Below are 57671 nucleotides of genomic sequence, written 5' to 3'. Positions count from 1 at the left end.
AAATTGAGACGATGTTTATTGATGAAGGCTTTGGTTCATTGGACGAGGAAACATTAACGAAAGCTGTTGATACGCTCGTTGATTTGCAAAAATCAGGGCGCATGATTGGCATCATTTCACACGTCAATGAGCTAAAAGCGGCGATGCCAGCCGTTCTGCAGGTAACGAAATCAAAAGAAGGCTTTAGTACAACCTCATTTATCGTTAAATAAAACAGCAATTGAGCAAAAATAAAGGAGCGCGGCACATATCGTAAATGTTGAAAATATAGAGATGGTTTCATTCGTCTAGATTTAATGTTGAGTGTTCTGCTAACTTCTATTTTTGGCAAAATAATATGTTGGCGGAGGGAGTGAAAATGGCGACTCTTACCGAAAGCGTTAAAATGAATGTCGCCATTATCAAAAGAGGCTGGGACAGAACGCTATTTCTGATGAAAATAAGTGTATTGAGATGATAAGAATTTGCGGGTGCGTCCCGACACAAGCGGCGACTTCAGCAGGAAAAGCATGCGCTTGAGACTACAGGCTCAAGCCATGCCTGCGAAACGCGTCCGCTATGTGGAGTAGCACCAAAAGTAGAAAAATATCCTTCAGCAACGACAATGGCTGAAGGATATTTCTTTTTGTCTCATACTCTTTCTGTTTTTGGTGCTTCTTTTAAACGCTCATGTTCCTACAATATTTCGTCACACACCAACAAAACTTTCACATCTCAATGAACTAATTTGTATGAAAAATTGGGTGTTGGCTCGGACACTTTTAACGTCGTGTTGTTGGATTTTTCTTTTTATTATCTAACACTTTTTTAATAACAGGATATAGCACTGGGCCATATTTTACTGCTAGATTCATAATCTTTTTTACGTTTAATTTCATCTGTAATACGCTCCTTTAAAAACAATTCTTTTATTATGATATATACCTATAGCCTGACAATTTTAAACATTAGCGTACAACGCGAATCGTCATAATAATGCTCCAAACAGAAACTGCTAGTGCGACAATGCTAAATATGCCGAATGCGGAAACCATTAAGACAGAAGCAAATGTCTCCGTCATTTCACTCGCGAAGAAGACAATCATGAAAAAAGCCAAGAATGATAAAAGACCACTTCCGATGACGAGTGTTTGACCTACTGCAGCACGTTTTGCATGAAATTTAGCGTATTCATTCGATTGAGCGAAATAAACGACCAGCGGCACAATTAATGGACAATAAAAAATACTAGAGTAGCTTAAAATACTTAATAAACGTTCATTTTCCATGTCACTTTCACGCTCCTTAAATATATATACGAGAGAATTCATAAAAAGATTCAGTTTTCTTTTGAGCATATGTGCGCTATACTAGTGGATAATTAAACAGTAGACCACAAGGGGTGCTGATGAAGTCAGCTGAGACTGTGCACGTATTGCACAAACTCTTTGAACCTGTAAGTTAATGCTTGCGTAGGGATTGTGGATAGAAACCGACTCGTTAAGATGTCAGGCTCTGTCCTGGCGTCTTTTTTTATTCAACTAATTCATAGAGTGAATGAAAAAGAGCTATGGCACGAATAAAATAGAGACGGTTTCAAAGCGATCTCCAGTATGTCTATTGTCTAAAAAGACAAAGGAGTAGAGGAATATGCAAAACAAAAAGCTGTTAATGCTAATGGAAATTGCTATTTTTGCGGCAATTGCATTAGTGCTCGACCAAATTTCTTTTAAATTATGGCCACAAGGTGGTTCCATCAGTTTAGTGATGGTGCCGATTGCTTGTATGGCACTACGATGGGGCTTCCAAGCAGGGCTTGCGACAGGCTTAATCGTTGGTGTTTTACAAATGGCGTTTGGCGCGTATATTTTACATTGGCTACAAGCGTTGATTGATTACGGCATTGCGTTTACAGTTGTCGGTGTCGTCGCGATTGTGCGAAAGCCTGTACTAGAGGCCATTCAACAAAAAAATATGAAAAAGCTTGCACTCTATATCGTTCTTGGTATTACCATTGGTGGGCTTTTACGCTACGCAGCACACGCAATTGCAGGTGCGGTATTCTTTGCGGAATATGCAGGGGACCAAAATGTGTGGTTGTATACGATTATTTATAATGGTTCGTACATGGTACCGGCTATTATTTTAACGGCGATTGTCGCGGCACTTTTATTTACGGCAGCGCCACGTTTAATCCAAAAAGCATAATGTCATTTCAGGAAATGTCTCGTGGTAGAGGCATTTCCTTTTTGTTTTGCAGAGATGCAATACGACTTTTTATGTCAGAGCGGATTTCATATGATATAGTAAGGAAGGATATTTTAAATAAGAGAGGAATTTTGAGATGATTGTTACAACTCAAGAAGAAATACAAGCATTTAAAAAGATTGGCCGTATTGTAGCGGAAATTCGTGAAGAAATGAAGGCGGCAACAAAGCCAGGCGTAACGACAAAAGAATTAGATGAAATTGCAGGACGTATGTTTGAAGAAGCGGGCGCAGTATCAGGTCCTAAAGGTGAATATGATTTCCCAGGCTTCACATGTATTTCAGTAAATCATGAAGTAGCGCATGGCATTCCAGGCGACAAAGTGATTGCAGAAGGCGACTTAGTCAATATTGATGTATCAGGCTCATTAGATGGCTATTTTGCGGATACAGGTATTTCATTCGTTGTTGGTAATGGCTACGAAGATAAAGAGAAATTATGTGCGGTTGCTAAATCATCATTTGAACGTGCGATGACAAAAGTAAAAGCAGGTTCAAAATTAAACCAAATCGGTAAAGCGGTTGAACGTGAAGCACGTGACCACGGTTTAACGGTTATTATGAACTTAACAGGACATGGTTTAGGGAAGTCTTTACACGAAGCACCAGACCATATTTTAAACTATTATGATGCATGGGATACAACAATTATGAAAGAGGGAATGGTGTTAGCAGTTGAGCCATTCATTTCTGCAGCGGCAGAGCATATTGTTGAATCAGGTGATGGCTGGACATTCATTACGCCAGATAATTCACTTGTTGCACAAATTGAGCATTCAATTATCGTCACAAAAGATAAACCAATTATTTTAACGTCTTTAGACGAAGAATAAAAAAGAAGCAAGCGCTTATTTTGAGGCGCTTGCTTTTTATTGTTCATCTAACGGAGAAAATGGACGTGTCCGCATAAACTCCTGATAGCGACGGACTTCTCGATACGGTAACATACGATGCGGCGTGCGATAATCGTCAATATCCATCTGGAAATGCTCGACGCGTCGTTTCGGCATATATAAAAGGCGTTGAAACGGGTTGACGGCAAGCGCGTTTGTATATTTGCAAAATGTCGTAAAGCCATGACCGTAGTTAAAGTACATATTTAAAAGTGCTCGGTTACGTGTAATGGCGTACGGTGAGTCGCATATGTACCAAAGATCTTTAAAGGTCACACCGAGCAACACCATATAATCGATTGCGTCTGCAAGAGGCATTGGCGTGAATTTTTTCGCCTGCTCATCGGCTAAATGAAATGCTTCAATCGTTGCGTCAAATGCTTTTAGCTCATGAAAAATAAGTGGAATAACTGGCAATCGTTCACGTTCTTTTGTAATTAAATTATTCGGTGGACGTTCAGCTACTAAAAATAGATTATTTTTTGTATAGTAGGATACTTGTTGCCCAATCACTTGTTGGTGTTGCGTATTTGCATAAAATATAGCGTAGTAATACTGTAAAAAGCGAATAATCACATATTGATGATTCGGATAGCTCGTTTGTCGTATATACGCTTCGCAATCTTCTTGAGTTGTAAAGCCCTCATAGAAGGAATAACTGCCATAAACAGAGCTAAGCCACTCGCGGCATAAGTTTTCTTCGGTATCAAAGAAGGTAACGTCCTTTTCAATCAGCATATGCGTCGAGCTGATTTTCCCATTAAATAAACGAATAATACGAGCGTCTAGTAATAATTTGAGTAAATTCGTTAAATATGCTTCTTTTTTTATGATTTCATGTATATGCATTTGAAAGCCTCCCGTGACTTGCAAGTAATAAAAGCAATTTTAGCGAAACTGTTGGGTATAAAGTAATATTATCGGATTCGCTGTATAGATGCAAAATAAATTATTAGGCTACATAAGGAAATGTTGAAAGCAGTGGTGTATGATAAGAGAGAGATTGACGCAATTAAGGCGAGAAGGAGAATTTTATGAAACGAAAACCGTTTTTGCCGATTATTGTAGGTACGGACATTAACGCTTACAATATGGCGATTTCTTTTCACGAGGAATATAATATACATCCAGTTTTAGTAGGGAAGGGTGTGCTGCCATTTACGAATTACAGCACGATTCCACATAAAATTGAGTACGATAAAAATTTAGCAGAGCCACAAGAGTTTGCGAATATTTTAATTCGCGTGGCCAAAAAATATAAGAAAAAAGCCGATAAGTTATTATTAATTGGCACAAATGATTTATATGTACGTTTAATCATTGAAAATCGCGATGTGCTAGCAGAGCATTTTGTATTTAACTATTTAGATGAAGATTTAATGAATCGCCTACAATTTAAGGCGAATTTTTATAAACTATGTGCAAAGTATGGCATTGATGCACCGACGACATTTTTCCATAGTTGTGCAACCGATGCAACTTTTGACGAAGAAATGATGTATCCGGTCATTATTAAGCCAAGTAACGGAATTGAATATTCACGTAATCCATTTGAAGGTCAGCAAAAAGTATTTAAAGTAGAGTCACAACAAGAACTGCAAAATGTGATTCAAATGGTGTATAACAGTGGCTATCGTGACGAGCTAATTATTCAAGATTATATCCCAGGCGAAGATACAGCAATGTGGGATTCTGTTGTGTATATGAGCTCAAAAGGGAAACCGCAAATCGTGACATTTGCACAAGTTGTGTTACAAGAGCATACAGTGACAGCTATCGGTAACTATACGGCCCTTATTTCTCGTTATAATGAAGAGATGATGAAGAAATTAGTAGGCTTTTTAGAGGCTGTAGGCTATAAAGGCTATGCGAACTTTGACTTAAAATATGATGAGCGTGACGGTAAGTTTAAAGTGTTTGAAGTAAACATTCGTCAAGGTCGTTCAAGCTATTATATTAATGCGATGGGCTCGAATTTAGCACGTAACTTTGTCGATGATTTAATCGAAAACAAAGATAAGCCTTGTGCATATTTAGAAAAAGAAGTGCTATTCTCTGTCGTGCCAAAAGTTGTGCTACGCAAATTTGTGCCGGATGTCGATGTACAGCGAGATATTCGTCGTTTAATTAAAGAAGGCAAACTCGTAAATCCGCTGTTCTATAAGAAGGACAAGCATTTAAAACGTAAATTTTACTTAGCAGCGCGCCAAGTGAATTACTACAAGAAATATAAAGAAAATGTTTGGTAATATAAATAAAAAAAGAGATTGGGACAAAAGGAAATATCCTTCAGCAATGACAACTGCTGAAGGATATTTTTCTGCTTTGGGTGCTACGCCACATAGCGGACGCGTTTCGCAGGCATGGCCTGAGGCAAACACGATGTTTGTCACATCTGCCTTGCCACACGACGTGGCGTTTTTGGCAGATGTTCCTCTATTAAAAGCTCATGCTCCTACGATTACTCGTCGCAGAAAAACATTGCTATTCCTGCAGAAGTCGCCGCTTGTGTCGGAACGCACCCGCAAATTCTTATCATCTCAATACACTTATTTTCATCAGAAATAGGGTTCTGTCCCAGTCTCTTTTGTTATATGTGATGCCTCCCTCTTTTGCCATATCGCATAGCAACAAATAGTGCGAATGCTAAAAAAAGTGCGGCAGTCGAAACGAATAAATTTGTCCAGCCATACTCAATGACAATACAAATAAATAGCCAAATAAAGGCACATACAAAAGCAGGGTCATCAAAAAAGTAGCGCACAACCAATGCAAGTAAGGCCACGATGGTTATCGTCACAACACTCCATAAATCAATGCTCATACCGAAGCGTTGCCATTCATAATACGTTAGCACAAATGAAAACTCCCAAATAAATAAGCACATTAAGAAGCTAAAGAACAGCGAAATCGGCAAACGACCCGACCAGGAGCGGTCACCGATGGGATAGAGTTGGTACATATATAAGATAAGGCAAACGGCTAACAGGGCAAACAAAACAGATAGGATATACAGTTGCTGCTGCCATGTCATAAACGTGAAGAAATTTGCGATACACGTTAACGTATAGAGCACGGTCTGAAGCCTATTAATATGTGGCGCTTTAGGCGAGTGACGAACATTGACAAAAATCCAATAAAAAAGCGCGATATAGACAACTATCCAATAAAATAGAACAAACTGTGAAGGCATTATCGGAACCGGAAAGCGTAGGACAATATCGAACGCTGCATCACCGTGTAACGGCATGAAGTTTGTTAACCAGCAGGCAATCATGATGAAAATAGTTGCTACTGTAATGATCATTATACGTCCCATCAAGCATTCCCTCCTTTTTCATATGTTTATTGTACAATACCACCACATAACTACAAATACCATTTTGTGGACAGTTACAGTACAATGAGGATATGACGGGTGAAGGAGAGGAAACTATATGGTACAAACATTAGAAGCATTAAAAATGGAAGCGAAAGCCTCTAAAGAAATGTATAAGGCAGAGTTAAAGGAACTTCAATATGAAATACTTAATGCCCAGCAGTTTTTACGCAACAATAATATTGGCTTAGTATTAGTATTTGAAGGAATGGATGCTGCAGGAAAAGGTGGGGCCATTAAACGTTTAACAGAACGTCTTGATCCACGTGGTTATGTCGTACATCCGATTTCTGCACCACAGCCTCATGAAAAAGCATATCATTACTTACACCGTTTTTGGACACGTTTACCTCAATACGGACAAATCGCAATTTTTGACCGCTCGTGGTACGGTCGTGTATTAGTTGAGCGTATTGAAGGCTTTGCTCGTACAAAAGAATGGAAGCGTGCGTATGAAGAATTGAATCAATTTGAACGTCAATTAACAGATGAAAATTATATTGTATTGAAGTTTTGGTTACACGTAACAGAAGATGAACAATTAAAGCGTTTTGAAGAACGTAAAAACGACCCGTATAAAGCGTGGAAACTAACGGACGAGGATTGGCGTAACCGTGAAAAGTTCCCGCAATATCACGAAGCGGCTAATGATATGTTTGCCAAAACAGATACAGAAAACGCACCGTGGATTTTAGTAGCAGGCAATAATAAGCACTATGCACGTGTTGCGGTTTTAAAAGAGACATTAAAGCATATTGAACGTGAAGTAAAAGCACGTGGCTTACAGTTAACGAATATTTTAAACAACGAAACAGATAATTAAAGGGGTAGGACAACATGACGACAAAATATTCAGAAGTTTGGGACTTGGATGTATTCTTTGAAGGAGGCAGTCAGTCACCGGCGTTTAAAGCACATTTAGAAGCATTACCTGGTCAAATTACGATATTATTAACGAATGTACAGCAACTGCGTATTACAGCCGTAAGCGATGCAGCGGCTATTCGTAATATTTTAAATGATATGGCACATGTGCAGCAGCAATTATCACAAGCGGGCGGTTTTATTTCATGTTTAACAGCGCAAGATACAACGGATAAAGACGCACTTATTTTACAAGGGAAACTGGGCGCATTAGGAGCGAGCTTTGCACCTGTACGTTTAGCGTTACAACAACAGCTTGTTGACATAAGTGATGATATTTTCACGGCATTAGTAGCGACAGCAGAACTAGCGGATTTCACATTTATTTTGACGGAAATGCGTGAACTGGCAAAGCAGAAATTATCACCTGAAGAAGAAGCATTAATCGCTGCGCTACAAGTAGATGGCTATCATTCTTGGGGACAATATTATAATTTACTGATTAGTGATATTAAAGTAAATGTTGTTGTTGACGGTGAAGAGCGTACATTATCAGTTGGGCAAGCGAATAACTTAAGCTCGCATCCTAACGAAGCTGTGCGTAAGGCGGTGTTTGAAGCGTTAGAGCAAGTATTTACAGAGCGAGAAGAATTTTTCGCGAAAACATTAAACCATTTAGCTGGCTTCCGCTTAACGACGTATGCAAAACGCGGGTGGGATGATGTGTTACAAGAGCCGCTTCAAATTAACCGTATGCAGCAGGCGACACTTGATGCGATGTGGCAAGCGATTACGAATAATAAAGCACCGTTTGCGAAGTTTTTAACACATAAAGCGAATATGCTTGGACGTGAGCAAATGGACTGGTATAACTTTGATGCACCGGTGACACAAAATGCGACAACGATGCCATATCAAGAAGGCGCACAATTTATTATTGAGCAGTTTGCGAAGTTTGGTCCTCAGTTAGAGACATTTACACGTACAGCATTTGAAGATGGTTGGATTGAAGCTGAAAATCGTGATAATAAACGTCCAGGCGGCTTCTGCACAGGTTTACCACAATCTGAACAGTCACGTATTTTTATGACGTACTCAGGCTCGATGTCGAACGTATCGACATTAGCACATGAGCTAGGACATGCATTCCATTCATATGCATTACGTCCAGTGCATCCATTAAATCGTGCGTACGCGATGAATGTAGCAGAGACTGCATCGACGTTTGCTGAAATGATTGTGGCAGATGCAACCGTACGAGCAGCAAAAACAGAAGCAGAAAAAGTAAACTTATTAGAGGATAAAATCCAGCGCTCTGTGGCATTCTTTATGAATATCCATGCGCGCTTCTTATTTGAAACACGCTTTTATGAAGAGCGTAAACAAGGCGTCGTGTCATCTGCTCGTTTAAACGAATTAATGACGGCTGCACAACAAGAAGCGTTTGCAGGGGCACTAGGTGAAGCACATCCACATTTCTGGGCAACAAAAATGCACTTCCATATTACAGGTGTGCCGTTTTACAACTTCCCGTACACATTTGGCTATTTATTCTCACTAAGCATTTACGCAAAAGCGCAGCAAGAGGGAGCGAACTTTGAAGAAAAGTATATGGCTTTATTGCGCGATACGGCGGTTATGACAGTGGAAGAATTAGCGATGAAACATTTAGGCGAGGATATTACGACTGTAGCGTTCTGGGAAAAAGGCATTCAACTTTGCATTGCTGATGTGGAAGAATTTATTCAGCTTACGCAAAAGGGATAATTATGTGGCACTCGTTAGCGGAAAAACAGTTACGCTACGAACATTAACCCCACAGGATGCACAGGAAGTTACAGCGCTTGTTACTCGCAATAAATATTATTGGTCGCAGCATGAACCTTTGCACAATGAGCAGTATTATTTATATGATACGCAGTACCGAAAAATTGTAGAAAGCATGCATTTAATGCGCGCAAATCGTGAATTTACATTTGGGATTTTTGAAAACAATAGTGAACGCTTAATTGGTCAAATTTCATTGTTTTCGATTAAACGTATGCCGTATTCGAGTGGGTTTGTTGGGTATTCAATTGATGAAGCATATGCCGGAAAAGGCTATGCGAGTGAGGCATTACAACTTGTGAAAAAGTTTGCTTTTCAGACGGTGAAACTCCATCGTTTGGAGGCATATGTGTCACCGAAAAATACCGGGTCGATTCGCGTTCTCGAAAAAGCACGTTTTGTGCGAGAAGGACTGCTGCGAAAATTGTTATTTATTAATGGTGTGTGGGAAGACCACTATTTATATTCATATTTACAGGAAGATTAAACAAAAAAAGCCGCGGCGGAATTTTCGCCGTGGCTTTATTCAATGATTATTCTTCTGTTTTTTCAGGTTGTTCTTTAATCGTCGTATGTAAAGGTTTAGATTGTTTATTACCATCAACAATTAAATCTAATTTGCCTGTGTTCGGATCGATAATTAAGCCATGTACTGGCACATTTGGTACCATTAATGGATGGTTGCTAATGACGTCACAGCTTTTTGTAACGCTTGTTGCCACATCACCAAAACCACGTAACCAGCCTTTTAAATCAACGCCAGAGTAGTTAATTGTGTTTAATGTGTCTTCGCTAATACCGCGCGCTTTCATTTGGTCAATCATTGCGTTCGGATCAACTGAGCTCATACCACAATCATAATGACCAATAACGAAAACTTCATCTGCTTGTAGTGCGTATACAGCTACAAGTAAACTACGCATAATCGAACCGAATGGATGCGCAACTAATGCACCAGCACTTTTGACGATTTTTACATCACCATTACGCAGGTTCATCGCTTTTGGCAATAATTCTACTAAGCGTGTGTCCATACAAGATAAAATCACAATACGTTTATCAGGGTACTTCGTTGTAATATATGGCTCGTACATTTTATATTCTACGAAAGAGCCATTAAACTTTAAAATTTCATCTAACATTGTCATTGGAATAAACACCGTCCTTTTAATATAGTGTACGCTAAATAATCATTATTTGGTGCAATACTAGCAATATTCAAATATTTCATGCGTAAAAAAAGGCTGTAGCGTACGTAAAGACGAAAAAACATGTTATGATTTTAGAATGTACCTATAAAAAATAAGTTATACATAACGAAAGGTTGTGCGAGAAAGTAATCTCGTACAACCCTTTTGAATTACATTATTGTTTTGGCTTCGGGTCAATAATTGTTGAAGATGATGAGTTTAAGCCTTTTAGTAAAACATAAATAAAGTAGCCAAGCGCAATTAATAGTACAACTGTAAATCCTAATACCGTTGTTAAATATTCAGCAAATGTTCCTACATCCATATCATCAGCCCCCTTTTCAACGTTTATTACTTCTCATTATATAATAGAATATGTGTAATAAGTAGAAAAAAATGCGATAAACGATAAAACGAGCGGCGGTTATCGCGCGCTCGTTTTATCGCTATATTAAAATGCCCAGTTGCCGTTACGGAAGACGGGCTCTACATGGCCGTCTTTCGTAATGCCGTCGATATTCATATTTGCTGAACCAATCATAAAGTCAACATGTGTTAATGAACGGTTGAGACCGTGTGCTGCAAGCTCGTCTTGTGACATTTCTTTACCGCCTTCTAGCGTGAATGCATACGCACTACCGATTGCTAAATGGTTTGAGGCATTTTCATCGAATAATGTGTTATAGAAGAGTAAACCCGAAGCAGAAATTGGTGACTCATGTGGCACAAGTGCAACTTCACCTAAATAATGTGAACCTTCGTCTGTTTCCACTAATGTTTTTAAGACATCTTCACCTTGCTCCGCTGTTACATCTACAATACGACCATTTTCAAATGTTAATTTGAAGTTGTCGATAATATTGCCGCCATAGCTTAGTGGCTTTGTACTAGAAACATAGCCATCGACACCGTCACGATGAGGTGTTGTAAACACTTCTTCGGTCGGCATATTGGCCATGAATTCTGTACCATTTACATTAATACTACCAGCTCCGCACCATAAATGACCTTCTGGTAATGCGATTGTTAAGTCCGTACCAGGCGCTGTGTAATGTAATTTTGCATATTTTTTATCGTTTAAGTAATGTACTTTTTCATGAAGTGTGTCGTTATGTGTTGCCCAAGCTTCCACTGGAGCCGCTACGTCTGCACGTGTCGCTTTGAAAATCGCATCCCATAAAGCATTCACTTGTTCTGCAGCAGGAAGTTCTGGGAATACTTTCGCTGCCCATGCTGCTGATGGAGCCGCAATGACTGTCCAGCTAATTTTGTCAGATTGTGCGTACTGACGATATTTTGCAAGCGCCTGTGCTGTTGCTTTTTGAGAAGCAGCGATGCGTTGTGTATCAATACCTGTTAATAAATCTGGGCTTTGCGATACGATGCTCATAAAGGCACAGTTTTGTTCTGCCAACCATTCACGCTCTTCGCGTTTCCATTGTGGATAAAAATCGAATGAATCATCTGGCGCTAATTCATAGCGTAAACGTGTCAATTCATCATCTACTAAATCAACGAATACTTGACGCGCACCAGCCTCATACGCCACTTTTGTAATCAGGCGAATAAGGGGCATGTTGTCCGTTGCACCTGATACGTATAAAAATTGGTCTTTTTGAATATTTACGCCTACCTTCACGGCTAATTCAGCGTAATTTAATAATTTTTGTTCAAATGATGTGTCCATTTGCTTAGCTCCTCTCAATTGCTTACCCATACATAGTAACAATAACGCGACCAATTAATCAAATGTTACGAGAACGTGAAGAAATAGGCAATATCCATCGAAAAAATGTGGAAATATTTATATACTGACTTTATACATGGCAAGATTATGCCGACATAGAAATAGAATGAGCTGTTGGAGGTAGAGACATGGATATATCATCGGTTGTTGGTGTAGTAATCGCCTTCGTTACAATTTTTGTTGGTGTTGTAATGAAAGGTGTACCTATTACTAACCTTTTTGTACCGGCCGCATTATTAATCATTATCGGGGGTACAGTCGCAACGGTAATTATCGCTTTCCCAATGAAAGAGTTAAAGCGTATACCGAAAATCTTTAAAATTTTATTTACAGAAACAAAGTTACCATCGAATGCCGCAATTATTGCGATGTTTACAGAGTGGGCAGATTTAGCACGTCGTGAAGGTTTATTAGCGCTTGAAAGTAAAGCGGTAGAAATCGAAGACCCATTCTTGAAAAACGGTTTATCGCTAGCCATTGATGGACAAAATGCGGATTATATTCGCGATGTGTTAACAGAAGAAGTTGAGGCAATGGAAGATCGTCACGCATCCGGTGCGGCTATCTTTACACAAGCCGGTACATATGCACCAACACTTGGTGTATTAGGTGCAGTAGTTGGATTAATTGCGGCACTTGCAGATATGTCTGACATTGATGCATTAGGGCATGCGATTTCAGCAGCCTTTGTTGCAACGCTATTAGGGATTTTCACAGGGTATGTATTGTGGCACCCATTTGCGAACAAAATGAAGCGTAAATCTTCAGTAGAAGTGAAGCAAAAGCGTATGATTATTGAAGGTATTTTATCGGTGCTTGAAGGTGAAGCACCAAAAGTCATTCAGCAAAAACTTGCATCATACTTACCAATGGAAGAACGTAAACAAATTTTAGGTGGAGGAAGCGAGGGAGGCGACCTTGGCTAAACGTCGTAAACGACATAAGCATGAGGATCACGTCGATGAATCTTGGCTAGTTCCTTATGCCGATATTTTAACGTTATTACTGGCACTCTTTATCGTATTATTCGCATCAAGTACTGTAGACCAAGAGAAGTTAAATGAAATGTCTACCGTATTCAATTCTATTTTTATGGGCAGTGATGGTGTGATGGAATATCCAATGCCGGTACAACCGACTGACCCAGCTGTTGAAGAACAGCAAGAAAATGATATAACTGTGAATGCACCAGCGACAGCAACTGCATATGCAATGGATCAACAAGAGCTACAGCAAATTAAAGCAAGCGTTGATAACTTCATTGCGGTAAACGAAGTGGAAGAATCTTTTGAAACAACGATGACAGACGAAGGGTTACTTGTAACAATTCGTGATGGTGTATTATTTGCGCCAGCTTCAGCGGCAATTTCTGCGGAAAGTCGCACGATTGTTGATGAACTTTCTGAGCTCTTAGTATTTGAGCCAGGTCGTAATGTTATTATTACTGGACATACAGATAATGTTCCAATCAATTCAGCAGCATTTGAATCGAACTGGGAATTAAGTGTTATGCGCGCAGTAAACTTCCTGAAAATCTTAATTGATCAAAACCCACAGTTAGACCCACTACACTTTAGTGCAAAAGGTTACGGAGAGTACCACCCGATTGCTGATAATACAACAGCAGATGGTCGTGCGAAAAACCGTCGTGTTGAAGTATTAATTCAACAACGTATTCTTGAAGACGGCACTGAAGTAAAAATCGATAATTAAACAAAAAAGAAACTTTCGTACGAAATTGTGCGAAAGTTTCTTTTTTTATTTGACTTGTGATAAACAAATGTTTAATATAATAAACAAATGTTTAAGGAGCTGGATGCTGTGAACGAAAAAGAACAACGATTGCTAGAGCTTCTTCGACAAAATCCGTTTCTATCGCAGCAGGACATGGCAGAGCAACTTCAAATGTCACGTCCAGCGATTGCGAATATGATTTCAGCATTAACGAAGCGTGGGCTCATTCTTGGTCGTGCTTACGTCTTTCCGGAAGCACGTGAGATTGTGTGTATCGGCGGTGCCAATTTAGACCGTAAGCTGCACATTAAAGGCGAGGTTTGTATGGCAACATCGAATCCTGCAACGATGGAAGAAACAGTTGGTGGCGTTGCGCGTAATATTGCTGAAAACTTAGGGCGTCTTGGCCAAGCAGTTCGTTTAGTAACAGTTGTTGGACAAGATGCAGATTGGACAACAATTGAAGAGCAAAGTAGCGCATTTATGAATGTAGCATCTGTCGAGCAAGTACCAGATGTTCATACAGGGACGTATACAGCGATTTTAAATGAAGATGGCGAACTTGTATTAGCAACGGCAGATATGGATATTTATGATCGTTTGTTACCGGATGTGCTTCAAAAACATGAGCAGCAATTATTACGTGCTAAATATATCGTTGCGGATTTAAACTGTCCAAAAGAAACGATTATGTATTTACAGCAATTAGCAGTAGAGCACGAACTATCACTTATTATCGTGCCGGTATCTTCACCTAAAATGGTGCATTTACCGGAGCATTTAGTCGGTATTGAGTGGCTCATTTGTAACCATGACGAAGCGGAATTTTTAACGAAGAGTAAGCTTGAAGTAGCTGGCGATTTTGAAAAAGCACTCGAACAAATACAGCAAATGGGTGCAAAAAATGTGCTTATTACAAATGGCAGTCATGATGTGTGGCTACGTGACACATCTGGTGTGACGGTGACGAAAGCTGTACAGTTTGTCGAGCATATCGTTGATGTAACAGGCGCAGGCGATTCATTTGTAGGTGCATTTATTTATGGATTAAGCGAACAAAAGTCAATGGAAGAAGCGTTACATGTAGCGTTAGCAAATGCGCGTGCAACAATTCAATCACCACATACAGTACGAAAAAATTTAACGAAAGCTCAACTTGAGATGGAGGCTAATTAATTATGAAACAATATATCGTTTATTCACAAGAAGTACAAGAAGCAAAAGAAAAAGGGTTACCAGTAGTTGCGTTAGAATCAACAATTATCTCGCACGGTATGCCGTACCCACAAAATGTTCAAACAGCGCGCGAAGTAGAACAAATCATTCGTGACAACGGTGCAGTCCCAGCAACAATTGCATTAATCGACGGTAAAATCAAAATTGGTTTATCAGATGAAGAGTTAGAAATGTTCGGTAACGCACAAGACGTAGCAAAAGCTTCTCGCCGTGACATCGGTTATTTAATCGCAACGAAAAAAATCGGTGCAACAACGGTAGCTGCGACAATGATTTGTGCAGAGCTTGCAGGTATTGAATTATTCGTAACAGGCGGTATTGGTGGCGTACACCGTGGTGCAGAAACGACAATGGATATTTCAGCAGACTTAGAAGAGCTATCAATGACAAATGTAGCTGTTGTATGTGCAGGGGCAAAATCAATTTTAGATATCGGTTTAACATTAGAGTATTTAGAAACAAAAGGTGTACCAGTAGTTGGCTACGGCACAGATACATTACCAGCATTCTATACACGTGAATCAGAGTTCGCTGTCAACTTCCGTGCTGACTCAGCAGAAGAAGTAGCGAGCATGATGCGTGCGAAGTGGGATTTAGGTTTACGTGGTGGCGCAGTGATTGCCAACCCGATTCCACAAGAAGAGGCAATGGAAGCATCGTTTATTAATGGCATCATTCAAGAAGCATTACAGCAAGCAGAAGCGCAAGGTATTGCTGGTAAAAACGTAACGCCATTCTTATTAGGGAAAGTAAAAGAGTTAACAGAAGGCAAGAGCTTAGACGCTAACATCGCACTTGTTAAACATAATGCGAAAATTGGTGCAGGCATCGCTGTAGCATTAAATAAATAATAAAAAAAGGTGTCTGAGAAAATTTTCTCAGACGCCCTTTTTATTTACGTAATGACCCTAGTTCAGCAACGATAGCTTCCATTTCACTTGGACTAAATGATTCGCGTTTCATCACCATTTTATATAGGTAGTGTAAGTCTTCGTATTGCTCTTCGCTAAAGTTTTCTGATTTCATGGCATCAACGTTTACCATACGTAGTTTTTCTTTAATTTGCTCAATCATATAAATGACGTTTTCTTTAGTGTGTTGTGTTAAATCCATGTGTGTAATTCCCTCCGTTACTAGATAACTACATCTTTTCATTTTCAAGTTGAAAAGTCAACTACAGATAGTTTGGACATTGCTTTGCAGAATGTAAATTTTTCGTTAAAATGGATATATATGCGGTTAGTGCCGCACAGTTTAGGGAATAGCTTTTATTAGAAGCAGGAGGAGAGATGAACATGGGTCAAAATAAATTAGTGAAATCAGTTATTATTGGAGCAGTTGTAGGTGGCATTATTAGCATGTTTGACCGCGCGACACGTGAGTCGACAGTAGCGACAGTTAAAACAACAACGGAGCGTGCAAAATATTATGCGCAAAACCGTGATGAATTTATGGAGCTAATTGAAGGCAAAGTGGCGCAAGCACAATCTTTATACGACACTGCACAAACGAATATTACGAAGCTTGTTGAAAATGCAGACCAATTGAAAGACCTACCGCAAACAATTCAATCAATGGTGGGCGATACGAAGCAAGCCTTTTCATCAGAATCAACACATGATACACATAACAATCAATAATTATTGATAGAAGGGTGGGGGATTATGGCACAAAAAAAACAAGGTGTTGTCGCAAATGTGATGACGTTTGTCGCGCCGAATGAAGCGGATATTGATATAACGACGTGGAAGGGAACATTACAAGATTTCATTTTACGTATCAAAAATGTAGATATCGGCTCATTAGGCGCACAGCTCGCATACTTTTTCTTACTATCCTTCTTCCCGCTTCTCATTTTTTTAGTAACATTACTACCATACTTAAATTTAAAGCAAGAAGATGTCTATAATTTTTTAGACGATTTTATGCCAGCAGAAGTGTATTCATTAATTGAAGGCATTTTAGGGGACGTATTGACGAACCAAAGTGGTGGCTTATTGTCAATCGGTATTTTAGGGACAATTTGGTCGGCATCTAAAGGTGTTGATGCCCTCATGAAAGCGTTGAACAAAGCGTATGATGTGGACCCGAAGTCAGGCATTATGAACCGAGTATGGTCCTTAATTTTCACAGTAGCATTCGTAGCACTTATTTTAGTGGCACTTGTGTTACCAATTTTTGGTCAACAAATCGGCGAGTTTGTCTTTGCGTTTTTTAATATCGAAAGTAACTTAAAGCCAATTTGGACGACTGTACGCTTTATTTTACCGTTTGCATTAATCTTTATTGTCATGGTACTCATGTATTGGATCGTACCGAATATGAATCCGCGCATACGTGTCACGAGTGTACTATTCGGCGCGGCGTTTTCAACAATTGCGTGGTTTGTATTGACGTACGGCTTCTCCATTTATATTAGTAACTTCGGAAATTACTCCGCGACATATGGCAGTATTGGTGGTGTTATCGTACTGATGTTGTGGCTTTACTTCACCGGTATGATTTTAATTATCGGCGGTATTTTAAATGCGACAATGCAGCGACGAAAAGACACGATTGAAGTACGCAAAAATACAAAATCACCGACATTTTTCTAAATATGAAGGTGTAAAAACCCCCATCCAGCATGACCGGATGGGGGTTTTTTAACGACTAGTTTCTTGGAATACTTCCTGTGCAATGACTAATGCATTTTGCACGCGTGGGAAGCCGATGTACGGGGCAAGCTGTAACAATGCTTCTACAATCTCTTGCTCAGTCAGCCCTGCATGTAAGCCTCTACGAATATGTGTTTTTGTTTGCGGTGCAGCTCCTTGTGTTACAACGGTTGAAATCACGACAAGTGCACGCTGTTTCGCTGACAAGCCATCGCGACTATAAATATCCCCATAAGCATATTCAACAATGAATTTACGCAAATCTGGTGCAATATCTGCAAGTGCATCTGCTGTCACCATACGCTGTAATTCTTCTTCAGATACATACTGACGCATCGTTTCTAATCCTTTGGCAAAACGTTCACTCAATTTAAACATCCCCCTTTTCTGTAGTGTTATTCGACTACGAAGAGGGGGATTCCTGCTAAGAGCGGCGTAATAGACGTAACCCGTTTAACACAACTGCAAGAATGCTAGCTTCATGCAGTAAAATGCCGATGGGTAAGTTAATAATTTGCAAGTAGTTCGTTAAAATGAGGAGCACAACGACGACTAACGAGAACGCGACATTTTGATAAATGACTGTTTGTAGCTTACGACTTAGTAGTACGGCCTGTGCAACTTTACGCAAGTCATTTTCCATGAGGGCAACTTGAGCTGTTTCAAGCGCAATTGCCGTCCCTTTCCCCATCGCAATACCAACATCGGCAAGAGCGAGTGCAGGCGCATCGTTAATGCCATCACCAACCATTGCAATATGTTTGTGTTGCTGCACATATGAAGCTTTCGTTTCAGGTAAACAGTTTGCTTCATATTCAGGAATTTGAAGAGCAGTCGCGACACTTTTAGCGGCTAATTCATTGTCGCCCGTAAGCATAACGGGTGTGAGCTTTAGTGCTTTTAGCTGTTCGATAGCTTGCTGTGCTTCTGGTCGAATTGGGTCTTGTAGTGAAGCGGCTGCTAAAATTTGCTGCTCATCTTTTAAAAATACGAATGATTTTCCGCTTGTATCAATGGCGTGCTGTTGTAAAAAGGCATGTGCTAATTGTTCACCAACAAATGATTCATTGCCGACAAGGTATGTATGTTCATTCGTTGTTGCACGTAAGCCTTGCCCAGGTAAGTCCTCAACGAAAAGTTCCTCGTATGTAAGGGTGTACGTAATCGACAACTGTTTGACTAATGCTTGTGCGAGCGGATGGTTTGATTTACTTTCAATTGCGCCAAGTAAACGTAATGTATCATCCTTTTGCACATGTGATGCGACGACGACATCAACGACTTTCGGTGCACTCATCGTGAGCGTACCTGTTTTATCAAAGACAACACGTTCCACTTTCGCTAAATGTTCGAAGTGGCTGCCACCTTTAAATAAAATCCCTTGTTTTGCACCAGCTGTAATGGCAGATAACGTTGCGGGCATAATCGATGCAACGAGTGCGCCAGGGGAGGCGACAACGAGTAAAATCATCGCGCGATAAAAGGATGTTTCAAACGACCAACTAAATAACACAATCGGCAAAAAAATCATGAGACCCACAACCGTCAACACAATTTGCACATAACGTTGCTCAAATTTTTCAAGAAGTTGTTGTACAGGGGCTTTGTTTTCCTTTGCTTGCTCCATCAATTGAAGGATTTGTTGGAAAACGGTATGCTGTGCTTCCTTCGTGACAACAACAGTAATCGCAGTATGCATATTGAGTGTGCCAGCAAATACATCATCGCCAGCCTCTTTATGAACAGGGATGGATTCACCACTTAATGCAGATTCATCAACCGAGGCACTACCTTTAAATAAAGTACCGTCGACAGGAATACGCTCACCAGGCTTTACTAAAATATGGTCACCGATTTTTAATTCATCAATCGGCATCATAATAGGGGCAAAGCCACCGCGCACAAGTGCCGCTTCCTGTGGTTGAAGCTCAAGGAGCGACGTTAATTCTTTTTTACTTTTAGCGGAGATCAGCGTTTCAAGCGCACCACTAATGGCGAAAATGAAAATTAAAATCGCGCCCTCTGTCCAGTAGCCAGTAATACAAGCACCGATAGCTGCGAGCACCATTAAAATTTCGATGTTGAGCTTACGTTCTCGAATGCTTTCTAAAATGCCAGATTTTGCTTTCGTGAATCCACCTAAAAGAAAGGCGGTAATATACGTCATAATCGCCGCTGTTTCTAGGCCGACGATATCCATACGCCAAGCAAATAAAATTAAAATCCCAACAATAATTGCAAGTAATAACTCGCCGTACGCTTTGACGTTTTCAACTAAAGCATGCTGTGTTTTCTTCTCTATGTTTGCAGCCATAGCATTCCCTCCTTTCTCTTAATTTAAAGCGACAAAGAATCACAAGTCAATGGACGAAAGTGCGTAAAGAAAAAGCGATGCCCAAGAGGACATCGCTTTTGTTCGACAGATTAGAATACGCGTTCAGCGTGTGCAGCTAATTTTTCTAATGAAGATTTTTCAACGTCAGCGTGTAATGAGTTCCCGTGAGAGTCCATTGTTACAACTGCTGTGAAGCCTTCAACTGATAGATGCCACATTGCTTCTGGAATACCAAATTCCATTAAGTCTACACCGTCTACAGATTTAATACAGTCAGCGTAGTACTGAGCTGCACCACCGATTGCGTTTAAGTAAACGCCACCGTGTTCTTCAAGTGCTTTTAATGTTTTTGGTCCCATGCCGCCTTTACCCATAACTGCACGGATACCGAATTTTTTCATGATGTCGCCTTGGTATGGCTCCTCACGAATTGATGTTGTAGGACCAGCTGCTTTTACAACCCAGTTACCTTCCTCATCTTTTGCCATTACTGGACCACAGTGATAGATGATTTGACCATCTAAATCAACTGGTGCTTCTACGCCTTCACCGATTAAGTGATGGTGAATTGCGTCACGACCTGTGTACATACGACCAGAAATTTTTACAACGTCCCCAACTTTAAGAGAGCGAATTTTTTCTTCTGTAATTGGTGCAACTAATTCAACAACTTTGTTATCGTTGTTGTCTTGCGCTTCTTCGTCGCGGAAAGTGATTTTTTCACCTTCTTGATAGTGCCAGTTGATAATTTCGCCTGTTTCAGGGTTAATATCAATAGCCATACGACGGTAAGCCCAGCAGTTATACGCAACTGATACGAAGAATGATGCAGGTAAGCGGTCCATTACGCCGATTTTACAGCCTAATAATGTTGCTTCACCGCCGAAGCCCATTGTTCCAACGCCAAATGTGTTTGACTTTTCAACAATGTAATCTTCTAATTTTGCTAAGTCTTCAATAGGGTTCACATCATCAACATGACGGAATAATTGTTCTTTTGCTAAATCGTAACCAGAAGAGCGGTCGCCACCGATACCAACACCGATGAAACCAGCTGAACATCCTTGCCCTTGTGCTTGCCATACAGAGTGAAGGATACATTTACGGATACCGTCTAAATCACGACCAGCACGACCTAAGCCTTCTAATTCTGTTGGTAAAGAGTATTGAATGTTTTTGTTTTCACAGCCGCCACCTTTTAAGATTAACTTCACTGTGATGTAGTCATTTTCCCATTGTTCAAACTTCACAACTGGTAAACCAGCGCCGATGTTTGTACCAGAGTTTTTCCCTGTTAATGAGTCAACTGAGTTTGGACGTAATTTCGCGTCACCCGTTGCTGCAGCAATTGCAGTTTCGATAGCTTTTCGAATTTCGATTTGGTTTACGCCAACAGGAGTGTATACCTTGAATGTTGGTAAACCAGTATCTTGACAGATTGGTGATACATTATCTTCAGCCATTACGATGTTTGTTGTAATTGTATCTAAAGACATCGCTGCACGCGTACCAGCGTTTTCTGCTTCTTTTGCAGCTTTAATTGCGCGACGAACATCCTTTGGTAAGTTTGTAGATGTTTCTGTCACTAATGTATAAAGACTTTTCTCCAATGTTTCTAAATATGCCATGATATTTTTCCCCCCAGAAAAATAAATAAAGAATTTAGGTAATTCCATCGTATATTATACTCTTTTGCCGGTATGAATAAAAGGTTTAAAGTAAGCGCTTTATTGTGCATTTTTGTACAAAGGTTGAAAAATACGAACGTATGTTTTATAATGTGTACAAGCCAATTCGAAAGGTGCTGGAGTGTATAATGACAGAAAAATTAGCATTACCGAAGCAATTTGAATCATATCGAACGATTTTTGAACAAAGTAATAAGCCTTTATTGAGTATTTCATTACATGTTGAAGAAAATATTTTAAAAACAGATTGTAAAGTTTTTGGGCAACCTTATTTTCCTAAAAATATGCCGTACCCGACAAATGAACAAGGAGAACGGTTAAAATTGCTTGCGCAGTTAAACTTTGAACAAATGCCAGTGTTTGAACATTTTCCAACAAGCGGCTTATTACAATTTTACGTAGACCCATATGATGATGTGAGTGGGATGGATTTTGATGATGGGACAAATCAAGCAAACTTCCGCGTTATTTATCATGAAACAATTGAAAAAGATATGCTGACTGACGAGGAATTGCCGACATTTAACGAAGAAGACTTGATGATGCCTGGTAATACCGAAGCAAAAATGTATTTTAAAGAAGCGACAAAACCAGTGAGCTTTGTCGACTATCGTGCAAAAGAGTTTGCGCTGCCAAGTTTCGATTTTGATGAGGCATGGGAAGAGTATATGGAAATGTATTATGCACAGCCAATGCACCAAGTCGGTGGCTATAGCTATTTTACGCAAGAAGATCCGCGTAACTATGCGTCTAATGGCTATGAAGCGTATGAGATTATGCTGCTGCAAATTGATAGCGATATGGAGATTGATTTAATGTGGGGGGATATGGGCATCGGTAATTTCTTTATTACTGCTGAGGATTTAGATGCTCGTAATTTCAGTCGTGTACTATATAACTGGGACTGCGGATGAGTATACGCTAGTACACTTGTTTATTGTAGCGCTCTTATAGAAAAATCCTTCAGCCACGAATGTGCTGAAGGATTTTTTAATATTGCCTTACGAACGGCTATTGAACTGATCCATTTTGTTTTCCAGATCATCCATCATTTGGATTAAACGGTCAATATCTTCTAACTCTGTCGTTTCAGGGTCAATCGCATCTAAGACTTCTAAGAAGATTTGTAGACGCTCCTTTAAGTAATTCACTTGCTGGTCTTTATCTGAAATTGGTTTCATGTCCAAACACCTCGTTTTCATAAGTCTCCTTCATCATATATGCAACGCTATTGAAAAACAATGGATGAAAATTGAATAATTATAGGAAAACTTTATTATTTTAAATATTCTATATATTTAGATATTTACAAAAAAACAACGTCGTGTTAAAGTAAGTTTACAAAGTTTTAAAGGAGAGGGTGCCGAGGTGAATTTCAAATACGAAAACCCACAAAAAAGAGGAGGCGAAATGCAACTCGGTTAGCAAGACCTTGATCAAGTCTGCTAGGAAAAGCATACACATATGGAAATAACCTATCGATAGCAAGTCTATGTATCTTCATCCAGTACATAGACTTGCTTTTTGTTTGCGTTATAATAAAAACAGCAACGAATAAGGTAGGGGAATTATGCAAAATTATGAGCAACGACGATTTTTGATTTTAGTCATTATCGTTTCTATTTCAGGCTTTTCACAAGGGATGTTATTGCCATTAATCGCCATTATATTTGAGCAAGATGGTGTGTCGTCTACATTAAATGGTTTAAATGCTACAGGTCTTTATATTGGGACGTTGCTTATTTCACCATTTATTGAACAGCCGTTACGTAAATACGGCTATAAACCGATTATTATTATCGGTGGTTTGTTAGTACTTGTATCGCTATTATTATTTCCATTATGGAAAAGTGTTACATTTTGGTTTGTGCTACGGATGCTTATTGGTATTGGTGACCATGCGTTACATTTTGCGACGCAAACATGGATTACAAGCACATCTGCACCGAATAAACTTGGAAAAAGCATGGCGATTTATGGTATGTCATTTGGTGCAGGTTTTGCCATTGGGCCATTATTTGCAGGGCTTGTTGAAATATCGGAGAGCTTACCGTTTATTGTATCATCGGCATTATGTGGTGTTGCATGGCTACTAGTGTTCTTCGTTAAAAATGAGCGCCCTGAGCCGTTTCAAGTTTCTGAAAAGCATGCCGGCTTTGCACGTTATAAATGGGCATTTAAATACGGCTGGTTAGGATTTTTACCGCCATTTGTATACGGCTTTTTGGAATCGTCATTAAACGCACTGTTTCCAGTGTACGCACTACGTAATGGTATCGAAGTGGGCATGGTAACCGTTATTTTATCTGCTTTTGCAGTCGGTGCATTAGTAACGCAATTTCCACTCGGCTTATTAGGAGACCGTATTGGACGACGTGCTGTTATTCGAGGCGGTATTTTAGGTGGGGCATTATTCTTTTTACTGGCGAGCTTTGTTGAGGCCAATCCGGTACTTATTGCAGTGTTTGTCGCATGCGCGGGGATGTGTGCGGGTTCGCTGTTTTCACTCGGCATTACGTATATGGCAGATTTAACTCCGAAAGCGTATTTACCAACCGGCAATTTAATTTGCGGCATGGCATTTAGTATCGGTAGCTTAACTGGACCATTTTTAGGTGGTGCGTATTTAGGCGTAACGTCAGCGAGTTTTTTATATTTATTTGCCGGCTTATTGTTTATCATATTTATTATTTTTTATATCGGTAGTCGCTTGAAAACACCGTATTATGAAGAAGCAAGTACGGAATTACCTAAATAGCAATATGTAAGAAGCATCTCTTTATGTATGTAGAGGTGCTTCTTTTTTATAATGGTGGATTGTTTCATAAGAACCGGGTATTAGTAAGAGTAGCTAATAGTTTCTAAAAACTTTAGTTCATTCATACAATGACGCTCTATAAAGGATAACGTATAGTGAAATTATGTAAGAAAATATGACATGGAGGAGTGCTGCATATGACATCACATGCTTTTATGACAACGAACGTACAACTTGCAAAGACGCAAGAAGGAGATTTATCAGCAACTACATTTGCAGTGAAGGATGTATTTGCCGTAAAAGGATATACAAATAGTGCGGGCAATCCGACGTGGTTAGCGACACATACACCGAGTACACAAACTGCACCAACCATTGAAGCATTATTAGCACAAGGTGCGACATGCAAAGGTATGGCGATTACGGACGAACTGATGTACAGCTTAAATGGTGAAAATATGCATTATGGCACACCGTCCAATCCATATGATCATGAACGTATTCCGGGTGGGTCTTCTAGTGGTTCAGCAGCCGCGGTCGCATGGGAGGAAGTTGATTTTGCGTTAGGTACTGATACAGGCGGTTCAGTACGGATCCCGTCCGCATATTGCGGATTATATGGTATTCGTCCAACTTATCAGGCGGTAACGTTAGAAGGCGTTATTCCGTTAGCAAAAAGCTTTGATACAGTAGGATGGATGACACGTAGTGCGCATCTTTTACAGCAAGTAGGTGATGTGCTTTTACCGAAAAATACGACAAACCAAACGTTTGACCGTATTGTATATGAAACACAAGCGTGGAGTTATGTTAGTGAAGAACACGGCGTATTATTAGAGGACGTTGTGCAAAAAGCAGGCCTACCGACAACAGCTACTACGCTACAAACATCGTTAACGGAATGCGCGCAATTATTCCGTTATATACAAGGGATTGAAATTTGGCAGCAACATGGAGCGTGGATTGAAACGGCAGAGCCCCAATTTGCCCAAGCAATTGCAGAACGCTTTTTATGGACGAAAACACTCGATGCAAGCATGTATGACGAATTGAAATACCAGCAACAATTGTTTACACAACAATTATCGCAGTTACTTGGACAACATACATTGTTAGCAATTCCAACAACACCATCTGTTGCCCCACTAAAAGGCGCAAGTGGTGAAGTGTTAGAACGTGTGCGTACACAAACAATGGAGCTGTCTTGTATTGCTGGGTTAAGTGGTTTCCCACAAGTGACAATACCGGTGAAAAATGCACAAGGCTTACCGATTGCAGTATCGTTTATTGCCAATCGCGGCGCAGACCGAGCATTACTACAATTTGTTACCAAATTAGGAGGTGTATTCGCTTGAAAATTTGTACAATTGTTTATAACGGCATGGAACAAGCGGCGATTTTACGAGACGAGGACTTGATACTTGTGACAGACATTAATGATGCTTTTCAGACGGAGTTTCCAGTGACTCTTTTACAATTGTTAGCGCAAGGTCAACTAGATGTGTTGCGCCAATTATATGTTTCTCGCAGCATGGCGCATTTACCAACACTACATATACATAGCAATCAGCTTCAAATGCCGTATCGTGAAGCACATCATATTTTCGGGGTTGGCATGAACTATGTAGAGAAGTTAGAAGATTTGCAAGCGGAGCGCGCAGAGGAGCCTGTTATTTTTATGAAGCCTACCTCGTCAATGATTAGTGAGGGAGATGCCATTCGCTTACCGACAACCGCAGAGGAAGTATCCGCAGAAGGCGAGTTAGCATTAATCATTGGCAAAGCTTGTACGAATGTATCAGAAGCGGACGCACTCAATTATATCGCTGCGTACACAACGTCACTCGACATGACGGCACGTGATATTCATGCGAAAAACCCACGCTTTATGCAAATCTCAAAAGTGTTTCCGACCTTCTTTAGCTTTGGACCTGTATTGACGACGACCGATGAAGTGGAAGATATCGCGATGCTAACTGTGCAGTCTGTTCATAATGGACAAGTAATTCATGAAAATAGCATCGCGCATATGATGTACTCACCTGCTTATATTGTGTCGTACCTTTCAACATTTGTTACACTACAGCCGGGTGATATTATTATGACCGGAACACCAGGGTCATTTATTGTGCAGTCAGGGGATGTAGCATCGTGTGTTATTTCGGGCTTACCGATTTTACAAAATAAGGTGGTATAGAAAAGGGGATGGGTGTATGCAATATCGTGCAACAACAATGGGGATGAATGGGATGGTAACGACGCCGCATTATTTAGCATCACAGGCGGCGCTGAAAGTATTACAGCAAGGTGGCAATGCGATTGAAGCAGCTATTGCAGCAGCTTCAACAATCGGTGTTGTTTATCCACATATGAACGGTATTGGTGGTGACAACTTTTGGCTTATTTACAACGCACATACACAAGAGATGAAGGCGTTAAATGCAAGTGGACGTGCAGGAGAGCAAGCTACGATTGATTTTTATAAATCGCGTGGTTATGACCAGATTCCGGCGCGGGGCGCACTTGCTGCAAACACTGTACCAGGGGCAGTAAAAGGGTGGGAAGATGCGTATACATATAGCCAAGAGCATATGAATGGTACACAGCGATGGGCGCAATTACTAGACGATGCGATACAATACGCACGTGACGGTTTCCCAGTGACACCAAGTCAGCAGCATTGGACTGAAGTAAATTTAGAACCAGATGAGCATTTCCGAGCATTGCAGCGCTTTGAGGAATTTTCAACGATTTATTTACAAGACGGGAAGCCGCCAGAAGTGGGTTCAGTGTTTAAGCAAGAGGATTTAGCGTACACATTACAGCGAATTGCAGAAGACGGGGCAGTGTATTTCTATGATGAGCTTGCGAAGCAGGTAGTCGAGGATTTAGCAGCGCACGGCGGCGTATTAACGGAGCGAGATTTCCGTGAGCATACAAGCAGTTGGGTAACACCGCTAACGGTGAATTACCGTGGTTATGATGCGTACAATTTACCACCGAATACACAGGGAATCGCCTCATTATCAATTTTAAATATTTTAAATCATATTGATATCGCGAGTATTCCTGAAGGTTCAGCTCAATATTATCATGTGCTTGTAGAAGCTATTAAACGCGCGTTTGCAGATAGAGACCGTTACGTAACAGACCCAGAGTTTGTTGATATTCCGACGGATGAATTATTAAGTGCCCAGCGAGGAAAAGAACTTGCGGCAACAATTGAGATGACACCGAAAGAGCTACAACCACTAGACCCAAAAGGCGATACAGTTTGGTTTGGCATTGTCGATAAAGACGGCAATGCAGTGTCATTCATTCAAAGCATTTATCATGAATTTGGTTCAGGCTTTATCCCAAAAGGCACGGGTGTATTATTGCAAAATCGCGGTAGCTTCTTCTCGTTAGATGAGGCGCATATTAACGCACTTCAGCCGAAAAAGCGTACATTCCATACATTAAATCCGGCAATGCTTTTGAAGGATGGTCAACCGTGTTTAGTGTACGGTACAATGGGAGGAGAAGGGCAACCTCAAACACAAGCAGCACTTGTGACACGCATTATCGACTACGGCATGAATGTACAAGAAGCAATCGAAGCACCGCGTTGGCTATATGGTCGAACGTGGGGTGCAGATTCGAACACAGTGAAGCTTGAAAGTCGAATTGCACAGTCAGTATGTGACAAGTTGCAACAGTTTGGACATGATATTGAAATGATGCCACCATTAACGGATGTAATGGGGCATGCGGGGGCGATTTGGATTGATCAACAAACAGCAGTCAAATACGGAGGAACTGATCCAAGAAGCGACGGAGCAGCAGTCGGTTACTAAGTCGCGTGGTCAGGTGCATAAAGAGTTAGCAATGGGCTTTTTCCGAGCTGGTATTTTAGGGTTCGGCGGTGGTCCAACGGCAATACCATTAATGAAAAAGGAAGTCGTCGATAATTATGGCTTTATGGATAGTGACGAGTTTGCTAAGCAAATTGCAATCGGCAATACATTGCCAGGACCAATTGCAACAAAGTTAGCGGGAAGCATTGGCTTTCAAGTAGCGGGCTGGCTTGGCATGCTCAATGCTATTTTTGCATCGATGCTACCTTCTGCCATTTTGATGATTGTATTACTTGGTACACTTGCTAAGTATCGTGAAGTCGGTTGGGTAAACGGTATGACAAATGGCGTTGTACCGATTGTCGGTGTGATGATGGCAGTGTTAACGTGGGAATTTTTCACGAAGGCGAATAAGCAACTCGGATTAAAATTAGCGATTCCGCTGTTAATCGCAAGCATCGTTGCAATGGAAGTGTTAGGGATTCATCCAGGGATTGTCATAGCGATACTGTTATTTTTAGCGTTTGCATTACCGGTAAAGGGGGCTAAAGCATGATTTATGTACAAATCTTTTTAGCGTTTTTTATCCCGAATATTTTAGGATACGGCGGTGGTCCGGCAACTATTCCACTTGTTGAGCATGAAGTCGTTGAGAATTATGAATGGATGACGAAAGCGGAGTTTTCAGAAGTACTTGCAATGGGGAACGCATTACCAGGACCGATTGCAACGAAAATGGCGGCATATGTTGGCTATGAAATTGGCGGCTTTTGGGGCGCAGCGATTGCATTACTCGCGACAGTCACACCATCTGTATTTTTAATGATTATGCTACTGAAAATTTTACATATGTACAAAAACTCACCGCGTGTAAAACGATTGTCGAGTTATGTACTCCCAGCAATTACAGTATTGATGGGTGCGTTAACGGTGGACTTTTTCGTGGAGTCATGGAATGCAATTGGTGTGTTAGCAACAATTGCGATGGCTGTCGTTAGTTATATTTTATTAGAAAAGGTGAAACTGCATCCAGCATTTGTCATCGTCGGTGGTTTAGCATTAGGCGCATTATTTTTATAAATAATACGAACACTTGAAGTAAATGCTTCAAGTGTTTTTTTATGTTAATAAAACTAACATTATGAGTGTTGCGTTTTAGTGAATATGACTAAAATGAATGCATCTGTTTTGGCAATGTCACTAAATAATTTTACATAATGTCATGCTACACTAAGTGTATAAATAATATGTTAGATTTTATAACATTAAGGAGCGGATGCATATGCTACAGCAATTAAATGAACAAATTCAACGTGAATTACAGTGGATTAATTTTGATGCACCAGATTGGACAACTGCTACAACATTTGAAGGGCAACATGTATATGATGTAGTCATTATCGGTGGTGGTCAAAGTGGGCTTGCGACAGCGTTTGCGCTAAAGAAAGAACGTATTTCCAATATTATCGTATTAGATGAAAACCCAGAAGGCTATGAAGGTCCATGGGAAACATATGCGCGTATGGTAACATTGCGTACGCCAAAACATATTACGTCTGTTGATTTAGGGCATGCGTCACTGACATATCAAGCGTGGCATACTGCAAAGTTTGGTCAAGCTTCATGGGATGCACTTGATAAAATTCCACGTAGTCTTTGGATGCAATATTTGCGCTGGTATCGAGAAGTGTTACAGCTACCGATTCAAAATGACACGAAAGTGGACGTGATTGAGCCATTATTAAATGGTATGCACCGAGTTTGTACAGGGCAAACGTCTATCATTGCACGAAAAGTTGTGTTAGCAACAGGCATTCAAGGTGGCGGTGAATGGCATGTACCCCCGACAATTAAAGAAAGTATCCCCAAAAACTATTACGCACATACATCAGAAATTATTGATATGGCTGCACTTAAAAATAAACGTGTCGCGATTATTGGTGGCGGTGCATCTGCGTTTGATAATGCGTACTATACTTTACAACAAGGTGTGCAACAAGCGCATGTATTTGTACGTCGCCAAGAAATGCCGCGCGTCAATCCGATTCGTCAAATGGAGCAGTCGGGCTTAATTGAGCGTTTCCATGCATTACGTGATGACGAAAAATACGCAGCGATTGCTCATTTCTTTCGCTATAACCAACCACCAACAAATGATACATTTCGACGTGCTGCAAGCTATGAAGGGTTTGCGCTACATACGAACTCACCAATTTTACATGTACAAGAAACCGGCAAGAAAGAAGTCGCGATTACAACACCACATGGCACATATCATTACGATTTCATCATTGTAAGTACCGGCTTACTGACGAATCCAGCATTACGTCCCGAACTACGTTTAGTGGAGCAACATATTGCACGTTGGTCTGACTGCTACAAAGCGCCAGAAACGATGAAACATCCGTTAATTGAACTGCATCCTTATTTACAAAAAGGATTTGAGTTTACGGGGCGTACACCACAAGGACAAGATATGTTACACGGTCTGTTTTTATTCAATTACGGTGCATTGCCGAGCTGTGGGCTTGTCGCATCGGCATTATCCGGCATGCGCTTTGGTGTACCGCGCCTTGTTGCTGCAATTGCTGACCAATTATTTTTAGATAATCGCCAGCAAATTGTACGCGACTTTTTAGCATATGACGTTGAAGAATTTGTCGCTGACGAAGAGCTACACGTCACAACGAATGTTTAAAGTTCAAGTAGCTGCTTGACGCGGAACGCTAAACGGAGTTGAAGTGTCAGCTCAGGGCTTTTTAAAGATTGACCAAGCAGCTCCTCACATTTTTCAAGACGATAGACGACAGTGTTACGGTGGATAAATAAACGCTTTGCGGTTTCAGCGATTTGACAATGTGTTTCTAAATACACACCAATCGTTTGAAATAATGAATCCCGTTCATCTTTATTTTTAATCGCCTGTAACGCATGGAATGTATGGTCATAGTATGCATGTAAGTTTTCATATGGAATTAAATGCAGCAACTCGGTAATATCTTTAACATCGTACATTTGAATATAGCTTGTCTTTTGCGCAAGCTCTCCTTTTGCGAGTGCTTCTGATGCTTCTTTGACACCTGCTTTACATTGTAAAAAACTACGCATCACATTTGAGACACCGAACGACATCGTTTCTTTAAATTGCGTTTGAATAATGTGCTGAAGCTCGCGTAAAAAAGGCTCGACAAATTCACCGGCGCGCACACAGTTCGGCGGTGCTTCAATCAGTAAAATACTATGCATTTCTCGATTGAAGAAGTGAATAGGGAGCGTGTGCATCGACACATAGCTTTCGATAAAATCAAGTAAATCATCCATTAGCCGTTGTGATTGCATATGACTAAATGTGCTTTTTATGCGGTCGATTTGTCCGACAATGCACACATACGGCTTGGCGGCAGCTAATGAAAATTCTTCAAGCCGGCTAATTGTTTCCTTTGATGAATACGTGCCATTTAAAAACTTGCTGAAAAAGTCATTGCGTGCATTGCGCTTTTGTTGATTTAAAGCGTATTCTTTCATTAAAAAAAATGATAATACATTGGCGGCTTGCTCGCACACAAGTTTATCGACTTTACGTTCGTCGTGTAAGCTCGTTGAAATAATTAAAAAGCCACAATTTCGCTCAGTGATTGGTACGGGAATAAAGGTGTATGTCTTCTTGGAGTCCATGTAACTTAGTTGCGTTTCTGTTTTTGCTAGACGCTGCTGGTGCGCATCGAAGTAGTAGGCAGGGTGAGAGGCAGCGATGCTATGCATATGTTCATTGACGAACTGCACAGGTGTTTCAATCATTGAGGAAAGTTGCTTTAGAAGCTGTTGGATGCTACGACCTTTCATAATCATTTGTGTAAATTGCTTATGTGTATCAAGCGCAAGCATCAGCTCAGACTCCCGTTCATTCAGCATGGAGCGTAAAATATACGTCACAATTTCATTGAGCGACATATCAAGTGGTAACTCAATAATCGGAAAGTGGAGCTGATTGGCAAGTGCCAATGCTTTTGGGGGGATTTCTTGCATAAAGCGTTTTGTTTTTATCGCAAGCGCTGTGCAATTCATCGTACTCATCGCTTCAATTAATTGTAGTAATGATTGTTCATCATCTTTTACATGGTACGCAGTGGTCACCAGTAATTCACCAGGCTTTAAAAACTGAATAATATCTGGCGCGTCCATCATTGTAACGGTGCTAATTTCCTTCGTAATGCCTTCTTTTCCCGCAAGTACTTCTAGTGTTTCAAACTGTGGAACTGTCATTAATTCAGCAACATTCATGTGACATAACCTCCAATGGATTTGAGAAATCATTTATTTTTAGCGTATGTATACAACTAATTTAAAAATTTTGTGCATATGTGTCAATGAACGTTCCATCCAAAAACCGTACAATACATATCATAAATAAGTTACAAAAACTTACATAGAAAAGTTGAGGTGAACGTAGTGATGATAACAACGACGATTCAAAACTATGTTGATTGGCTCGCACAGTTTGGTGAAACCGCAGAGCGTGGCGTCACAAGGCTACTTTATACACCGGCATGGCAAGAGGCACAACAAGCCTTACAGCAACGTATGAAAGAATTGCAACTAACGGTCAATATGGACGCAGTCGGCAATGTGTTTGCACGCAGTGAAGGAACGGTCTATCCAGAGGAAGTGATTTTAACGGGCTCGCATATTGATACCGTCATTAACGGCGGTAAATTAGACGGTGCATACGGTGTACTAGCAAGTTTGTTAGCGGTAAGTGAATTGAAACGACAGTACGGCGCACCGAAGCGCACACTTGAAGTTGTGTCTTTATGTGAAGAGGAGGGCAGCCGCTTTCCATTAACATTTTGGGGCTCGCGTAGTATTACCGGACAGTATAAATTAGCACAGATGCAAAATATTACAGATGCAGATGATGTTTCGCTTGCGTCAGCACGTCAAGCATGTGGCGTGACGGGGGGGCAAGATGCACAGCGTAAAGATATTGTACGCTTTGTTGAGTTGCATATTGAGCAAGGGCAAGTGCTAGAGCAGGAACAAAAAGAAATTGGGGTTGTGTCATATATTGTCGGGCAGCGCCGTTATACGATCTCAATTGGTGGACAAAGTAATCACGCAGGTACAACACCGATGCATTATCGTAAAGATGCGCTTGTCATAGCAGCGCAATGTATTTCATTATGTGCAGACGCAGCCAATGAAGTAGGTGATGGTTTCGTCGCAACAACAGGACAAATTACAGCGTTTCCGAATGTACCAAATGTGATTGCGAACGATGTGAAGTTTACATTGGATGTGCGCCATTATGATGAAGCTACCATCGCGATGTTTTGTGAAAAAATATTTTTCAACATGGAACAATTGGCGAAAAATGTGGGCGCGACGATTATTTTTGAACAATGGTTAGAAGTTGCACCCGTTGCAATGGACAAGCAGGTTAATGATCAACTGAAGTTATATTTACAACAACAGCACATTCCCTATAAGGAGATGTTGAGCGGAGCAGGTCATGACGCGCAAGTATTTGGTGAACATGTGCCAACGACGTTAATTTTCGTCCCGAGTAAGGACGGCATTAGCCATTCTCCGCAAGAATATAGTACACCGGAGCATTTACAGCGCGGTGTCGAAGTGTTAACGCATATTTTGTATGAATTAGCTTATAAGGAGTGAGGACGATGACTTGGCAACCAATTAACGTGCCACAGCGCACAATTATGACCCCAGGACCGGTAGAAGCAGACCCGCGTGTATTACGTGCATTAGCGACACCGATTGTTGGACAGTTTGACCCAAGCTTTACGCATATCATGAATGAAGTGATGGAGATGTTACGCGCGCTATTTCAAACGAAAAATCAGTGGGCATTTCCGATTAACGGTACATCTCGTGCTGGAAATGAAGCGGTGCTGGCAAGTTTAATTGAGCCAGGTGATAAAGTACTTGTGCCGATTTATGGACGCTTTGGACACTTACTTGTTGAAATCGCACAACGTTACGGTGCGGAAGTGATTGAACTGCATTGTGAATGGGGAGAGGTATTTGAGCCACAACTGGTCATCGACGCAATTCAGCTACATGAGCCAAAAATTGTCGCGTGTGTACACGGCGAAACATCGACAGGACGTATGCAGCCATTACAAGAAATCGGTATGTATTGTCGTGAGAAAGGCGTATTTTTCGTTGTCGATGCGGTTGCGTCAATTGGTGGTGTCGATGTGCGTGTGGATGAATGGTGTATTGATGCCTGTATTGGTGGGACGCAAAAATGTTTGTCAGTACCTGCAGGCATGGCGCCGATTACATTTAATGAACGTGTAGCCGAAGTGATTACAGCGCGTAAAAAAGTGGAGCAGGGCATTGCAACTGCTGACGATCTGTGTGATGTGACGACGTTTACACCAATCGCGACGAACTATTTTGATTTAGCGATGTTAATGGATTATTGGAGCCCGCGTCGTTTAAATCATCATACAGAATCTACGTCCATGTTGTACGCGCTACGTGAGGGCGTTCGTTTAGCGCTTGAAGAAACATTGCCAGTGCGCTTTGCACGACATGCGTATCATGCACAAGCATTACAGCAAGGCTTGCGCGCCATGGGGCTAGAACTATTTGGTGAAGAAACACATGCATTAACGTGTGTGACGTGTATCCAAATTCCTGAAGGTGTGAATGGTGATCGTGTACGCCAATTTTTACTGACGCATTTTGGTGTTGAAATTGCCTCGTCATTTGGTCCACTCCACGGCAAAATTTGGCGTATCGGTACGATGGGCTATAGCTGCCGAAAGGAAAATGTATTAGCGGTATTAAGCGCATTAGAAGCAACGCTTATTCAGCATAATGTACGCGTTGTTCGTGGTGAAGCGATACAAGCAACATTAGCATTTTATATGGCAACGGAATACGCTACGCAATAAAAATTTTGATTTTTGACTATTTTTTGTTTTCAACTTCTTCCGATAAGTGAAATAATAAAGTATACGTAAGGGGGATGAAACAAATGATACGATTAGCAACTGCACAAGATGCTGAAGCAATTGCAGCATTGCAAATTGCTTGCTGGCGCGCTACATATACAGAGCATGTGAGCGAGCAGTTTTTAGAAAGTTTATCATTACAAAAGCGTACATATTTATGGGAAGATACGGTTGCCAACGAACATTTGCACACATTTGTCGTTGAAAAGGATGGGCGTATTCTTGGATTTGTAAGTGGTGGACTTGTACGAAAAGAAAATTATCCGGGGTATGAAGCGGAGTTAATTAGTTTATATGTGTTACCAGAGCATAATGGTCTTGGACATGGGCGCGAATTAATGGAACATTTTTTACAGTTGATGCAACAAAAAGGTGCACAGCAAATTTATTTACGCGTTGTTGATGATGCGGCAAGCTTAGCCTTTTTTGATAAGCTAGGTGGGCATCCGATTGATGTGCAAGATGCAGTAATTGACGATGAGCATATTCGTCTTTATACGTACGGCTTTACATGTGAAAAGTAGCCTAAGCGTTGGATACTAAAAACACCCTTCAGCAGTGATGAATGCTGAAGGGTATTCTTTGTGCGCCGCATAGCGAAAACGTTTCGCAGGCATGTGTGAGGCAAACACGAAGCGTGCCATAACTGCTTTGCCACTGCGGTTGCCGCTTATATCGGAACACACGAATGAGTTTTTATCATTTCAATGCATCCATTTTTATCAAAAATAGCATTTGGCCTCAATGATCGTTTGCATTGTACGCCACCTATTTTTAGCGAATTGTACGTTCTTCTGATTCGAAGTAAATTTCAAAAACATTTGTTGAGCTTAAGCGTGACCAGTCAATGCCATTTTGCATAAAGAAACGCGCGCCAAACGGCCAATAAAACTGAAACTCTGCTGCACGAACTTCTTCATCAGTAATACCTTGTTCAGCAAGCACTTGTTCATATGAATCGTCGCCGCGCAACTGTGCTTTATAAGCTTGTGCATATTTGCGATTTTGCTCTGTTTCTAAAAACTCCTCGTTGAAGTCCATAAACGCGTGTGCCACATGGCGTGGTTTATCACGGTCAAAATAAAGCACACCCGCTGCTGGATGCGGTAATTGGACAACCGCTTCTTGCGGAATTTGACGTAATGCTTCTTTTAATTGCTCTGGCATTGTACCAGCTGCCATATCTTTTTCAACATGACATAGCTCTAAATGAACCGCAGCCAAATACGCGCGGATGGCATAGCTAGGGTCGTCTTTTAAATAAGCAATCTTCGCTAAGCCGTAGTACGTATGAAGTGCATCAAATGAGCTGTTATCTTCTTTTAAGGCGTCAGAATAACATTGAATCGCTTCATCGTATTTCCCTTCGCGCTTAAATAAAATCGCTTTCTCGCGTAATTCATTTACTGTAGACATCGTGTAAACCTCCTAAATCATTGGTTTTTAGCATACCATGAATTTTCAGAAATAACATCTTATTATACATTTACAGTAACGCTGTTGTAACGTATGTTAAATGTATAGGATGTTGAGAAATGGAGGGAGCGGATTGAAGTATTTTATCGTGTGTGTAAGTATGCTTGTACTTTTTTTAACCGCTTGTACGGCAGAAGAATTGGCAACGCCTGAACCGTCCTCTCCAATTGAAAACGACATAGCGTATTGTGCGCCAACAGAAGAATATTTGGAAGCTGAAATGATTTGTGCGTTGCCACTAAAATGTACGAACAATATGAGCTGTATCGAACGAGGCAATCAATTAGTCAAAGACTTAACGATAACATATGGTTCGTTAACGGATGAACTAGGTGAAGATGTTGAGGAAGGACCACTCACAGTAATTGCGACCTATGATGTTGATTTATCAGAGGAGTTACTGGAAAGCACGAAAGACTTGCCACAGCAAACGCTCGACCGACATGCGACAATGTGGTTTGATTTTGCGTGGCTCATTCCTGAAAAAGCGCGCACTGATATTAATATGTTTGAAGTGTTTCGAAGCAGTGACACATTGGCGCATATTTATATGAATAATCCTGAAGAGGTAGAAGCGCGCTGGACATTAGGTATAAATGAAACGGAGCCGTATATCGCATCTGAAAAAATGGTTACGTATGTGCATGAGTTTTCGCATGTTGTGTCATTGCGAGACGATCAGGTCGATTATTATGCGTCAGAAGAACAGTGCGCAGGTTTTTGGTCAGAAGGTGTTTGTATACGAGCAGGGGCATACTTAGATGATTTTTATACACAGTTTTATGAAACAGACGATGTACTTTACACCGAGGACTCGTTTGTATCCGATTATGCGATGGTGAATATTGAAGAAGATTTTGCTGAAACCTTTGCGTATTTTGTGCTAACCACTTATCCACAAGCAGACCGCATTGTAGATGACAAAATTCGCTTCTTTTATAACTATCCACAGTTTGTTGAGTTACGGGCTGATATTTTGCGACGTGCGGCAACATGGCTTACGACGCAATAAAAAAGAAGAGATTGGGACAGAACTCTATTTCTGATGAAAATAAGTGTATTGAGATGATAAGAATTTGCGGGTGCGTCCCGACACAAGCGGCGACTTCTGCAGGAAAAGCATGTGCTTGAGACTACTAAGAGGAACATCTGCCAAGAACGCCACGTCGTGTGGCAGGGCAGATGTGACAAACATCGTGTTTGCCTCAAGCCATGCCTGCGAAATGCGTCCGCTATGTGGAGTAGCACCAAAAGCAGAAAAATATCCTCCAGCCGTCTTAATGGCTGAAGGATATTTCTTTTTGTCCCATGCTCTTTTTTTACATGTTTATTTTTTTAAGACAAGCTTACATACTGCTTCAACATGTGCCGTTTGTGGGAACATATCGACTGGCTGAATGTATTCAACATCATAGTATTTCGTTAATTGCTGTAAATCTTTTGCTAATGTTGATGGGTTACAAGATGTGTAAATAAAGCGTTTCGGTTTAATTTTTAAGACAGACTGAATAAAGCGGTCATCTAAACCAGTACGAGGTGGGTCAACGGTAATGACATCAGGTACATAACCTGAACGTGCCCAACGACCTAACCAATCTTCTGCTTTACCTGTATAATAACGAGCATGGTCAAAGCCGTGTGCTTTCGCGTTTTGCTTCGCATCATCAATAGATTCAGGCACGATATCCATACCACGTACTTCCTTCGCATCTTTTGCTAACCAAAGACCGATTGTCCCAACACCACAGTAAGCGTCTACGATCGATTCTTTACCTGTTAGTGCAGCTGCTTTTTTAATTTCATCATATAAATGAACTGTTTGCTCCGGGTTTAACTGGAAGAATGCACGAGATGATAAATCAAATGCTAACTCACCAAGTTCCTCATGAATCGTATCCTTGCCCCATAATGTGAATGTATCCTCACCGAAAATAAGTGATGTTTTATCGCGATTGACGTTTTGTGTAATCGAGACGATGGAAGGGTCTACTTTGCGAATACGCTCTAGCAGTTCCTCTTTTTTCGGTAATTCATTGCGCGTCGTCACTAAGCATACTTGCGTTTCACCTGTGCGGACACCTGTACGTACGACAATTGTACGCACTAAACCGTTTAATGTTTTACCGTCATAAATCGAAATGCCAAGCTTTTGTAACGCTTTACGTGTTGCAACAGTTACTTTTGATGTCACTTCTTTTTGAACAAGACAGTCATTAATATTTAATAGTTTATTTGAGCCTTCTGTGAATAAGCCTGCGTATACGCGCTTTCCTTCTTGGCGTACTTGGAACTGTGATTTATTGCGGTAGTTCCATGGGTTTTCCATCCCAAGTGTTGGACGAACATCTGCCGTTTCAGCGATATCACGTACATATTTTTCAAGTGCTTGCATTACGATGTCGCGTTTTTCGTTTAATTGTCCTTCGTAAGACATATGCTGTAATTGGCAACCTCCACATTGCTCATATACAGGGCACGGTGCTTCTTGGCGGAATGGTGAAGCTTTACGAATTGTTACGATTTGAGCCTCAGCGAAATTACGTGAAACTTTCGATACTTGTGCTGTTACTTCTTCTCCAGGAAGCGCACCTTTTACGAAAACGACGTTGCGCTTAAAAAAGCCAACCCCTTCACCGTTAATGCCAAGACGTTTAATTGTTAATGGAAACTTTTGACCGACTTCCATTGTTGTTTGTTGCGTCATTTTGCCACGTCCTTCATTTTAGTCATTTCATCATTATACATTGAAAAAAGGCTACGTCAAACAACGTAGCCTGGCCTATTAATGAAATATTTGTTGCAGTGCGCGCTTCGCATCTTCGTATTGGAAGCGGAAGCCGTGCTTTTGTAAAACGTCTGGTTGTACAAATTGTCCGTCGACAACGAGTGTGCTCTTTTCACCAAGTGCGAGCTTTAGTGCAAACTCGGGGACAGGAAGCCAGTGCGGAGAGGTTAATACTTGTGCTAGCGTAGCGCCGAATGCTTGCATCGTCATTGGTCGTGGACTGACAACATTAAATGGTCCGACAATTTCCTCCTGCTCAATCGCGAAATAAATGGCACGTGCCACATCGTCTACATGCACCCAAGAGAGCCATTGTTGTCCACTGCCGATACGCCCACCAACGCCAAGTTTATAAGGAAGTGCCATGAGTTGTAGCGATTGTGCGTCTTTATGCAAAATTACGCCAAAGCGTGCCATCGCGACACGTACCCCGTAGTCACTTGCTTTATTCGCTGTTGCTTCCCAGTGACGTACAGTCGTGCCTAAAAAGTCATCGGATAACGCAGTTTCTTGTTCCGTGTATTCCTTTACTTTTGATGGGGGATAAATGCCGACTGCTGATGCATTAATTAAAACGTGTGGTGGCTTCTCCATATGGCGAATGATACGCAACACTTCCTCAGTTGCATCGATGCGACTTTCATAAATAGCCGTTTTCGTTTCTTCTGTCCAACGTCCGCTATTGAGTGACACACCTGCTAAGTTCACAAAGCCATCGATATGCTGTAAATGATCTTCAGGTGATGCCCCATCTTGTAAGTATTGTACATACGTAATGCCGTCTTCTGTTTTTGATTCACCTCGTGTTAAAATAGTAACGTCATGACCGTGTTGTTGCAGTTGTCGCGTCAGTGCGCGTCCAACTAAACCCGTACCACCTGTAATCGCAATATTCACGATAAGCCACCCCTTTAGTTTTTAGTCTTACTATCATAATATGCTTTTTTTACGAATTCAAAACATAAAGGACGGTGAGAGCATGAAGCAAATTACGAAAATTACGCGTCAAAAGAACAATGACCAGCGCTACAATATTTTTATTAATGAGGAATATGCCTTTGCCGTTGATGAAGCGGTACTTATTCAGTTCGAGTTGAAAAAAGGAAAAGTGCTCGATGAATTTGATATGGGGGAAATTGCATATGAAGAGGAAATTCGGAAAGCTTTTAATAAAGCGCTCGGCTTTTTAAGTTTTCAAATGCGTAGTGAGCATGAAGTAAAAGAAAAGCTGAAAAAATTAGAGTTTGGGGAAGCGGTAATTTTAGAAGCGATTCAAAAGCTCTATCAATACGGGTTTTTAAATGATGAAGCTTATTCAAAAGCGTTGCTTGAAACGAAAAAGAAAACGCAAAAAAAAGGACCGCGTGCCATTGCACAAGATATGCAAAAAAAGGGCATTGATAAAGAATTACAGCAGCAAGTACTGACGCAGTATAGCGAAGAACAGCAAGTCGACATTGCACTTGCCCTTGCAGAAAAGCTTGTAAGAAGTGAGACGAAAAAAACACCGACACAAGTAAAACAAAAAATTCAAGACTTACTGTTGCGTAAAGGCTATTCATTTGCGATTATTACAACAGTATTAGACAATATAACGTTGAAGCGGGATGACGACGAGTGGACAGCTTTAATCGATGGACAAGGTGAAAAGTTATGGCGCAAATACGCAGCGAAGTACGAAGGATATGACTTGCGTATGCGCGTGAAACAAGGCTTGTATCAAAAGGGCTTTCCAATGGATGTCATTGACCAGTTTATTGAACAAAAGGAGAACGAGCACAATGAATGAAATTAATTACGCAAGTATGACCGAGCAAGAGTTACGTCAAGAGGTGGCAAATTTACGTGAGAAAGCGCGTAAAGCAGAAGCGATGGGCATCATTAATGAGTTTGCGGTATACGAGCGCAAAATGTTAATGGCGGCGTCTTATTTAGTAGATTTAGAAACAATCGTGCCGGGCGAGATGTACCGTATTGACGGAACACCGGGCGAGTTTTTCCAAGTGGAATATTTAAAAGGACGTTTTGCATGGGGCTACCGTTTAAGTGGTAACCGCCGTGAAGAAGCATTACCGGTTGCATTATTAGCTCCGATGAAAGCAGGGAAGTAATATGGAAGCAAAAATTCATGAATTAACAAATGCGCTACTTGCTAAAAATAATGATATTTCTGCTGCAAAAGCACGTACGTGGATGGAATTATTATGGTCAGATTTTGAAGCGAGTTCTGCGCGCGCAGGTTACGGTAAGCCAGACCCAGCTGTTATCGAGCGTATTATTTTACAATGGATTCAAGCATACGGTGACCAACTACATGAGTTTGCCGGGCGTAATCCGAAATATATTCATTTATTAGATGAAAGTGAAGATTTTTCATAAACGGTAAGGTAGAAAGAGACGGAGAGATTTGTTTCTGCCCATAAAAAGCGTCCGCTATATGGAATAGCACTGAATAAAAAGGAAAACCTTTAATGATTAAAGTTGAAGGTTTTTCTTTTTTGTGTTTCGTTAAATCTCTTTTGTGCGATTATTTTGTTTTCTATTTGTTTACAAATGAACGGTGAATCATTTACACTACATATAATCGTTACATCATTTTTCGGAGGGGTGTCGCATATGTTAGTAACAAGTCGTTTACAAAAATTTGTTGAGCGTGACGGAGCAGCAATCGCAACGCATTTTAACGGAAAAGAATTATCGTACGAACAGTTTTACATACGGGCAACGCGTTTAGCAGCCTATTTACAGCAACAAGGTTATGGGAAAGGAGATATTGTTGCGCTTGTTCTTCAAAATTCCGATGATTTACTAGTTTCGTATTATGGCGTGCAATTAGCTGGTGCAACGGTGATGCCGGTGAATACAAAGCTCGCCGTGCCAGAGATTGATTATATTTTTAAGCATTCAGAAGCGAAGGTATTAATTTATGATGAAGCATTAGCGAGTAAAGTAGTAGCGACGACACATCCATTTGAAGAACGTCTTGTGCGTGAAGGGGAAGCGACACTTGAACAAGTTTTATCAAATGAAGGGTTACAGTATTCCGCCTACAGCATGGATGCGGATGAAATGGCCGTTGTGATGTACACATCGGGCACGACAGGTAAACCAAAAGGGGTCATGTTGTCACAGCGTAATATTTTTGAGGCAGCAGAAATTTGGACACAGTCGATGCGCATGACTAATGAAGACCGCATGTATATTTGTACGCCATTATTCCACTGTGCAGGGTTACAAGTATTTGCTGTGCCGACGCTTCATGTTGGCGGCACAGTCATTATTTCAGAGGCATTTTCACCAGCAACGACGCTTGAAGATTTAGTAAACACAGAAGCGACGATGTTCTTTGGTGTACCGGCGATGTACACAATTTTACTGAATCGACCTGACACAAAAACATTAAACTTTACGAAGCTTCGTTTATTTTGTTACGGTGCAGCACCGATGCCATATGAAATGGTGAAAAAATTAAAAGAAACATTCCCACATGTACGTGTACAAAATCTATATGGTCAAACGGAAAATTCACCAGCAGCCACGTCTCTCCTCGATGAAGATGCGCTTGAGAAAATTGGGTCAGTCGGTAAACCGTTACCAAAAACAGCGGTGCGTGTCGTCAATACACTTGGCGAGGAAGTGCCAATTGGCGAAGTTGGTGAAATTACAGTGAAAGGGCCGCAAGTGATGCTTGGCTATTTACGCAATCCGGAAGAAACGTCGCGTACGATCCAGCAAGGCTGGCTTTATAGCGGTGATTTAGGGCGCTTTGACGACAACGGCTATTTATACATTGTTGACCGTAAGAAAGATATGATTAATCGCGGCGGCGAAAATGTGTATCCAATTGAAGTGGAAGATGTGCTGTATCAAATTCCACAAATTTTAGAAGCGGCAGTTGTAGGTGTGCCACATGAAGTGTATGGGGAAGTGCCAAAAGCATATGTCGTGTTAAAAGAAGGCGAGCACATTAGTGAAGAGGCGATTTTAGCGTATGCATTTGAACGTTTGGCGAAATATAAAGTACCTGCCGAGGTTGCGTATTTAGACGAATTGCCACGAAATGCATCAGGAAAAGTATTAAAGCATACATTACGACCAACAACTTAAGGGGGATATATACATGACATTACCAATTATTGTTGCACCGATGTTTTTAATCTCGACACCACAAATGGTGATTGCGTCCGCCAAGGCAGGGATGGTCGGAACATTTCCACTACTGAATGCACGACCTGTTGAGGCGTGTGCGAAATGGTTAACACAAATTAAAGAGGCATTACCGACAGAGCCTTGGGGTGTGAATTTTATTTGCCATGAGCGCGAAAATGCACGTTATGCGGAAGACTTAGCACTTATTCGGGAGTATGAGCCCCCAATTGTGATTACATCACTTGGTAATCCATCGCCGGTTGTGGACATTGTGCATGCATATGGTGGCAAAGTTTATACCGATGTCATTTATGTAAAGCATGCGAAAAAAGCGGCTCAAGCTGGCGTTGATGGGTTAGTGCTTGTTTGTGCTGGAGCGGGTGGTCATGGTGGTACATTGAATCCATTTGCATTTGTTGCAGAAGTACGTAAATTTTTCACGGGCACGATTTGTTTATCAGGTACGATTTCAAGCGGGCAAGATATTGCGGCAGCACAATTAATAGGCGCTGATTACGCTTATATTGGTACGCGCTTTATGACGGCGGCTGAAAGTAATACATCAGAGGAATTAAAAGACATGCTCATTACGAGTGAGATTGAGGATGTACTGTATACGGATGCATTTAGTGGCGTACATGCGAACTATTTAATTCCATCAATTGTACAAGCGGGCATTGACCCGAAAACATTAACGTCAAAAGGGAAGCTGGATTTTTCAGGCATGACCGATGCGAAAGCGTGGAAAGATATTTGGTCAGCAGGACAAGGTATTGGGAATGTCACGAAGCGTCAAACGATTGCAGAAATCGCCCAGCAATTACAACAAGAGTATGACGAGGCCATTGCACGTATTGCGAAGTTACATGTCGAAGCGTAACATTCACGAACATAAAGAGGCTGAGACAAAACAAAGTGTTAGGAGAAATCTCGTCATTTCTCCTAACACTTTTCTGCTTTCGTCGTCGTAAATTTTCGAGCAGGCTTTTCTGCGGTACGGCTCGAGCCTGTAGTCTCTCGCTCGTACTGTTCCGCTAGAAGTCCGCTCTTCATTTAACGACGACGTATCAAATATATATCATCGAACATCGTTGGGATTGATTTGAATTACCCTTCTGTCCCAGCCTCCTTTTTATGATTGTCGCATAAATTTTTGGGTAAGTTTATTGAAACGACGCGGCTCATTACCAGAGCCAATTAGCAGTTTCTTCTGTAATTTATCCTCTTGATAAATCCATCCTGTGTAAGAAGTTACGACTTCTGCATCGTCGTTTACGTGTGCAACTGCGACGAATGGATAGCGTTCGTTACTGCGATAACGTAAATCAATAAGACGTACTTCGGTCAAGCCATTTTCAAGTTCTGAAATATCCCAGCGATAAATGGACGAGAACGATGTGAACGCTTGTAAATTTGCATCGGCAAGTGCCGCCTTTGTAATGGGTGTTTGCGGCAATGTCTCAATCGGAAACTTGTCATAAATTGTGACAGAGCGACCATACGCACGTCCGACATAATAATGTGTTTTTGAACGTGCGGCAATTCGCCAATACCAAAAGCGCATCGTAGGAGCGACGATAATAAATTCTTCATCTTGTAATGTATGGGCAACAGCGCTCTTAATTGCATTTTGCACCGCAAAGCGTACAATATAATAGCCAATAATAATGACGTACATGACACTAAACGTTACAATAGGGTTTGCGCCTAAAAGCCATGCAAGAATGCCGAGGCAATGTGCTGTAAAAATGAACGGGTCGAATGTATTGATGACACCAAGGGCTACCCATTGTTTCGAGAACGGGCGAAGTGCTTGTGTGCCGTAAGCGTTAAAAATATCAACAAAGACATGTAAAAAAACAGCTAAGAATGTCCAAAGCCAAAGATGTAACCAATTGGCGTCCGGTAAAAATAATAAGAGCACCGCCGTAATCGCGATAGGCCAAAGAATAACGGCTGGCACAGAATGTGTGATGCCGCGATGATTGCGAATATAAACGGCATTATTGCGAAGCTTTAACACCGTGTCGATGTCGGGAGCTTGAGAACCAAGCATGACACCGGCTACGATAGCTGTGTATGTGACAGGGTCAGCTGTAACAGGGTCAGCAAGTGCGAGACCACTGAGCGCAATGCCCATGACAACGTGAGTACCAGTATCCAACAAAATCAACTCCCTTACTAAAGGTCGAACGGATAAACGATATATCTTTAGTGTACTTTTTTTAGATCGAAAAGAAAAGAATGTTATAGAGGTGAACGTATGCAATATCCATATATTGAACAGTTCCGCCATGCGCTTGTCACATGGTTTGAACGAGAGCAACGAGATTTACCATGGCGTCACACAAAGGACCCTTATAAAATTTGGGTATCAGAAGTGATGCTTCAACAAACGCGTGTAGATACGGTGATACCATACTATACCCGTTTTTTAGAGATTTTTCCGACGATGGAGCAATTAGCGCAAGCAGATGAAGACGTTTTATTGAAGCAATGGGAAGGGTTAGGCTACTATTCGCGCGCGCGTAACTTACAAGCAGGCGTACGTGAGGTTGTCGAACAATACGATGGTGTTGTCCCGAATACACGTGAGGAAATTTCGAAGTTAAAAGGGGTCGGCCCGTATACAGCAGGCGCAGTACTCAGCATTGCCTACGGTGTGCCAGAGCATGCGGTAGATGGCAATGTCATGCGTGTTCTTAGCCGTGTGCTAAATATTCACGAAGATATTGCTGTGCCAAAAACAAAGAAAACATTTGAAGCGGCAGTGGATATGTTAATTGACCATGAGAATGCTTCTTCATTTAACCAAGGCTTAATGGAGCTAGGTGCATTAATTTGTACGCCAACGTCACCGAAATGTTTACTGTGTCCTGTGCGAGATTATTGCATTGCGTTTGAAGAAGGCGAGCCGGAAAAGCTACCGGTCAAAACGAAAAAAGTAAAAACGAAGCCACTTTATTATGATGTATTTGTATTGCGTGATGAGGCTGGGCGTTACAAATTAGAACAACGCGCATCAAGTGGATTGCTAGCGAATATGTGGCAGTTTGTCATGGTCGAGCGTGGGGAAGGTGTATTTACGCCACAAATCGTTGAGCAAACAGAAGCGGCACAAATTGTGACGCAAGACCATTTGATGAGCTTTAAGCATGTCTTTTCACATTTAGTGTGGCATATGGATGTTTATATTGCTGATGTGAAAGGGGAGCATCCAGCGTGGTACGATGCTGAACAAATTGAAAAGCTCCCGATGCCTGTGCCAATGTTGAAGATTTGGCATGCGTTGCCACGGTAGAAAGTTTTATAAAATAGTGTTTCACTCTACACCTTTGAGGTTGACATTGTTATAATAAAGAAGATTACTATATAAACGTGTAAGACGAAAAGGTGGGCTTTCATATGGCAGTACCAGTAGAGGGCGAAACAATACAAATCCACAGTTATAAACATAATGGTCGTATCCACCGCGTCTGGCAAGAAACAATGGTTTTAAAAGGGACAAAAAACATCGTCATCGGTGCAAATGAACGCACACTCGTAACGGAATCCGACGGGAGAACGTGGTTAACACGAGAACCATCCATTTGTTATTTCCATGCCGAGCATTGGTTTAACATTATTTGTATGCTGCGTAGTGACGGCGTGTACTACTATTGCAATATTAGTTCGCCTTTTGTGTTCGATAATCATGCATTGAAGTATATTGATTATGATTTAGATGTCAAAGTATTCCCTGATATGAGCTATACTCTGTTAGATGAGGATGAGTACGAGCAACACCGTAAAGAAATGGCATATCCAGAAGTAATCGACAAGATTTTAAAGCGTAATGTCGATAAATTAATTAGTTGGATTCATCAGCGTAGAGGACCATTTGCGCCAGATTTCATTACTGCCTGGACAAGCCGCTATCAATTATTGCGTGAAATTCATGCGCAAGAGTAAAAGCCGAGCACTGTTCAAAACAGCTTTGTTTTGAATGGTGCTCCTTTTTGTCGTTTTGCCGAGCAAGTTATTCGATTTTTAGTACAAAAAGTGAGATAATTAACCCTTGTGTGAAAAAAATAAAAAATGAGGGTGATTGATTGGGAAGTATTAAACGTTATATGCGATTTGTAAGTCCGTACTGGGGTTTACTAACAATAACAATGTTTATCGGAATTTTGAAGTTTGCGATTCCGTTGTTTACACCGCTACTCATTCAAATTATTATCGATGATATTATCGGGGGCACGATGTCTGTCGAGGAGAAGACAACACAGCTTGCGTACTGGATTGGTGGAACGATTATTTTATTCTTTATTATTCGTCCGCCAGTAGAATACTATCGCCAATACTTTGCGCAAAATATATCAAACAATATTTTATTTGATATTCGCCAAGAAATTTATGGGCATTTACAAAAATTAAGTATGAAATATTATGCTAATACACGTGCTGGAGAAGTAATTTCACGTGTGATTAATGACGTGGAACAAACGAAAAACTTCGTCATGATTGGCTTAATGAATATGTGGCTTGATTTGGCAACGATTTTAATTGCCATTGCGATTATGTTAACGATGAATGTGAAGCTGACGATTGTGGCGTTAATTACACTACCACTCTATGCATTTAGTGTGAAATATTTCTTTAGTAAATTACGTGATTTAACACGTAAGCGTTCGCAAGCATTAGCGGGTGTTCAAAGTTACTTGCATGAACGTGTCAGTGGCATGAGTATTATTAAGAGCTTTACACTTGAACGCCACGAGCAAGGCATTTTTGATGAAACGAATAACGAGTTTAAAGATAAATCGCTCGACCATTCACGCTGGAACGCCAAATCATTTGCAGTGGTAAATACGATTACTGATATTGCACCACTACTTGTCATTGCGTATGCAGGCTATGAAGTGATTCAAGGGAATTTAACAATCGGTACAATGGCAGCGTTTATTGTGTATATTGAACGACTATATTCACCGCTGCGCCGTTTAATGAGCTCGTCAACAACATTAACACAATCCATTGCGTCAATGGACCGTATGTTTGAGTTAATGGATGAAGAATATGACATTCAAGATGCTAAAGATGCACAAGTACTTCCAGCATTACAAGGAAAGGTAGTATTCCGTAATGTAACGTTCAAGTACGAAGAAAATGGGCAAACGATTTTAAATAATATTAACTTCACGATTGAGCCAGGAAAAACGGTCGCATTTGTTGGGATGAGTGGTGGCGGTAAGTCAACGATTGTTAGTTTAATTCCGCGCTTTTACGATGTATCAAGTGGTGCGGTAGAAATTGATGATGTAGACGTGCGTCAAGCAACAATTGCGTCATTACGCTCGCAAGTGGGTATCGTGCTACAAGACAATATTTTATTTAGTGACTCTGTGCGCCAAAATATTTTAATGGGGAATCCAAATGCAACGGACGAGGAGCTTATCGCAGCTGCGAAAGCCGCCAATGCACATGATTTCATTATGAGTTTACCAGAAGGTTATGACACAAAAGTTGGAGAGCGTGGCGTCAAACTATCAGGTGGTCAAAAACAACGTGTGGCAATCGCGCGCGTGTTCTTAAAAAATCCACCGGTGCTTATTTTAGATGAAGCGACATCTGCACTTGATTTAGAAAGTGAAGCGCTGATTCAAGATTCGCTTGAGCGTTTAGCACATGACCGTACAACGATTATGATTGCGCACCGTCTATCAACAATTACACATGCCGATACAATTTTTGTGATTGACCATGGGCAAGTGAAGGAAAGTGGTACGCACGCAGAACTAATGGCGAAGCAAGGCGCGTATTATGATTTATTCCAAATTCAACATTTAGATTAATGAAAAGACTCCGTCGATATGTCGACGGAGTCTTTTTTTATGCTAATTTGTCTGGTAATGTATCCAACTGAGTAATACGGTATAAGAAAATCACCATCACCGCTAAATAAATGCTTACAGCTGGTGCAAACCAAATATGTCCGGCAAGCGTTGATACAGCCATCGCTAGTAAAAATGCGAATAATGCATACAGTACTTTACCGCGCGTTGGGCCTGATGTTTGGAATATTGCTTTTACAATTGTCGTTAAGAATAAGCCGATAACTAGTAGTAAATAAACCGTTCCGACAATCCCGTACGAGAATAAGTAATCGAATAAATCCATCTCGATGATTTTCACATCGACATCATCATAATAATCACCTGCATAGCCTAAACCAAATAGCTTACGCATCATATGTGCGCGTTCGTAATCTTCGTATGTTTCAATCGCGTAAATATCACGAGACGATACGATTTTTGTAATGATTGGATTAGCTTTTTCACGTAAACGCACAACCTCAGCAATACGCGCTACATCATCTGCTTCATAGTAAAGCTCTGGTGTTTCGTATTTTTGGTTACGTGCTTCTTGTTGTTCTTCAGCCATTTCACTATTTTGTGCAGCAGGAACGCCGTTGAAGAATAGGAATGAGAAGATGAACGGAATAACTAAAAAGATAGCATTCCATTTTTTTACGTTTTTCATACGGAATAAGAAAATCGCTAAAGTAAATAACACAGCGATGACTAAAATCGCACCGATTGCTACTTTTGTGCCGACATAGAAACTAGACCATGTAATTAAAAATACTGCGATTAATGGTAAAATCACATTTTTGCGGAAGAACAATGTATACACCGCAAAGAAATACGTAAACATTAAAATGGCACTTACTTCATTCCCTGAAGAATAGAAGCCAAGACTTCCTTTTAGCCCGTGGTCGTAACTATCAAACGAGAAGTTTAACCATGTCGGTACTAAAATAAATGCCGAAATAACGATACCGTTAATCATAATGACATTCGAAAAGCGACGAATATCTTCCTTCGAACGAATTAAGTAAAATAACGCCACTATTAAAACGACTGGATACAGTGTTTTCACAATAAATGTGATTTCACTGCCTAAACTTGCGCCTTCTTTAAATAATAGTGTCGCGATGAACTGCATACCAGCGATAAACGCAATTGCGCCAACATGGAACATCCAAAATCGATCTTTATTAGATAATACTTCTTTGAACACAAATAACATGAAGCCTAGCATCACGAGCGTACGAACGATAATACCAAGTGACATATTAATGCCAAATGTGTTCATTAGCAGGTTTGTTAGCACATCAAGTACTGGTTGAAGTAATAAAAAGACCAAAAAAATAGGTACTAACTTATTACGAGTAAGCATGTGAAATCTCCTTGACTAAAAATATAGGTGTTCGTATTTTATACCAGCTATTAGTATAGAATAACCGTCGTTAAATAAAAAGCAAAACTATAGACAGTAACCACACTATTATAGCAAACAATTCTTTATATAGACGACATGAAATAAAAAGAGGTTCAAAAGATTTGTGAAAAAAGCATAAAAAAACTGTACCGATAAAACATGTCCGGTACAGCAAGGCATCCCTTAATAAAAATCTTGTTCCAAGTCGATATTTTTTTCGATACCGTGATAGCTTCGATACGAAACAATAAGCGTATCTAAATGCTCTAAGTTTTCTTCATAATCTAAAATACGCGATAAAATATAAAGAAGATGATAGCTTGAAAATTCCTCTTCCTCAATATTTTCACGAGATAAAATAATTTGATTAATAAATTCTTCCATCACTTCATTGCCGCGCAAATATTCCTCTTCTCGCGTCCATTTGGAATGCTCTGGCTTTAACTTGCCCGTAAACTTTAATAACAACTGCTCATGATAGGTTAATAAAGAATCGAGCCTTGTTTGAATCAGTAAATTAAATTGGTCTGGTAATGACGATAATTCGTTTTCATGCTTATGCAAGCGATGTAGCAGTTCTAAACTTTTACGAGTTGTCGTAATCATTTGGCGGTAAACGACGAGCTTACGTGCTTTGACAAATTTTTTATTGCGAACGTAGTTACGTTCTTCCTTATACAAATCATAAAGTGTTGCCACTTCAGAAACACGGTTATCGAGTTTCGTTAATGCCTTTTTTGTCGATGTATGTTCGGATGCTTGACGTACAGCGAGGCGGGTCCAACGAATGATATCATCTTGCAGCACATAAATATTCTTGAATAATTTTACTTCATAGCGCGGTGGCAGGAAAATTAAATTAACGATAAAGGCGGCAAATACACCAATCATCACCGTGCCAAAACGAATAAGGGCAAACATTAAAAAGTCATCACCTTGAATTTCCATGATGGCGATTAATGTAACAAGTGCTAATGAAATCGCTTTGTCTAACTTTAGCTTAATCATAATGCTAATCACGATAATTGCTGCAATACCGATAGCTACAAGCTGATGGCCAAACATAAGCCCGAAAATAACGGCAATAATCGCTCCAATTAAATTGCCTTGAATTTGTTCTAAAATCGTTAAATAGGAGCGGTAAATCGAAGGCTGAATCGCAAATACAGCAGCAATCCCCGCAAAGACAGGCGCAGGTGCATTCAGCATTTGCGCCACAAATAATGCAAGCACAATGGCGACACCCGTTTTTAAAACGCGAGCCCCTACTTTCATAGTACAACCTCACCTTCATATGTGTGTAGTGCATCCACTGTAAACGATAAATAGAACGAGCGTCAACTGAAAAAAGAGATGTTTAAATGGGACGTTAAAAAAAGAAGCAAGAGCGACAAAAATGCCGCCCGTGCTTCTTGACTACGGATGTGTGAAATTACAGTTGTGAGAAAGCGTACTCAGCTGCTTCAATTGTTTCTAAAATATCAGCTTCCGTATGCTCTGTTGTTAAGAACCATGCTTCATAGCGTGATGGTGCTAAGTTAATACCACGTTCAAGCATTAATTTAAAGAAGCGGCCAAATTTTTCACCGTCTGTATTTTCAGCTTGCTTATAGTTTTCAACGATTTGCCCAGCTTGCTCAACAAAGTAAACAGCTAACGCCCCTTTTAAACGGTTCACCGTGACAGGTACATTGTATTTTGCAGCTGCTTCTACTAAGCCTTTTTCAAGAATTGCACCAAGACGATCCATTTCCTCATAAATACCTTCTTGTGCTAACACTTCTAAGCACGCAATACCCGCTTGCATACTTGCTGGGTTACCAGCCATTGTACCTGCTTGATATGCAGGTCCTAAAGGTGCAACGGTTTCCATAATTTCTTGTTTACCACCGTACGCGCCGATTGGTAAGCCACCGCCGATAACTTTCCCAAGCGCTGTTAAATCTGGTTCGAAGCCAAGTAATGTTTGTGCACCGCCGTAGTGGAAGCGGAATGCGGTAATCACTTCATCATAAATAACTAATGAGCCTTTTTCTTTTGCTACATCATGTACCACTTTTAAGAAACCTGGATTCGGTTCAACAATACCGAAGTTCCCAACGATTGGTTCTACTAAAATGCCGGCGATTTGCCCATCCCATTTATCCATTGCCGCAATGTATGCTTCTGGATCGTTGAACGGTACAGTAATGACTTCAATCGCCACTGATTCTGGAACACCTGCTGAGTCAGGAGAGCCAAGCGTTGCAGGACCAGAGCCAGCTGCTACAAGTACTTGGTCGAAGTGTCCATGGTAACAGCCTTCAAATTTCATAATTTTTGTGCGCCCTGTATATGCACGTGCTACACGTACTGTCGTCATAACAGCTTCAGTACCTGAGTTGTTAAAGCGCACTTTATCCATTGAAGGGAATGCATCTTTTAACATTTTGGCAAATTTCACTTCATGCTTTGTCGGTGTGCCAAATAATGTGCCCGTTTCTGCAGCGTGAGCAATCGCTTTTGCGATATGCGGATGACCGTGTCCCGTTACAATCGGACCGTATGCAGCTAAATAGTCAATATAGCGGTTACCGTCGATATCGTAAAAGTACGCACCTTTCCCGTAATCCATCGCAACGGGTGCACCGCCGCCAACTGCTTTGTACGAACGAGATGGGCTGTTTACGCCACCAACGATATGTTCAAGTGCTTCCTTGTGTAATGCTTCTGATTTTGAATGGTTCATAAATACCTCCGTCAAACTTTCAGGACATATGTAGTCTCTGGTTATTTTCTTTATTGTAGACCTAATTGAAAAGTTATGCCAAAGAAATTGCTGAATCAAGCGCAGTCGGGTACGATATTAGAAAGACTGGAGGGATTTACAGTGGAATTATTACATAAAGAAGCGCCAAATTTTACATTGCGTAATGAACAAGGTGAAGATGTATCGTTATCCGATTATCGTGGCAAATATGTCGTGCTTTATTTTTATCCGAAAGATGCAACACCAGGTTGTACAACAGAGGCATGTGATTTCCGTGACGCGTATGAAGATTTTTCGGCATTGAATGCAGTCATTTTAGGTGTAAGTCCAGATGATGAGAAGAGGCACACGAAATTTATTGATAAACACGGTTTACCTTTTTCATTATTAGTAGATAGTGAACATACAGTAGCTGAACAGTATGGTGTATGGGTACTGAAAAAAATGTATGGACGTGAATATATGGGTATTGAGCGTTCTACTTTTTTAATTGATGAAGAAGGAAAAGTAATAGGCGAGTGGCGAAAAGTAAAAGTGAAAGGTCACATTGCAGACGTATTATCGACTTTACAACAATAAGGAGTGTTTCACTATGCACGTTTATGTTTCATTTTTTATTCGACCCGACTTACGAGAGCCTTTAATGGCGGATTTTCCAAATGCGACATTTACATTTGCACCGCATGATGTAAATGAAGAAGCATTAGCAACGGCAAATGTATTATTAACATATGGTGAAGATGTAACGGAGGACATGCTTGAAAAAGCGCCTCAGTTGCAATGGATTTTCGTTGCATCGGCAGGCATCGAAAAGTTACCAGCACAAGCAATTGTAGAACGTAATATTATTGTTTCGAATGTACGAGGGATTCATAAAAAACCTATGGCTGAATCAATTATCGGCCATATTTTAGCATTAAAACGTGCCATTCCTTGGATGTATGAGCAGAAGAAAAAAGGCGAGTGGAGTCAAGATGTACGCCAAGAAGAGTTAAATGGTAGTACTGCACTTATCTTAGGTCCAGGTGCAATTGGCGGCGAAATCGGACGTATTTTACAAAAGTTCGATGTGACAACGATTGGCTGTAATCGCTCAGGCGAACGTGCCAAGTATATGGATGAAACAATTACATTTGAAAAGCTAAAAGATTATTTGCCAAATGCAGATATCGTGCTATCACTGCTTCCAAAAACAAAGGAAACAGACCGACTGTTTTCATATGACCATTTTGTCAGCATGAAAGAAACGGCAATCTTCATGAATTTTGGTCGCAGCAATATTGTGGAAGAAAGCGTACTAATCGGTGCGTTGAAGGAAGGACAAATTGCCTCGGTCGTATTGGATGTATTTGACGAAGAACCATTATCAAAAGATAGTGAACTTTGGACATTAGATGGAGTTGTTATTTCGCCACATATTTCAAGTCGTTCATCACGCTATGTAGAGCGTAGCTTAGCTATTTTCAAGCCGAGCTTACGTAAATTTATGCAAGGATACCGCAATTTAGAGAATATTGTGGACTTAAAACGAGGATATTAATTGATAATACTATGCACAAATGTTGACAGATGGCGCTTTCATTTTATACACTAATTATAACTATTATAAACTAATAATGACTATTTAATGAAAGTAGGTGCATGGCGATGTCAGAATTGCATTTAAAAGATGCGCTCGATACGTTGAAAAGTACAGGTGTTCGCATTACGCCTCAACGTCATGCGATTTTGGAATTCTTAATTCAATCAATGACTCATCCTACAGCTGACGATATTTATAAAGCACTCGAAGGGAAATTCCCAAATATGAGTGTAGCGACGGTATATAACAATTTACGCGTATTCCGTGAAGCGGGCTTAGTGAAAGAATTAACATATGGTGATTCTTCAAGTCGATTCGATTTTGTTTTAGGTGCAACAGATCACTATCACATGATTTGCGAAGATTGTGGGACGATTGTTGATTTCCATTATCCAGGACTGGACGAGGTGGAGCATTTTGCAGCACACGTTACAGGTTTCAAAGTAAATATGCACCGTATGGAAATTTACGGTGTGTGCCCATCTTGCCAAGGTTCGGCAATGAAAGCACAATAAAAAATGCGCACAGGCAATTTGCCTGTGCGTTTTTTTATGTGCGTACTTTTTTATTGTAGCTTTCGTCAAAATCTTTTCCTTCTAGCGTTGGATCAAGTGTCAGTGGTTCATTACAATACATACACATATCAACTCGCCCAAGCATTTTCGTATGTTTTTGACAGCTAGGACATTCAATGACAATGGCTTTTGTCGAGAGTAAACCAATCCACACATAAACGGCGGTACTCGCGAAAATACATAGCACGCCAAGTGACATAAAGATGAGTACAAGCCATGGATTGTTTTTAAAGAAAATCCCTCCGTACATGACGACAAAGCCGATGAAAATGAGTGATAATGCAAACGAGCGAATCTTGTTGATTTTGCTTGAATATTTCTTCATTATGTACGCCTCCTTGTCCTTTCTTTAACTATAGCGTATCAATCACCGAAAAAATAGCTTCATTATGATGTAGAACGTAAATAAAAATCATTCGCCGATACATAGCAGGAATTTTGTTAAGAATGTCGAAAACTATACGAGACAATAGCAACAAATCAATTTATAATGCTAACAGTAAATTTGATTATATAAAGGGGGAGTCGGTGTGGAACACGTGCTGCGTCCGATTTATCAGGAACGAGCTAGTCACCCAGAAACATTAGGAATCATTTTAGTTGATAAAAAAATAAACGAATCGAATATAACGGATACGTTTGATAAAGTGCTATTAATTATCGTGAGTGAAGCGGAGCAACAAATGCTGACGAAGCATTACGTTTTCAATGACCAAAAAGCGGTCATGCATACAATTACAGAGAAGCAATTACGAAAATGGTTATTAATTGGCTCGCACCGTCGTTTAGTCGATTGGTTATTCCACGGGAAAGTAATCTTTGATCGCAATGAGTTTCTACATACACTTAAGTTCGAGTTGCAATCGTTCCCACTTGCTGGGCGCAAAATTAAAACGGGCATTCAATTCGCGATGTTAATTCGTCGCTATATTGAAGGGAAAGAACTATTCGAACAAAAGAAATATTTGGACGCGTACTTACCAGTTGTTGATTCACTGCATCATTTAGCACGACTCTCGGTCATCGATAGTGGGATGTATCCAGAAGTAACGGTTTGGTCGCAAGTGAAAAAGATAGAGCCTGCAATTTATAAATTATATGAAGAATTGATGCTAAGCGATGAACCGATTGATAAGCGTTTAGAATTATTGTTTTTAGCAAGCGAGTTTATGATTCATTCACGAACAGCGGATGGCGCTGTACATATATTAGAAGTAATGAGTGCCCGAAGCTCATGGACGATTCAAGAATTACATGAACACGAGGAGCTGAGCATTTATTCAAAGGATTTAGAAGTGTTCATCGAGTACTTAGTCGAGAAAGGCTTTATCGAGATGGAACCGGTAGCTTCTAAAAATGATGTGATTTTCCATCGCCATTATAAAGTGAAATAATGTATAATGTAATGTAGGTGATTTTTCCGTTGAGAAATTTCCTATATTACGTTTTCTTTTAGAAGAAATGTTATTCAATTCATAATATTATTTCTTTTAGAAATGGAAAACTTTTTTATGAAATCTGTTGACGAAACAGCAAATAGTCTTTAATATAAAGCTTGTCGCTAATAAGTGATGGCAAAATTAACGACTGAAACGAACGAAAAAGTTTTTTTGAAAAAGTACTTGACGCTCGAAAGTAAGGATGTTAAAGTATAAGAAGTCGCTGATAACACAGCGCAACATGAACCTTGAAAACTGAACAACAAACGTTGATGAAACA

Annotated in this window: 57 protein-coding genes and 1 riboswitch (1 of these 58 running past the window's edge); of the genes, 37 read left to right on the top strand and 20 right to left on the bottom strand. The window is 40.6% G+C overall.

Annotation, left to right across the window (positions count from 1 at the left end; genetic code table 11):
• A protein-coding gene (locus tag A6M13_RS06685) for an AAA family ATPase (RefSeq protein ID WP_066544146.1) crosses the window boundary here: on the top strand, positions 1–212 show its 3' portion. It extends 2869 nt beyond the left edge of the window; only the last 212 of its 3081 coding nucleotides appear in the window; its start codon lies beyond the left edge, outside the window; its stop codon occupies positions 210–212.
• Between the two features lie 735 nt (positions 213–947).
• On the opposite strand, the gene A6M13_RS06680 is transcribed toward A6M13_RS06685, so the two are convergent.
• Positions 948–1268: a magnetosome magnetite crystal formation protein family gene (locus A6M13_RS06680; protein WP_066544144.1), complete on the bottom strand. Its 321-nt coding sequence runs from the start codon at positions 1266–1268 to the stop codon at positions 948–950.
• Positions 1269–1367: 99 nt separating this feature from the next.
• Positions 1368–1476: riboswitch (TPP riboswitch) on the top strand.
• A 153-nt stretch (positions 1477–1629) separates the two neighbouring features.
• On the opposite strand from A6M13_RS06680, the gene thiT reads away from it, so the two are divergent.
• Positions 1630–2187, top strand: coding sequence for an energy-coupled thiamine transporter ThiT (gene thiT / locus A6M13_RS06675; protein ID WP_066544142.1), 558 nt, complete (start codon positions 1630–1632; stop codon positions 2185–2187).
• 136 nt (positions 2188–2323) lie between these two features.
• Entirely contained in the window at positions 2324–3079 is a 756-nt protein-coding gene (gene map / locus A6M13_RS06670) for a type I methionyl aminopeptidase (protein WP_066544140.1), read from the top strand.
• A gap of 36 nt (positions 3080–3115) precedes the next feature.
• Here map and A6M13_RS06665 read toward each other — a convergent pair whose 3' ends face one another.
• Entirely contained in the window at positions 3116–3988 is an 873-nt protein-coding gene (locus tag A6M13_RS06665; protein WP_066544138.1) for a hypothetical protein, read from the bottom strand.
• A gap of 185 nt (positions 3989–4173) precedes the next feature.
• Here A6M13_RS06665 and A6M13_RS06660 point away from each other — a divergent pair, with 185 nt between their 5' ends.
• Positions 4174–5388, top strand: a complete 1215-nt coding sequence (locus A6M13_RS06660) for a carboxylate--amine ligase (protein ID WP_066544135.1) — start codon at positions 4174–4176, stop codon at positions 5386–5388.
• Positions 5389–5729: 341 nt separating this feature from the next.
• Here A6M13_RS06660 and A6M13_RS06650 read toward each other — a convergent pair whose 3' ends face one another.
• Positions 5730–6458 (bottom strand): hypothetical protein, encoded by a 729-nt coding sequence (locus tag A6M13_RS06650; RefSeq protein WP_066544130.1) that lies wholly within the window; start codon positions 6456–6458, stop codon positions 5730–5732.
• Between the two features lie 118 nt (positions 6459–6576).
• On the opposite strand from A6M13_RS06650, the gene A6M13_RS06645 reads away from it, so the two are divergent.
• Genes A6M13_RS06645 through A6M13_RS06635 form a run of 3 tightly spaced genes read left to right on the top strand, consistent with a single transcriptional unit; the run spans position 6577 to position 9696 of the window.
• Positions 6577–7341: a polyphosphate kinase 2 family protein gene (locus tag A6M13_RS06645; protein ID WP_066544127.1), complete on the top strand. Its 765-nt coding sequence runs from the start codon at positions 6577–6579 to the stop codon at positions 7339–7341.
• Between the two features lie 14 nt (positions 7342–7355).
• Positions 7356–9149, top strand: coding sequence for a M3 family oligoendopeptidase (locus A6M13_RS06640; RefSeq protein WP_066544124.1), 1794 nt, complete (start codon positions 7356–7358; stop codon positions 9147–9149).
• A 4-nt stretch (positions 9150–9153) separates the two neighbouring features.
• Positions 9154–9696, top strand: coding sequence for a GNAT family N-acetyltransferase (locus tag A6M13_RS06635; RefSeq protein WP_141680911.1), 543 nt, complete (start codon positions 9154–9156; stop codon positions 9694–9696).
• 46 nt (positions 9697–9742) lie between these two features.
• Here A6M13_RS06635 and A6M13_RS06630 read toward each other — a convergent pair whose 3' ends face one another.
• The 3 genes from A6M13_RS06630 to A6M13_RS06625 form a co-directional block, all read right to left on the bottom strand.
• The gene (locus A6M13_RS06630) at positions 9743–10357 is read right to left on the bottom strand and encodes a beta-class carbonic anhydrase (RefSeq protein ID WP_066544114.1); all 615 of its coding nucleotides are present in this window, start codon (positions 10355–10357) and stop codon (positions 9743–9745) included.
• A 217-nt stretch (positions 10358–10574) separates the two neighbouring features.
• Positions 10575–10724 (bottom strand): hypothetical protein, encoded by a 150-nt coding sequence (locus A6M13_RS16235; RefSeq protein ID WP_169817418.1) that lies wholly within the window; start codon positions 10722–10724, stop codon positions 10575–10577.
• 126 nt (positions 10725–10850) lie between these two features.
• Positions 10851–12086 carry an aminopeptidase gene (locus A6M13_RS06625; RefSeq protein WP_066544111.1) on the bottom strand — a complete coding sequence of 412 codons (1236 nt, stop codon included), beginning with the start codon at positions 12084–12086 and terminating at the stop codon, positions 10851–10853.
• Positions 12087–12274: 188 nt separating this feature from the next.
• On the opposite strand from A6M13_RS06625, the gene motA reads away from it, so the two are divergent.
• The 4 genes from motA to A6M13_RS06605 all read left to right on the top strand — a co-directional run bounded on the left by motA (position 12275) and on the right by A6M13_RS06605 (position 15967).
• Positions 12275–13072: a flagellar motor stator protein MotA gene (gene motA / locus A6M13_RS06620; RefSeq protein ID WP_066544109.1), complete on the top strand. Its 798-nt coding sequence runs from the start codon at positions 12275–12277 to the stop codon at positions 13070–13072.
• Positions 13065–13859: a flagellar motor protein MotB gene (motB, locus tag A6M13_RS06615; RefSeq protein ID WP_066544107.1), complete on the top strand. Its 795-nt coding sequence runs from the start codon at positions 13065–13067 to the stop codon at positions 13857–13859. Before motA ends, motB begins: the two co-directional genes overlap by 8 nt.
• Before the next feature lie 108 nt (positions 13860–13967).
• Positions 13968–15056 (top strand): carbohydrate kinase, encoded by a 1089-nt coding sequence (locus tag A6M13_RS06610; protein ID WP_066544106.1) that lies wholly within the window; start codon positions 13968–13970, stop codon positions 15054–15056.
• Positions 15057–15058: 2 nt separating this feature from the next.
• Entirely contained in the window at positions 15059–15967 is a 909-nt protein-coding gene (locus A6M13_RS06605; protein ID WP_066544105.1) for a pseudouridine-5'-phosphate glycosidase, read from the top strand.
• 40 nt (positions 15968–16007) lie between these two features.
• On the opposite strand, the gene A6M13_RS06600 is transcribed toward A6M13_RS06605, so the two are convergent.
• Positions 16008–16229, bottom strand: coding sequence for a DUF1128 domain-containing protein (locus A6M13_RS06600; RefSeq protein ID WP_066544104.1), 222 nt, complete (start codon positions 16227–16229; stop codon positions 16008–16010).
• Between the two features lie 182 nt (positions 16230–16411).
• Here A6M13_RS06600 and A6M13_RS06595 point away from each other — a divergent pair, with 182 nt between their 5' ends.
• Complete coding sequence (locus tag A6M13_RS06595) at positions 16412–16756, top strand: hypothetical protein (RefSeq protein ID WP_066544102.1); 345 nt, start codon at positions 16412–16414, stop codon at positions 16754–16756.
• A 24-nt stretch (positions 16757–16780) separates the two neighbouring features.
• Entirely contained in the window at positions 16781–17713 is a 933-nt protein-coding gene (locus A6M13_RS06590; RefSeq protein WP_066544100.1) for a YihY/virulence factor BrkB family protein, read from the top strand.
• Between the two features lie 48 nt (positions 17714–17761).
• On the opposite strand, the gene A6M13_RS06585 is transcribed toward A6M13_RS06590, so the two are convergent.
• The 3 genes from A6M13_RS06585 to A6M13_RS06575 form a co-directional block, all read right to left on the bottom strand.
• Entirely contained in the window at positions 17762–18142 is a 381-nt protein-coding gene (locus tag A6M13_RS06585; RefSeq protein WP_083998252.1) for a carboxymuconolactone decarboxylase family protein, read from the bottom strand.
• A gap of 55 nt (positions 18143–18197) precedes the next feature.
• Entirely contained in the window at positions 18198–20087 is a 1890-nt protein-coding gene (locus A6M13_RS06580) for a heavy metal translocating P-type ATPase (RefSeq protein WP_066544091.1), read from the bottom strand.
• 110 nt (positions 20088–20197) lie between these two features.
• The gene (locus tag A6M13_RS06575; RefSeq protein WP_066544088.1) at positions 20198–21736 is read right to left on the bottom strand and encodes a fumarate hydratase; all 1539 of its coding nucleotides are present in this window, start codon (positions 21734–21736) and stop codon (positions 20198–20200) included.
• Between the two features lie 188 nt (positions 21737–21924).
• Between A6M13_RS06575 and A6M13_RS06570 the strand changes: the two genes are divergently transcribed.
• Positions 21925–22710: a YwqG family protein gene (locus A6M13_RS06570; RefSeq protein ID WP_066544084.1), complete on the top strand. Its 786-nt coding sequence runs from the start codon at positions 21925–21927 to the stop codon at positions 22708–22710.
• 87 nt (positions 22711–22797) lie between these two features.
• On the opposite strand, the gene A6M13_RS06565 is transcribed toward A6M13_RS06570, so the two are convergent.
• Positions 22798–22977, bottom strand: a complete 180-nt coding sequence (locus tag A6M13_RS06565; RefSeq protein WP_066544081.1) for an SE1561 family protein — start codon at positions 22975–22977, stop codon at positions 22798–22800.
• 389 nt (positions 22978–23366) lie between these two features.
• Between A6M13_RS06565 and A6M13_RS06560 the strand changes: the two genes are divergently transcribed.
• The 7 genes from A6M13_RS06560 (at position 23367) to A6M13_RS06530 (ending at position 31088) form a co-directional block, all read left to right on the top strand.
• Positions 23367–24554, top strand: a complete 1188-nt coding sequence (locus tag A6M13_RS06560) for an MFS transporter (RefSeq protein ID WP_066544080.1) — start codon at positions 23367–23369, stop codon at positions 24552–24554.
• Between the two features lie 197 nt (positions 24555–24751).
• Complete coding sequence (locus A6M13_RS06555) at positions 24752–25909, top strand: amidase (protein WP_066544078.1); 1158 nt, start codon at positions 24752–24754, stop codon at positions 25907–25909.
• Positions 25906–26751 carry a fumarylacetoacetate hydrolase family protein gene (locus A6M13_RS06550; protein ID WP_066544075.1) on the top strand — a complete coding sequence of 282 codons (846 nt, stop codon included), beginning with the start codon at positions 25906–25908 and terminating at the stop codon, positions 26749–26751. Before A6M13_RS06555 ends, A6M13_RS06550 begins: the two co-directional genes overlap by 4 nt.
• A 16-nt stretch (positions 26752–26767) precedes the next feature.
• Positions 26768–28390 (top strand): gamma-glutamyltransferase, encoded by a 1623-nt coding sequence (gene ggt, locus A6M13_RS06545; RefSeq protein WP_066544074.1) that lies wholly within the window; start codon positions 26768–26770, stop codon positions 28388–28390.
• Positions 28320–28946, top strand: coding sequence for a chromate transporter (locus A6M13_RS06540; RefSeq protein WP_245669249.1), 627 nt, complete (start codon positions 28320–28322; stop codon positions 28944–28946). Before ggt ends, A6M13_RS06540 begins: the two co-directional genes overlap by 71 nt.
• Positions 28943–29470 (top strand): chromate transporter, encoded by a 528-nt coding sequence (locus A6M13_RS06535; RefSeq protein ID WP_066544070.1) that lies wholly within the window; start codon positions 28943–28945, stop codon positions 29468–29470. The genes A6M13_RS06540 and A6M13_RS06535 overlap by 4 nt, the downstream gene beginning before the upstream one ends.
• 202 nt (positions 29471–29672) lie before the next feature.
• Positions 29673–31088: an NAD(P)-binding domain-containing protein gene (locus tag A6M13_RS06530; RefSeq protein WP_425393909.1), complete on the top strand. Its 1416-nt coding sequence runs from the start codon at positions 29673–29675 to the stop codon at positions 31086–31088.
• Here the strand turns inward: A6M13_RS06530 and A6M13_RS06525 are convergent.
• Positions 31085–32671 (bottom strand): PucR family transcriptional regulator, encoded by a 1587-nt coding sequence (locus tag A6M13_RS06525; RefSeq protein ID WP_066544063.1) that lies wholly within the window; start codon positions 32669–32671, stop codon positions 31085–31087. The genes A6M13_RS06530 and A6M13_RS06525 overlap by 4 nt on opposite strands.
• A gap of 171 nt (positions 32672–32842) precedes the next feature.
• Between A6M13_RS06525 and allC the strand changes: the two genes are divergently transcribed.
• The 3 genes from allC to A6M13_RS06510 all read left to right on the top strand — a co-directional run bounded on the left by allC (position 32843) and on the right by A6M13_RS06510 (position 35897).
• Complete coding sequence (gene allC / locus A6M13_RS06520) at positions 32843–34063, top strand: allantoate deiminase (protein ID WP_066544061.1); 1221 nt, start codon at positions 32843–32845, stop codon at positions 34061–34063.
• 5 nt (positions 34064–34068) lie between these two features.
• On the top strand, positions 34069–35313 hold the full coding sequence (locus A6M13_RS06515; protein WP_066544059.1) for a pyridoxal-phosphate-dependent aminotransferase family protein: 1245 nt from the start codon (positions 34069–34071) through the stop codon (positions 35311–35313).
• 83 nt (positions 35314–35396) lie between these two features.
• Positions 35397–35897 (top strand): GNAT family N-acetyltransferase, encoded by a 501-nt coding sequence (locus tag A6M13_RS06510; RefSeq protein WP_066544054.1) that lies wholly within the window; start codon positions 35397–35399, stop codon positions 35895–35897.
• A 250-nt stretch (positions 35898–36147) separates the two neighbouring features.
• Here the strand turns inward: A6M13_RS06510 and A6M13_RS06505 are convergent, their stop codons facing one another.
• Positions 36148–36789, bottom strand: coding sequence for a tetratricopeptide repeat protein (locus A6M13_RS06505; protein ID WP_066544051.1), 642 nt, complete (start codon positions 36787–36789; stop codon positions 36148–36150).
• Between the two features lie 133 nt (positions 36790–36922).
• Between A6M13_RS06505 and A6M13_RS06500 the strand changes: the two genes are divergently transcribed.
• Positions 36923–37861, top strand: a complete 939-nt coding sequence (locus A6M13_RS06500) for a zinc-binding metallopeptidase (RefSeq protein WP_066544049.1) — start codon at positions 36923–36925, stop codon at positions 37859–37861.
• A 315-nt stretch (positions 37862–38176) separates the two neighbouring features.
• Here the strand turns inward: A6M13_RS06500 and rlmD are convergent, their stop codons facing one another.
• Together rlmD and A6M13_RS06490 are read right to left on the bottom strand one after the other, a co-directional pair.
• Positions 38177–39553, bottom strand: coding sequence for a 23S rRNA (uracil(1939)-C(5))-methyltransferase RlmD (rlmD, locus tag A6M13_RS06495; RefSeq protein ID WP_066544047.1), 1377 nt, complete (start codon positions 39551–39553; stop codon positions 38177–38179).
• Between the two features lie 78 nt (positions 39554–39631).
• Positions 39632–40531 carry a TIGR01777 family oxidoreductase gene (locus A6M13_RS06490; protein ID WP_066544046.1) on the bottom strand — a complete coding sequence of 300 codons (900 nt, stop codon included), beginning with the start codon at positions 40529–40531 and terminating at the stop codon, positions 39632–39634.
• An 82-nt stretch (positions 40532–40613) separates the two neighbouring features.
• Between A6M13_RS06490 and recX the strand changes: the two genes are divergently transcribed.
• The 5 genes from recX (at position 40614) to A6M13_RS06465 (ending at position 44663) form a co-directional block, all read left to right on the top strand.
• A complete protein-coding gene (recX, locus tag A6M13_RS06485; protein WP_066544043.1) occupies positions 40614–41423 on the top strand; it encodes a recombination regulator RecX in 810 nt (269 codons plus the stop codon).
• Complete coding sequence (locus A6M13_RS06480) at positions 41416–41745, top strand: YfhH family protein (RefSeq protein WP_066544041.1); 330 nt, start codon at positions 41416–41418, stop codon at positions 41743–41745. The genes recX and A6M13_RS06480 overlap by 8 nt, the downstream gene beginning before the upstream one ends.
• A 1-nt stretch (position 41746) precedes the next feature.
• Positions 41747–42013, top strand: a complete 267-nt coding sequence (locus tag A6M13_RS06475; RefSeq protein ID WP_066544034.1) for a YfhJ family protein — start codon at positions 41747–41749, stop codon at positions 42011–42013.
• Positions 42014–42250: 237 nt separating this feature from the next.
• Positions 42251–43741, top strand: a complete 1491-nt coding sequence (locus tag A6M13_RS06470; RefSeq protein WP_066544031.1) for a class I adenylate-forming enzyme family protein — start codon at positions 42251–42253, stop codon at positions 43739–43741.
• A gap of 13 nt (positions 43742–43754) precedes the next feature.
• On the top strand, positions 43755–44663 hold the full coding sequence (locus A6M13_RS06465; protein WP_066544028.1) for an NAD(P)H-dependent flavin oxidoreductase: 909 nt from the start codon (positions 43755–43757) through the stop codon (positions 44661–44663).
• Positions 44664–44915: 252 nt separating this feature from the next.
• On the opposite strand, the gene A6M13_RS06460 is transcribed toward A6M13_RS06465, so the two are convergent.
• Positions 44916–45947 carry a metal-dependent hydrolase gene (locus tag A6M13_RS06460; RefSeq protein WP_066544025.1) on the bottom strand — a complete coding sequence of 344 codons (1032 nt, stop codon included), beginning with the start codon at positions 45945–45947 and terminating at the stop codon, positions 44916–44918.
• A 99-nt stretch (positions 45948–46046) separates the two neighbouring features.
• Here A6M13_RS06460 and mutY point away from each other — a divergent pair, with 99 nt between their 5' ends.
• The 3 genes from mutY (at position 46047) to A6M13_RS06445 (ending at position 49617) form a co-directional block, all read left to right on the top strand.
• The gene (gene mutY / locus A6M13_RS06455) at positions 46047–47084 is read left to right on the top strand and encodes an A/G-specific adenine glycosylase (protein WP_066544022.1); all 1038 of its coding nucleotides are present in this window, start codon (positions 46047–46049) and stop codon (positions 47082–47084) included.
• A gap of 104 nt (positions 47085–47188) precedes the next feature.
• Positions 47189–47734 carry a nucleoside tri-diphosphate phosphatase gene (gene ntdP / locus A6M13_RS06450; RefSeq protein WP_066544015.1) on the top strand — a complete coding sequence of 182 codons (546 nt, stop codon included), beginning with the start codon at positions 47189–47191 and terminating at the stop codon, positions 47732–47734.
• A gap of 140 nt (positions 47735–47874) precedes the next feature.
• Complete coding sequence (locus tag A6M13_RS06445) at positions 47875–49617, top strand: ABC transporter ATP-binding protein (RefSeq protein ID WP_066544013.1); 1743 nt, start codon at positions 47875–47877, stop codon at positions 49615–49617.
• Between the two features lie 37 nt (positions 49618–49654).
• On the opposite strand, the gene A6M13_RS06440 is transcribed toward A6M13_RS06445, so the two are convergent.
• The 3 genes from A6M13_RS06440 to A6M13_RS06430 form a co-directional block, all read right to left on the bottom strand.
• Positions 49655–51004 (bottom strand): O-antigen ligase family protein, encoded by a 1350-nt coding sequence (locus tag A6M13_RS06440; RefSeq protein WP_066544012.1) that lies wholly within the window; start codon positions 51002–51004, stop codon positions 49655–49657.
• 225 nt (positions 51005–51229) lie between these two features.
• On the bottom strand, positions 51230–52321 hold the full coding sequence (locus tag A6M13_RS06435; RefSeq protein WP_066544010.1) for an FUSC family protein: 1092 nt from the start codon (positions 52319–52321) through the stop codon (positions 51230–51232).
• 157 nt (positions 52322–52478) lie between these two features.
• Complete coding sequence (locus A6M13_RS06430) at positions 52479–53774, bottom strand: glutamate-1-semialdehyde 2,1-aminomutase (protein WP_066544007.1); 1296 nt, start codon at positions 53772–53774, stop codon at positions 52479–52481.
• Positions 53775–53915: 141 nt separating this feature from the next.
• On the opposite strand from A6M13_RS06430, the gene bcp reads away from it, so the two are divergent.
• The 3 genes from bcp (at position 53916) to perR (ending at position 55892) form a co-directional block, all read left to right on the top strand.
• A complete protein-coding gene (gene bcp / locus A6M13_RS06425) occupies positions 53916–54374 on the top strand; it encodes a thioredoxin-dependent thiol peroxidase (protein WP_066544005.1) in 459 nt (152 codons plus the stop codon).
• A gap of 13 nt (positions 54375–54387) precedes the next feature.
• Positions 54388–55335 carry a D-2-hydroxyacid dehydrogenase gene (locus A6M13_RS06420; RefSeq protein WP_066544004.1) on the top strand — a complete coding sequence of 316 codons (948 nt, stop codon included), beginning with the start codon at positions 54388–54390 and terminating at the stop codon, positions 55333–55335.
• Positions 55336–55442: 107 nt separating this feature from the next.
• Positions 55443–55892, top strand: a complete 450-nt coding sequence (perR, locus tag A6M13_RS06415; protein WP_066544003.1) for a peroxide-responsive transcriptional repressor PerR — start codon at positions 55443–55445, stop codon at positions 55890–55892.
• Positions 55893–55926: 34 nt separating this feature from the next.
• On the opposite strand, the gene A6M13_RS06410 is transcribed toward perR, so the two are convergent.
• Positions 55927–56277, bottom strand: a complete 351-nt coding sequence (locus tag A6M13_RS06410) for a YgzB family protein (RefSeq protein ID WP_066544002.1) — start codon at positions 56275–56277, stop codon at positions 55927–55929.
• Between the two features lie 205 nt (positions 56278–56482).
• On the opposite strand from A6M13_RS06410, the gene A6M13_RS06405 reads away from it, so the two are divergent.
• Positions 56483–57346 carry a nucleotidyltransferase-like protein gene (locus A6M13_RS06405; RefSeq protein ID WP_066544001.1) on the top strand — a complete coding sequence of 288 codons (864 nt, stop codon included), beginning with the start codon at positions 56483–56485 and terminating at the stop codon, positions 57344–57346.
• Positions 57347–57671: the final 325 nt, after the last annotated feature.

It is taken from the genome of Caryophanon tenue, assembly GCF_001700315.1.
Taxonomy (GTDB): Bacteria; Bacillota; Bacilli; order Bacillales_A; family Planococcaceae; genus Caryophanon; species Caryophanon tenue.
This window is presented reverse-complemented; position numbering and strand designations above follow the sequence as displayed.

What these genes read in the sequence shown, in the direction of transcription:
- A6M13_RS16235 (WP_169817418.1), bottom strand. Translation starts at nt 10,724, where the DNA reads ATGGATGTAGGAACATTTGCTGAATATTTAACAACGGTATTAGGATTT.
- perR (WP_066544003.1), top strand. Translation starts at nt 55,443, where the DNA reads ATGTCAGAATTGCATTTAAAAGATGCGCTCGATACGTTGAAAAGTACA.
- A6M13_RS06605 (WP_066544105.1), top strand. Translation starts at nt 15,059, where the DNA reads ATGAAACAATATATCGTTTATTCACAAGAAGTACAAGAAGCAAAAGAA.
- A6M13_RS06530 (WP_425393909.1), top strand. Translation starts at nt 29,673, where the DNA reads ATGCTACAGCAATTAAATGAACAAATTCAACGTGAATTACAGTGGATT.
- A6M13_RS06630 (WP_066544114.1), bottom strand. Translation starts at nt 10,357, where the DNA reads ATGACAATGTTAGATGAAATTTTAAAGTTTAATGGCTCTTTCGTAGAA.
- A6M13_RS06420 (WP_066544004.1), top strand. Translation starts at nt 54,388, where the DNA reads ATGCACGTTTATGTTTCATTTTTTATTCGACCCGACTTACGAGAGCCT.
- A6M13_RS06640 (WP_066544124.1), top strand. Translation starts at nt 7,356, where the DNA reads ATGACGACAAAATATTCAGAAGTTTGGGACTTGGATGTATTCTTTGAA.
- A6M13_RS06510 (WP_066544054.1), top strand. Translation starts at nt 35,397, where the DNA reads ATGATACGATTAGCAACTGCACAAGATGCTGAAGCAATTGCAGCATTG.
- A6M13_RS06505 (WP_066544051.1), bottom strand. Translation starts at nt 36,789, where the DNA reads ATGTCTACAGTAAATGAATTACGCGAGAAAGCGATTTTATTTAAGCGC.
- A6M13_RS06470 (WP_066544031.1), top strand. Translation starts at nt 42,251, where the DNA reads ATGTTAGTAACAAGTCGTTTACAAAAATTTGTTGAGCGTGACGGAGCA.
- A6M13_RS06435 (WP_066544010.1), bottom strand. Translation starts at nt 52,321, where the DNA reads ATGAAAGTAGGGGCTCGCGTTTTAAAAACGGGTGTCGCCATTGTGCTT.
- A6M13_RS06570 (WP_066544084.1), top strand. Translation starts at nt 21,925, where the DNA reads ATGACAGAAAAATTAGCATTACCGAAGCAATTTGAATCATATCGAACG.
- A6M13_RS06525 (WP_066544063.1), bottom strand. Translation starts at nt 32,671, where the DNA reads ATGAATGTTGCTGAATTAATGACAGTTCCACAGTTTGAAACACTAGAA.
- recX (WP_066544043.1), top strand. Translation starts at nt 40,614, where the DNA reads ATGAAGCAAATTACGAAAATTACGCGTCAAAAGAACAATGACCAGCGC.
- A6M13_RS06535 (WP_066544070.1), top strand. Translation starts at nt 28,943, where the DNA reads ATGATTTATGTACAAATCTTTTTAGCGTTTTTTATCCCGAATATTTTA.
- A6M13_RS06480 (WP_066544041.1), top strand. Translation starts at nt 41,416, where the DNA reads ATGAATGAAATTAATTACGCAAGTATGACCGAGCAAGAGTTACGTCAA.
- A6M13_RS06680 (WP_066544144.1), bottom strand. Translation starts at nt 1,268, where the DNA reads ATGGAAAATGAACGTTTATTAAGTATTTTAAGCTACTCTAGTATTTTT.
- A6M13_RS06595 (WP_066544102.1), top strand. Translation starts at nt 16,412, where the DNA reads ATGGGTCAAAATAAATTAGTGAAATCAGTTATTATTGGAGCAGTTGTA.
- ntdP (WP_066544015.1), top strand. Translation starts at nt 47,189, where the DNA reads ATGGCAGTACCAGTAGAGGGCGAAACAATACAAATCCACAGTTATAAA.
- rlmD (WP_066544047.1), bottom strand. Translation starts at nt 39,553, where the DNA reads ATGACGCAACAAACAACAATGGAAGTCGGTCAAAAGTTTCCATTAACA.
- mutY (WP_066544022.1), top strand. Translation starts at nt 46,047, where the DNA reads ATGCAATATCCATATATTGAACAGTTCCGCCATGCGCTTGTCACATGG.
- A6M13_RS06650 (WP_066544130.1), bottom strand. Translation starts at nt 6,458, where the DNA reads ATGGGACGTATAATGATCATTACAGTAGCAACTATTTTCATCATGATT.
- A6M13_RS06665 (WP_066544138.1), bottom strand. Translation starts at nt 3,988, where the DNA reads ATGCATATACATGAAATCATAAAAAAAGAAGCATATTTAACGAATTTA.
- thiT (WP_066544142.1), top strand. Translation starts at nt 1,630, where the DNA reads ATGCAAAACAAAAAGCTGTTAATGCTAATGGAAATTGCTATTTTTGCG.
- A6M13_RS06555 (WP_066544078.1), top strand. Translation starts at nt 24,752, where the DNA reads ATGACATCACATGCTTTTATGACAACGAACGTACAACTTGCAAAGACG.
- A6M13_RS06600 (WP_066544104.1), bottom strand. Translation starts at nt 16,229, where the DNA reads ATGGATTTAACACAACACACTAAAGAAAACGTCATTTATATGATTGAG.
- A6M13_RS06560 (WP_066544080.1), top strand. Translation starts at nt 23,367, where the DNA reads ATGCAAAATTATGAGCAACGACGATTTTTGATTTTAGTCATTATCGTT.
- A6M13_RS06430 (WP_066544007.1), bottom strand. Translation starts at nt 53,774, where the DNA reads ATGAACCATTCAAAATCAGAAGCATTACACAAGGAAGCACTTGAACAT.
- map (WP_066544140.1), top strand. Translation starts at nt 2,324, where the DNA reads ATGATTGTTACAACTCAAGAAGAAATACAAGCATTTAAAAAGATTGGC.
- motA (WP_066544109.1), top strand. Translation starts at nt 12,275, where the DNA reads ATGGATATATCATCGGTTGTTGGTGTAGTAATCGCCTTCGTTACAATT.
- A6M13_RS06575 (WP_066544088.1), bottom strand. Translation starts at nt 21,736, where the DNA reads ATGGCATATTTAGAAACATTGGAGAAAAGTCTTTATACATTAGTGACA.
- A6M13_RS06565 (WP_066544081.1), bottom strand. Translation starts at nt 22,977, where the DNA reads ATGAAACCAATTTCAGATAAAGACCAGCAAGTGAATTACTTAAAGGAG.
- ggt (WP_066544074.1), top strand. Translation starts at nt 26,768, where the DNA reads ATGCAATATCGTGCAACAACAATGGGGATGAATGGGATGGTAACGACG.
- A6M13_RS06440 (WP_066544012.1), bottom strand. Translation starts at nt 51,004, where the DNA reads ATGCTTACTCGTAATAAGTTAGTACCTATTTTTTTGGTCTTTTTATTA.
- A6M13_RS06465 (WP_066544028.1), top strand. Translation starts at nt 43,755, where the DNA reads ATGACATTACCAATTATTGTTGCACCGATGTTTTTAATCTCGACACCA.
- allC (WP_066544061.1), top strand. Translation starts at nt 32,843, where the DNA reads ATGATAACAACGACGATTCAAAACTATGTTGATTGGCTCGCACAGTTT.
- A6M13_RS06660 (WP_066544135.1), top strand. Translation starts at nt 4,174, where the DNA reads ATGAAACGAAAACCGTTTTTGCCGATTATTGTAGGTACGGACATTAAC.
- A6M13_RS06645 (WP_066544127.1), top strand. Translation starts at nt 6,577, where the DNA reads ATGGTACAAACATTAGAAGCATTAAAAATGGAAGCGAAAGCCTCTAAA.
- A6M13_RS06515 (WP_066544059.1), top strand. Translation starts at nt 34,069, where the DNA reads ATGACTTGGCAACCAATTAACGTGCCACAGCGCACAATTATGACCCCA.
- A6M13_RS06580 (WP_066544091.1), bottom strand. Translation starts at nt 20,087, where the DNA reads ATGGCTGCAAACATAGAGAAGAAAACACAGCATGCTTTAGTTGAAAAC.
- A6M13_RS06590 (WP_066544100.1), top strand. Translation starts at nt 16,781, where the DNA reads ATGGCACAAAAAAAACAAGGTGTTGTCGCAAATGTGATGACGTTTGTC.
- A6M13_RS06410 (WP_066544002.1), bottom strand. Translation starts at nt 56,277, where the DNA reads ATGAAGAAATATTCAAGCAAAATCAACAAGATTCGCTCGTTTGCATTA.
- A6M13_RS06625 (WP_066544111.1), bottom strand. Translation starts at nt 12,086, where the DNA reads ATGGACACATCATTTGAACAAAAATTATTAAATTACGCTGAATTAGCC.
- A6M13_RS06475 (WP_066544034.1), top strand. Translation starts at nt 41,747, where the DNA reads ATGGAAGCAAAAATTCATGAATTAACAAATGCGCTACTTGCTAAAAAT.